54 protein-coding genes and 1 tRNA gene (1 of these 55 only partly in view) are annotated in these 56,400 nt (G+C 70.9%); 22 read left to right on the top strand and 33 right to left on the bottom strand.

The features are described 5' to 3' along the window. Positions 1 to 644, top strand: the 3' portion of a protein-coding gene (locus AC5YDV_RS10390; protein ID WP_496192482.1) for an MBL fold metallo-hydrolase. It extends 205 nt beyond the left edge of the window; only the last 644 of its 849 coding nucleotides appear in the window; its start codon lies off the left edge, out of view; its stop codon occupies positions 642 to 644. Here AC5YDV_RS10390 and AC5YDV_RS10385 read toward each other — a convergent pair whose 3' ends face one another. Together AC5YDV_RS10385 and AC5YDV_RS10380 are read right to left on the bottom strand one after the other, a co-directional pair. Then, positions 645 to 1,406: an inositol monophosphatase family protein gene (locus tag AC5YDV_RS10385; RefSeq protein ID WP_496183076.1), complete on the bottom strand. Its 762-nt coding sequence runs from the start codon at positions 1,404 to 1,406 to the stop codon at positions 645 to 647. Beyond that, positions 1,406 to 2,269 (bottom strand): DUF3097 domain-containing protein, encoded by an 864-nt coding sequence (locus AC5YDV_RS10380; RefSeq protein ID WP_496183077.1) that lies wholly within the window; start codon positions 2,267 to 2,269, stop codon positions 1,406 to 1,408. The genes AC5YDV_RS10385 and AC5YDV_RS10380 overlap by 1 nt, the downstream gene beginning before the upstream one ends. 125 nt (positions 2,270 to 2,394) lie before the next feature. Here AC5YDV_RS10380 and AC5YDV_RS10375 point away from each other — a divergent pair, with 125 nt between their 5' ends. From AC5YDV_RS10375 to AC5YDV_RS10365, 3 genes are all read left to right on the top strand, one after another. Further along, positions 2,395 to 3,477, top strand: coding sequence for an AMP-binding protein (locus AC5YDV_RS10375; RefSeq protein ID WP_496183078.1), 1,083 nt, complete (start codon positions 2,395 to 2,397; stop codon positions 3,475 to 3,477). Continuing rightward, entirely contained in the window at positions 3,477 to 4,280 is an 804-nt protein-coding gene (locus AC5YDV_RS10370) for an AMP-binding enzyme (protein ID WP_496192481.1), read from the top strand. Before AC5YDV_RS10375 ends, AC5YDV_RS10370 begins: the two co-directional genes overlap by 1 nt. A gap of 75 nt (positions 4,281 to 4,355) precedes the next feature. Continuing rightward, on the top strand, positions 4,356 to 4,580 hold the full coding sequence (locus AC5YDV_RS10365; protein ID WP_496183080.1) for an RNA-binding S4 domain-containing protein: 225 nt from the start codon (positions 4,356 to 4,358) through the stop codon (positions 4,578 to 4,580). A gap of 75 nt (positions 4,581 to 4,655) precedes the next feature. Here the strand turns inward: AC5YDV_RS10365 and hemW are convergent, their stop codons facing one another. From hemW to AC5YDV_RS10350, 3 genes are all read right to left on the bottom strand, one after another. Next, on the bottom strand, positions 4,656 to 5,870 hold the full coding sequence (gene hemW, locus AC5YDV_RS10360; RefSeq protein WP_496183081.1) for a radical SAM family heme chaperone HemW: 1,215 nt from the start codon (positions 5,868 to 5,870) through the stop codon (positions 4,656 to 4,658). An 83-nt stretch (positions 5,871 to 5,953) separates the two neighbouring features. After that, positions 5,954 to 7,387, bottom strand: a complete 1,434-nt coding sequence (locus AC5YDV_RS10355; protein ID WP_496183082.1) for a DUF222 domain-containing protein — start codon at positions 7,385 to 7,387, stop codon at positions 5,954 to 5,956. A gap of 148 nt (positions 7,388 to 7,535) precedes the next feature. Further along, positions 7,536 to 8,375 carry an S-methyl-5'-thioadenosine phosphorylase gene (locus tag AC5YDV_RS10350; RefSeq protein WP_496183083.1) on the bottom strand — a complete coding sequence of 280 codons (840 nt, stop codon included), beginning with the start codon at positions 8,373 to 8,375 and terminating at the stop codon, positions 7,536 to 7,538. 227 nt (positions 8,376 to 8,602) lie between these two features. On the opposite strand from AC5YDV_RS10350, the gene AC5YDV_RS10345 reads away from it, so the two are divergent. Beyond that, positions 8,603 to 9,070: a rhomboid family intramembrane serine protease gene (locus tag AC5YDV_RS10345; protein WP_496183131.1), complete on the top strand. Its 468-nt coding sequence runs from the start codon at positions 8,603 to 8,605 to the stop codon at positions 9,068 to 9,070. Between the two features lies 1 nt (position 9,071). On the opposite strand, the gene lepA is transcribed toward AC5YDV_RS10345, so the two are convergent. From lepA to holA, 3 genes are all read right to left on the bottom strand, one after another. Beyond that, positions 9,072 to 10,904: a translation elongation factor 4 gene (gene lepA, locus AC5YDV_RS10340; RefSeq protein WP_496183084.1), complete on the bottom strand. Its 1,833-nt coding sequence runs from the start codon at positions 10,902 to 10,904 to the stop codon at positions 9,072 to 9,074. Between the two features lie 107 nt (positions 10,905 to 11,011). Next, a complete protein-coding gene (rpsT, locus tag AC5YDV_RS10335) occupies positions 11,012 to 11,272 on the bottom strand; it encodes a 30S ribosomal protein S20 (RefSeq protein WP_496183085.1) in 261 nt (86 codons plus the stop codon). Positions 11,273 to 11,370: 98 nt separating this feature from the next. Then, entirely contained in the window at positions 11,371 to 12,375 is a 1,005-nt protein-coding gene (holA, locus tag AC5YDV_RS10330; RefSeq protein WP_496183086.1) for a DNA polymerase III subunit delta, read from the bottom strand. Between the two features lie 56 nt (positions 12,376 to 12,431). Between holA and AC5YDV_RS10325 the strand changes: the two genes are divergently transcribed. Then, positions 12,432 to 12,911 carry a SixA phosphatase family protein gene (locus AC5YDV_RS10325; RefSeq protein WP_496183087.1) on the top strand — a complete coding sequence of 160 codons (480 nt, stop codon included), beginning with the start codon at positions 12,432 to 12,434 and terminating at the stop codon, positions 12,909 to 12,911. 17 nt (positions 12,912 to 12,928) lie between these two features. On the opposite strand, the gene AC5YDV_RS10320 is transcribed toward AC5YDV_RS10325, so the two are convergent. The 5 genes from AC5YDV_RS10320 to AC5YDV_RS10300 form a co-directional block, all read right to left on the bottom strand. Beyond that, the gene (locus tag AC5YDV_RS10320; protein WP_496183088.1) at positions 12,929 to 15,265 is read right to left on the bottom strand and encodes a ComEC/Rec2 family competence protein; all 2,337 of its coding nucleotides are present in this window, start codon (positions 15,263 to 15,265) and stop codon (positions 12,929 to 12,931) included. Continuing rightward, on the bottom strand, positions 15,252 to 16,109 hold the full coding sequence (locus AC5YDV_RS10315) for a ComEA family DNA-binding protein (RefSeq protein WP_496183089.1): 858 nt from the start codon (positions 16,107 to 16,109) through the stop codon (positions 15,252 to 15,254). The genes AC5YDV_RS10320 and AC5YDV_RS10315 overlap by 14 nt, the downstream gene beginning before the upstream one ends. A 157-nt stretch (positions 16,110 to 16,266) precedes the next feature. After that, positions 16,267 to 18,735 carry a leucine--tRNA ligase gene (gene leuS / locus AC5YDV_RS10310; protein ID WP_496183090.1) on the bottom strand — a complete coding sequence of 823 codons (2,469 nt, stop codon included), beginning with the start codon at positions 18,733 to 18,735 and terminating at the stop codon, positions 16,267 to 16,269. Positions 18,736 to 18,903: 168 nt separating this feature from the next. Continuing rightward, the gene (locus AC5YDV_RS10305) at positions 18,904 to 19,836 is read right to left on the bottom strand and encodes a PfkB family carbohydrate kinase (protein ID WP_496183091.1); all 933 of its coding nucleotides are present in this window, start codon (positions 19,834 to 19,836) and stop codon (positions 18,904 to 18,906) included. Between the two features lie 18 nt (positions 19,837 to 19,854). Continuing rightward, positions 19,855 to 20,808 carry a DUF4192 domain-containing protein gene (locus AC5YDV_RS10300; protein ID WP_496183092.1) on the bottom strand — a complete coding sequence of 318 codons (954 nt, stop codon included), beginning with the start codon at positions 20,806 to 20,808 and terminating at the stop codon, positions 19,855 to 19,857. Between the two features lie 111 nt (positions 20,809 to 20,919). On the opposite strand from AC5YDV_RS10300, the gene AC5YDV_RS10295 reads away from it, so the two are divergent. The 9 genes from AC5YDV_RS10295 to AC5YDV_RS10255 all read left to right on the top strand — a co-directional run bounded on the left by AC5YDV_RS10295 (position 20,920) and on the right by AC5YDV_RS10255 (position 27,864). Beyond that, on the top strand, positions 20,920 to 21,471 hold the full coding sequence (locus tag AC5YDV_RS10295; RefSeq protein ID WP_496183093.1) for a hypothetical protein: 552 nt from the start codon (positions 20,920 to 20,922) through the stop codon (positions 21,469 to 21,471). Positions 21,472 to 21,625: 154 nt separating this feature from the next. Then, positions 21,626 to 22,780 carry an ABC transporter substrate-binding protein gene (locus AC5YDV_RS10290; protein ID WP_496183094.1) on the top strand — a complete coding sequence of 385 codons (1,155 nt, stop codon included), beginning with the start codon at positions 21,626 to 21,628 and terminating at the stop codon, positions 22,778 to 22,780. 85 nt (positions 22,781 to 22,865) lie between these two features. Continuing rightward, a complete protein-coding gene (locus AC5YDV_RS10285) occupies positions 22,866 to 23,750 on the top strand; it encodes a branched-chain amino acid ABC transporter permease (RefSeq protein WP_496183095.1) in 885 nt (294 codons plus the stop codon). Further along, entirely contained in the window at positions 23,750 to 24,721 is a 972-nt protein-coding gene (locus AC5YDV_RS10280) for a branched-chain amino acid ABC transporter permease (RefSeq protein ID WP_496183096.1), read from the top strand. Before AC5YDV_RS10285 ends, AC5YDV_RS10280 begins: the two co-directional genes overlap by 1 nt. Beyond that, a complete protein-coding gene (locus tag AC5YDV_RS10275) occupies positions 24,718 to 25,503 on the top strand; it encodes an ABC transporter ATP-binding protein (protein ID WP_496183097.1) in 786 nt (261 codons plus the stop codon). The genes AC5YDV_RS10280 and AC5YDV_RS10275 overlap by 4 nt, the downstream gene beginning before the upstream one ends. Continuing rightward, entirely contained in the window at positions 25,496 to 26,200 is a 705-nt protein-coding gene (locus tag AC5YDV_RS10270; protein WP_496183098.1) for an ABC transporter ATP-binding protein, read from the top strand. Before AC5YDV_RS10275 ends, AC5YDV_RS10270 begins: the two co-directional genes overlap by 8 nt. Before the next feature lie 2 nt (positions 26,201 to 26,202). Then, on the top strand, positions 26,203 to 26,844 hold the full coding sequence (locus AC5YDV_RS10265; protein ID WP_496183099.1) for a CBS and ACT domain-containing protein: 642 nt from the start codon (positions 26,203 to 26,205) through the stop codon (positions 26,842 to 26,844). A gap of 78 nt (positions 26,845 to 26,922) precedes the next feature. Next, a tRNA-Ala gene (locus tag AC5YDV_RS10260) sits at positions 26,923 to 26,998 on the top strand. Between the two features lie 152 nt (positions 26,999 to 27,150). Continuing rightward, positions 27,151 to 27,864, top strand: a complete 714-nt coding sequence (locus AC5YDV_RS10255; protein WP_496183100.1) for a purine-nucleoside phosphorylase — start codon at positions 27,151 to 27,153, stop codon at positions 27,862 to 27,864. 9 nt (positions 27,865 to 27,873) lie between these two features. Here AC5YDV_RS10255 and AC5YDV_RS10250 read toward each other — a convergent pair whose 3' ends face one another. From AC5YDV_RS10250 to AC5YDV_RS10235, 4 genes are read right to left on the bottom strand one after another with little or no spacing between them, the layout of a single operon-like run. Continuing rightward, positions 27,874 to 28,518, bottom strand: a complete 645-nt coding sequence (locus AC5YDV_RS10250; protein WP_496183101.1) for a histidine phosphatase family protein — start codon at positions 28,516 to 28,518, stop codon at positions 27,874 to 27,876. A 4-nt stretch (positions 28,519 to 28,522) separates the two neighbouring features. Further along, positions 28,523 to 28,906, bottom strand: coding sequence for a ribosome silencing factor (gene rsfS, locus AC5YDV_RS10245; protein WP_496183102.1), 384 nt, complete (start codon positions 28,904 to 28,906; stop codon positions 28,523 to 28,525). Further along, positions 28,893 to 29,558 carry a nicotinate-nucleotide adenylyltransferase gene (gene nadD / locus AC5YDV_RS10240; protein WP_496183103.1) on the bottom strand — a complete coding sequence of 222 codons (666 nt, stop codon included), beginning with the start codon at positions 29,556 to 29,558 and terminating at the stop codon, positions 28,893 to 28,895. Before nadD ends, rsfS begins: the two co-directional genes overlap by 14 nt. Continuing rightward, on the bottom strand, positions 29,555 to 29,707 hold the full coding sequence (locus tag AC5YDV_RS10235) for a hypothetical protein (RefSeq protein WP_496183104.1): 153 nt from the start codon (positions 29,705 to 29,707) through the stop codon (positions 29,555 to 29,557). The genes nadD and AC5YDV_RS10235 overlap by 4 nt, the downstream gene beginning before the upstream one ends. Positions 29,708 to 29,884: 177 nt before the next feature. Between AC5YDV_RS10235 and AC5YDV_RS10230 the strand changes: the two genes are divergently transcribed. Then, a complete protein-coding gene (locus AC5YDV_RS10230) occupies positions 29,885 to 31,753 on the top strand; it encodes an FAD-dependent monooxygenase (RefSeq protein WP_496183105.1) in 1,869 nt (622 codons plus the stop codon). A gap of 81 nt (positions 31,754 to 31,834) precedes the next feature. On the opposite strand, the gene AC5YDV_RS10225 is transcribed toward AC5YDV_RS10230, so the two are convergent. The 9 genes from AC5YDV_RS10225 to AC5YDV_RS10185 form a co-directional block, all read right to left on the bottom strand. Continuing rightward, complete coding sequence (locus AC5YDV_RS10225; RefSeq protein ID WP_496183106.1) at positions 31,835 to 33,076, bottom strand: glutamate-5-semialdehyde dehydrogenase; 1,242 nt, start codon at positions 33,074 to 33,076, stop codon at positions 31,835 to 31,837. Positions 33,077 to 33,122: 46 nt separating this feature from the next. Continuing rightward, complete coding sequence (locus AC5YDV_RS10220) at positions 33,123 to 33,593, bottom strand: nucleoside deaminase (protein ID WP_496183107.1); 471 nt, start codon at positions 33,591 to 33,593, stop codon at positions 33,123 to 33,125. Between the two features lie 10 nt (positions 33,594 to 33,603). After that, positions 33,604 to 34,734, bottom strand: coding sequence for a glutamate 5-kinase (proB, locus tag AC5YDV_RS10215; protein ID WP_496183108.1), 1,131 nt, complete (start codon positions 34,732 to 34,734; stop codon positions 33,604 to 33,606). A 2-nt stretch (positions 34,735 to 34,736) separates the two neighbouring features. Next, positions 34,737 to 36,239, bottom strand: a complete 1,503-nt coding sequence (gene obgE / locus AC5YDV_RS10210) for a GTPase ObgE (protein WP_496183109.1) — start codon at positions 36,237 to 36,239, stop codon at positions 34,737 to 34,739. 50 nt (positions 36,240 to 36,289) lie between these two features. Next, on the bottom strand, positions 36,290 to 36,970 hold the full coding sequence (locus AC5YDV_RS10205) for a hypothetical protein (protein ID WP_496183110.1): 681 nt from the start codon (positions 36,968 to 36,970) through the stop codon (positions 36,290 to 36,292). Positions 36,971 to 37,022: 52 nt separating this feature from the next. Further along, on the bottom strand, positions 37,023 to 37,403 hold the full coding sequence (locus tag AC5YDV_RS10200) for an RNA-binding S4 domain-containing protein (protein WP_496183111.1): 381 nt from the start codon (positions 37,401 to 37,403) through the stop codon (positions 37,023 to 37,025). 83 nt (positions 37,404 to 37,486) lie between these two features. Then, on the bottom strand, positions 37,487 to 37,744 hold the full coding sequence (gene rpmA / locus AC5YDV_RS10195; protein WP_496183112.1) for a 50S ribosomal protein L27: 258 nt from the start codon (positions 37,742 to 37,744) through the stop codon (positions 37,487 to 37,489). Positions 37,745 to 37,756: 12 nt separating this feature from the next. Further along, the gene (gene rplU, locus AC5YDV_RS10190) at positions 37,757 to 38,068 is read right to left on the bottom strand and encodes a 50S ribosomal protein L21 (protein WP_496183113.1); all 312 of its coding nucleotides are present in this window, start codon (positions 38,066 to 38,068) and stop codon (positions 37,757 to 37,759) included. A 141-nt stretch (positions 38,069 to 38,209) separates the two neighbouring features. Further along, positions 38,210 to 38,848 carry an alpha/beta hydrolase family protein gene (locus AC5YDV_RS10185; protein WP_496183114.1) on the bottom strand — a complete coding sequence of 213 codons (639 nt, stop codon included), beginning with the start codon at positions 38,846 to 38,848 and terminating at the stop codon, positions 38,210 to 38,212. 44 nt (positions 38,849 to 38,892) lie between these two features. On the opposite strand from AC5YDV_RS10185, the gene AC5YDV_RS10180 reads away from it, so the two are divergent. Further along, positions 38,893 to 39,729: a transglutaminase-like domain-containing protein gene (locus AC5YDV_RS10180; RefSeq protein ID WP_496183115.1), complete on the top strand. Its 837-nt coding sequence runs from the start codon at positions 38,893 to 38,895 to the stop codon at positions 39,727 to 39,729. Here AC5YDV_RS10180 and AC5YDV_RS10175 read toward each other — a convergent pair. Then, positions 39,689 to 40,507 carry a PIG-L family deacetylase gene (locus AC5YDV_RS10175; RefSeq protein WP_496183116.1) on the bottom strand — a complete coding sequence of 273 codons (819 nt, stop codon included), beginning with the start codon at positions 40,505 to 40,507 and terminating at the stop codon, positions 39,689 to 39,691. The two genes, AC5YDV_RS10180 and AC5YDV_RS10175, sit on opposite strands and share 41 nt — an antisense overlap. A 95-nt stretch (positions 40,508 to 40,602) precedes the next feature. Here AC5YDV_RS10175 and AC5YDV_RS10170 point away from each other — a divergent pair, with 95 nt between their 5' ends. The 5 genes from AC5YDV_RS10170 (at position 40,603) to AC5YDV_RS10150 (ending at position 48,122) form a co-directional block, all read left to right on the top strand. Next, a complete protein-coding gene (locus tag AC5YDV_RS10170) occupies positions 40,603 to 41,850 on the top strand; it encodes a DUF445 domain-containing protein (protein ID WP_496183132.1) in 1,248 nt (415 codons plus the stop codon). 117 nt (positions 41,851 to 41,967) lie between these two features. Continuing rightward, the gene (locus AC5YDV_RS10165; RefSeq protein WP_496183117.1) at positions 41,968 to 42,633 is read left to right on the top strand and encodes a 4Fe-4S dicluster domain-containing protein; all 666 of its coding nucleotides are present in this window, start codon (positions 41,968 to 41,970) and stop codon (positions 42,631 to 42,633) included. 13 nt (positions 42,634 to 42,646) lie between these two features. Further along, the gene (gene nrfD / locus AC5YDV_RS10160; protein WP_496183118.1) at positions 42,647 to 43,891 is read left to right on the top strand and encodes an NrfD/PsrC family molybdoenzyme membrane anchor subunit; all 1,245 of its coding nucleotides are present in this window, start codon (positions 42,647 to 42,649) and stop codon (positions 43,889 to 43,891) included. Beyond that, a complete protein-coding gene (locus AC5YDV_RS10155; RefSeq protein ID WP_496183119.1) occupies positions 43,888 to 47,100 on the top strand; it encodes a molybdopterin-dependent oxidoreductase in 3,213 nt (1,070 codons plus the stop codon). Before nrfD ends, AC5YDV_RS10155 begins: the two co-directional genes overlap by 4 nt. Further along, positions 47,076 to 48,122, top strand: coding sequence for a 4Fe-4S dicluster domain-containing protein (locus AC5YDV_RS10150; protein WP_496183120.1), 1,047 nt, complete (start codon positions 47,076 to 47,078; stop codon positions 48,120 to 48,122). Before AC5YDV_RS10155 ends, AC5YDV_RS10150 begins: the two co-directional genes overlap by 25 nt. A gap of 5 nt (positions 48,123 to 48,127) precedes the next feature. On the opposite strand, the gene AC5YDV_RS10145 is transcribed toward AC5YDV_RS10150, so the two are convergent. The 6 genes from AC5YDV_RS10145 to AC5YDV_RS10120 form a co-directional block, all read right to left on the bottom strand. Continuing rightward, positions 48,128 to 49,228 carry a sensor histidine kinase gene (locus tag AC5YDV_RS10145; RefSeq protein WP_496183121.1) on the bottom strand — a complete coding sequence of 367 codons (1,101 nt, stop codon included), beginning with the start codon at positions 49,226 to 49,228 and terminating at the stop codon, positions 48,128 to 48,130. Between the two features lie 10 nt (positions 49,229 to 49,238). Next, positions 49,239 to 49,937, bottom strand: a complete 699-nt coding sequence (locus AC5YDV_RS10140; protein WP_496183122.1) for a response regulator — start codon at positions 49,935 to 49,937, stop codon at positions 49,239 to 49,241. Positions 49,938 to 49,974: 37 nt separating this feature from the next. Further along, a complete protein-coding gene (locus AC5YDV_RS10135) occupies positions 49,975 to 50,982 on the bottom strand; it encodes a DUF2891 family protein (RefSeq protein WP_496183123.1) in 1,008 nt (335 codons plus the stop codon). Position 50,983: 1 nt separating this feature from the next. Beyond that, positions 50,984 to 53,992 (bottom strand): Rne/Rng family ribonuclease, encoded by a 3,009-nt coding sequence (locus tag AC5YDV_RS10130; protein ID WP_496183124.1) that lies wholly within the window; start codon positions 53,990 to 53,992, stop codon positions 50,984 to 50,986. A 198-nt stretch (positions 53,993 to 54,190) separates the two neighbouring features. After that, on the bottom strand, positions 54,191 to 54,937 hold the full coding sequence (locus AC5YDV_RS10125) for a TIGR03936 family radical SAM-associated protein (RefSeq protein WP_496183125.1): 747 nt from the start codon (positions 54,935 to 54,937) through the stop codon (positions 54,191 to 54,193). A 130-nt stretch (positions 54,938 to 55,067) separates the two neighbouring features. Then, positions 55,068 to 56,400: DUF222 domain-containing protein (locus AC5YDV_RS10120; RefSeq protein ID WP_496192480.1), on the bottom strand; the 1,333-nt coding region annotated here is incomplete at its 5' end.

Here is a 56,400-nt window from a genome sequence, read left to right as displayed (position 1 = left end):
TGACCCACGCCCACCACGACCACCTGTACGGGTTGGCGGGCTTCGAGGGCGTGGAGTCGATCGGCCACGACGGGCTGCGCACCCTCCTCTCGGAGCGGCGTCCGGACGCCGACGCCCTGGCCCCCTTCGGGATGGTCGATGCCGACCTCGCCTCCCCCTCGACGACGTTCAACATGGCGTACGCGGTCAACCTGGGCGACTGCCACGTCGAGTTCGCCCACTTCGGCCGCGGGCACACCGACCACGACGCGGTCGCGGTCGTCCCCGCCCGCCGTGTGGCCTTCCTCGGGGACCTGCTGGAGACCGCCGCCGAGCCCTGGGCCGGGCCCGACTCCCACCCGGGCGACTGGGGCGCCAGCCTGGACTGGGTCGCCGGCATGATGCCGCGCGACTGCCTGATAGTCCCCGGCCACGGGCCGGCGCTCGACATGGATGCGGCCGGGACCCAGCGCGGTGAGATGCAGTGGCTCTACGAGCGCGCGGAGGAGCTGTACGACGCGGGCAAGGGCGTCGAGGGCGCCTGGTCGAGCGCCTGGCCGTGGCCCCAGGAGCCAGCTGAGCGCTTCGTGGCCCAGGCGATCGTCCGCATGCGCGAGGCGGGGCGGCCACGCCGGCGTCCGACCCTACCGTTGCTCAAGGGCTGATCAGGGGCGCAGGACGCGGCCCACCTGGGCCGCCACGGCGTCCGACCGCCCCACGGACAGCATGCTGCCGCTGACGCCGGGCGCGTAGGGGACGTCATCCACGTTCGCCGCCCCGCCCAGCTCGGTCACCAGGAGCGTGCCCGCCAGGTGGTCCCAGGGGTGGATCGACCGGTAGGCGAGCCCGTCCAACTCGCCGCGCGCGAGGGCCGGGTAGTCAATCGCGCAGGAACCCCGGGTGGGGCGCAGGCGTACCCCCTCGGCACGCTCCCTGGCCAGTCTGGGCCAGACGGCGACCTGCCACGGGCCAGGCGTGATGGCCAGTCGGGTGAGTGGTGTGCCGTTGCGTGCGGCGCCCGCGCCCCGCTCGGACACGTAGAGCGCGTCGTGGAGGGGCTGCCAGATCCAGCCGCGCGTCGTGACCCCCTGACGGACCTCGGCGACCATGACCCCGAAGTCGGTGCTGCCGGAGGCGAAGTTGCGGGTGCCGTCCACGGGATCGATCACCCAGGCGTGTTCGGCGGTGGGCAGGTCCTCGACGAGCCGGGGATCGACGAAGGCGGCCTCCTCCCCCACGACCAGCGCGCCGGGTGTGGCCCGCCGGAAGGCGTCGGTGAGCTCCACCTCGGCCTCCCGGTCGGCGACGGTGACCAGGTCGCCCGGGCGCTTCTGCTCCACCTCGTGGCGGGCCAGCGCGCGGAACCGCGGGAGGATGACACGCGCGCAGACGTCCTTGATGAGGTCGCTGACGTCGTCGGTGCGCATCAGGACTCCCGGTCGATGTGGTCGGCGGTGACGAAGTCGATCAGCTTCTCGACCTCGGTGAGGAGCTGGGGGTCGAGGTCCTTCCACCCCGTGACCTGGCCGAGGATCCGCTTCCAGCCGTGCGCGGCGTCGGCCTGGTCGGCGTGGGGCCAGCCCAGCGCAGCCAGGGCCCCCTTCTTCCAGTCAGTGCCGCGGGGGATGTCCGGCCAGCGCGTCAGGCCCACGCGCGTGGGTTTGATGGCCGCCCAGATGTCGATGTAGTCGTGGCCCGTCACGAACACGTGCTCACCACTGACCTGCTCGACGATGCGCCACTCCTTGGTGCCCGGCACGAGGTGGTCGACGAGGACGCCGAGCCGTCGGCCCCGGACCGGGGCGAACTCGCGCACGATGGCCGGCAGGTCGTCGATGCCGCCCAAGTACTCGACCACCACGCCGACATGGCGCAGGTCCGATCCCCACACCTTCTCGACGAGTTCGGCGTCGTGGCGTCCCTCGACGTAGATGCGGCTGGGCAGGGCCACCTTGGCCTTCTCGGCCGGGCCGACGCGGGAACCGGACGCCGTGTGCGTCCGGTTGTACTGCTGCGCCCGGTCCCGGGCCGTCGGAGCCGAGCGCACGGGGGGCGTCAGGTCGACCGGACGCCCGTCCAGCCAGAAGTTCGGACCGAACGGGAAGCTTCGCCGCTTGCCCCGGCGATCCTCGAGGACGACCACGCCGTTCTCCCACCCGACGACCGCCCCGACGAAGCCGGACGTGGGCTCCTCGAGCACCATGTCCCGCTCGACGGGGGTCTTCGTCGCGACCTTCCTGCCCTGTTGCTGCCAGCCCTTCGCCAGCACGTCGCCGCTGTACCGATCCACCCGACGGACCCTACCCGCCCGCCGTCGCGGGCCCGGCGAGGCCCGCCGTCGAACCCGCCCGCCCCTTCTCCTTCGCCGGACCCCGGGTTAGCCTGACCCGACAACAGGCACGGCGGGAGGCGGACATGGCAGAGCAGCAGATCTACGAGCCCGGACCGGACGTGGTGGACCATGTCCGGATCAAGGACTGGCGCCGGGCCGAGTCCGAGGCCCTGGCGGATCCCGAGGCCTACTGGGCGGCCGAGGCGTCCGAGTTGGAGTGGTCGCAGCCGTGGACCCACGTGCTCGACACGTCGAACGCCCCCTTCCACCGGTGGTTCGTGGGCGGCCGCACCAACATCGTCAGCAACTGCATCGACCGGCACCTGGCCGGCCCGCGCAAGAACAAGCTCGCCCTGATCTGGGTCGGTGAGGACACCTCGCAGGTGCGCACCTTCTCCTACTACAGCCTGAACCGCGAGGTGAACCAGTTCGCCAACGTGCTCAAGGCGATGGGCGTCGCCGAGGGGGACAAGGTGACCATCTACCTGCCGCGCATCCCCGAGGCCGTGTTCGCGATGCTCGCGTGCGCCAAGCTCGGCGCCGTGCACTCGGTGGTGTTCGCCGGGTTCGCGTCCGACGCCCTGTCCAGCCGCATCGACGACTCGGAGTCGAAGGTCGTCATCACCGCCGACGGGTCGCGGGTCAACGGACGCATCCTCGCCCTCAAGGAGATCGTGGACGAGGGCATCCGGTTCTCACCGTCGGTCGAGAACGTCATCGTCGTGCGCAACGCGGGCAACGAGATCGCGATGGACCCGCTCCGCGACCACTGGTACCACGACCTGAGCGCGCTGCCGATCGCCCGCGGCCACTGCGACACGGTCCAGGTCCCGTCCGAGCACCCGCTGTACATCCTGTACACCTCGGGGAGCACGGGGAAGCCGAAGGCGATCCTCCACACCCACGGCGGGTACATGGTCGGGATCCACACCAGCCTGAAGTACACGTTCGACGTGCGCGACGAGGACCGCTGGTGGTGCACCGCCGACATCGGCTGGGTGACGGGGCATTCGTACGCCGTCTACGGCCCGCTCCTCAACGGGGCGACGACCTTCATGTACGAGGGGAACCCGACGTACCCGTACCCCAACCGCTGGTGGCAACTCCTCGAGTATACTACGGCCTCACCCACTTCTACACGGCTCCGACGGCCATCCGGTCGCTGATGCGGTTCGGGGACGCCTGGGTCAAGCGGCACGACCTGTCCTCACTGCGGCTGCTGGGGTCGGTCGGGGAGCCGATCAACCCCGAGGCCTGGCGCTGGCTCCACGACGTCGTCGGTGGCGGCCGGTGCCCGATCATGGACACCTGGTGGCAGACCGAGACGGGGATGTTCCAGATCACCTCCGTGCCGTCCATGCCGCTGAAGCCCGGGTCGGCCGGACGCCCGGTGTTCGGCCAGGAGGCCGAGGTGGTCGACGAGCACGGCGACCCGGTGCCCGACGGCACCGAGGGCCTGCTCGTGCTCAAGCACCCGGCACCTGCCATGTTCGCCACCCTGTACGGGGACGACCAGCGTTATGTCGAGACCTACTGGTCGAGGTTCCCCGGCCGCTACCTGACCGGGGACAGCGCCAAGCGGGACGAGGACGGGTGGTTCTGGATCATCGGCCGCACCGACGACGTGATCAAGGTGTCGGGCCACCGGCTCGGCACGGCGGAGGTCGAGTCGGCGCTCGCGGGCCACCCCGCTGTCGTCGAGGCCGCCGCCATCGGGCTGCCGCACGAGGTGAAGGGCAACGCGATCCATGCGTTCGTCGTGCTCAACATGACCGCCGAGCCATGCAAGGAGGTCGAGGAGGAGTTGCGCCAGTACGTCGCCCGGCACCTCAGCCCGATCGCGAAACCGGACCACATCGAGTTCGTGGACTCCCTGCCGAAGACGCGCTCGGGCAAGATCATGCGCCGCGTGCTGCGCGCCCGCGCCCTCGGCCAGGACGAGGGCGACCTGTCGACGCTCGAGGAGTGACGCGATCTCCGGGCGGCCTGAACGGGACGCGTGACACCGGCGCAGGACCCTTCGCCGTGTGCGACGATCACGTGTATGGCACAGATCGAGACCGTCGACGTGGGCGGCAGCATCCGGCTCGGGCAGTTCCTCAAGTTGGTGAACGTGGCCGACACCGGCGGAATGTCCCGTGAACTCATCGCCGCCGGTCTCGTCAGCGTGAACGGCGAGGTCGACCTGCGCCGCGGACGCCAGCTCGTCGCCGGCGACGTCGTCCGCGTCGACACGGGTGACCAGGTCGTCGAAGTCCAGGTCGGCTGACGTCGAGCTCGAGGTCGGCTGGCGTCGAGAGCCGGGCTGCCGTCGACGGTCAGCGCGTCGTCTCCGCCAACCCGCTCAGTCGACCAGCTCGCGGATGGCCGCGTCGGCCAGCAGTCGACCCCGCTCGCTGACGGCCAGTCGCCCATCCCGCTCGGTGAGCCAGCCGCGTGCCACCAACCCCGGTACGCGCGCCCGCTCCCGCGGCGTCAGGACTTCCACCGGCATTCCCTCGCGGAGCCGCAACTCGAGCAGCACGCGCTCGACGCGACGGGCGTCCGCATCGAGCACCTCGCGCCCGGCGGCGGGCGAGAGACCGTCCGCGAGCCGTCCGGAGTACGTGCGTGGGTGCTTGACGTTCCAGAAGCGAACGCCGCCGATGTGGCTGTGGGCGCCGGGGCCGAAGCCCCACCAGTCGTCCCCGCGCCAGTAGGCGAGGTTGTGCCGGCACTCGTGACCCGGACGCGACCAGTTCGACACCTCGTACCACTCCAGCCCGGCTCCGCGGAGGAGCCCGTCGGCGACCTCGTACTTGTCGGCGAGGTCGTCCTCGTCCGGGAGCGGCACCTCCCCACGCCGGACCCGTGCGGCGAACCGCGTCCCGTCCTCGACGATGAGCGAGTAGGCGCTCAGGTGGTCGGGCTCGGCACTGAGGGCGTCCTCGACGCTGGCGCGCCAATCATCGACCGTTTCCGTCGGGGTGCCGTAGATCAGGTCCAAGCTCACCGAGGAGAACCCCGCCTCGCGCGCCCAGCGGACGGCGTCGAGGGCCCGGCCGGGTGTGTGGGTCCGCTCCAGCATCCGCAGGACGTGGGGCGCCGACGACTGCATCCCGAACGAGATGCGGTTGAAGCCGGCCTCCACGAGTGCGGCGAGGGACGCCGGCGTCACCGAGTCGGGGTTGGCCTCGGTCGTGACCTCGGCGTCCGGGGCGAGGCCGAAGGTGTCGCGCAGTCCGGCGAGGATCCCGCCCTGCTCCACGGGGTCGAGCAGTGTCGGGGTGCCGCCGCCGAAGAACACGGTCCGCAACGGTAGGGCGTCCCCCAGGACGCGATGGGCCAGGGTGGTCTCGCTCGCGATCGCACGCAGGTAGTCGCCACGGGACGCCCCGGGCGCAGCCCCCAGTTCGGCGGCGGTGTAGGTGTTGAAGTCGCAGTACCCACAGCGCGCGGCGCAGAACGGCACGTGCACGTACGCCGACAGCCGGCGTTCGGCGATGCCTGCCACGGCGGACGCGGGCAGGCTCCCGTCGTCGGGTGCGGGTTCGCCCTCGGGCAGCGCGGATGGTGTCACGTCGATCCACTGTAGGTCAGTGCACGCACCGCTGGCCCTCGCGGCGGTGTGCCGGAGGGCTGTGGTGGTCTGCTCGGCCTCGGTCAGGCCATGAGGGCGTACGCGAGGGCCAATGGTGGCTGGCTCTGTCCGGGGTCGGCTGCGAGCGCGAGCCCGCATCGCTGGCCGCCGGGCCTGTCGGGTGCCGCACGCGCCAGGATTGGACACGCGCTCTCACCGGGATGCTCCGGCGGATCATCGGCCCAGTCGTGAGGTGGCTCCCGCAGCCACCAGGCTTGTTCGGGGACCGGTGGCCTGCCGATCCGGATCGTGCCCGCCGGAGTGGTCACCAACCGCCACCCGTGCGGGGTCGTCCACACCAACACGCCCGGCTCGGGTTGCTCACATCCCCACCCACCATGGGTCTTCACCCGATGGGTGAACGACGACAGGGGCGCCATCTTGTCGGGATGGGTCTGACCCTGCCCCGGCTCCGCCTCGTGGTCGAACGGGACCGTGTGGTCGGCCTGACACGAGGTGGCGGCCCGGGTGCCGTACGGGAAGGCGTCCACACCCCACCGGTTGACGAGCACGCGGCGCATCGAGTCGGGCAGTTGGTAGGCGTCGGACGGGTTGATGGCCCGCGCGTCCACGATCGGGCGGACGGTCACCCGGCAGCCGTCCAACACTGCACCCAAGCGGTCGGTGAGGACCGCACCCCAACCAGGGATGTCCGCGACCGGGGACAAGCCAGCGTGGCCGTCGACCAGGGCGGCGTCGATCCGGACGACGACCTCGGCGGCACGCGGGAGCTCGGCCTGCCCGAGGGCTTGTCGGGCGAGCACACCGACCGCGGACGCCCGCCGCACGTCGAACTCGATGTCAGTGGGCAAGGTCTTCGCGATCGAGTTCAGGGCCGTATCGAAAGCGATCCCGTCGGCGGCGTCGAGCCGTCCCCACAGGTCGCAGTGCCCGTCCACGATCGAACCCATCTCCACCCGCCGACCCGCCGCCACCCGGGCCTCCCGCTCTGCCGCCGCGGCCGGGTCTGCCAACAGGATCCACCCCTCCACCCGCGGCCGGACCCGTGACCATGGCTGCAGCTTGAGCGCGACCGCGCAATGCCTGTCGACGATCGCGCACGCGGCCGCGTCCAGCCCGGCTGTCGCGCACGCAGCCGCCACCCGGGCCGCCTCGAAGAACCGCACTTCGCCGGCACACACGGCCGCCCACAGGGCCGGGTGGCGGTGCCGGACGTTCAACACCTCTGCGATCCGGCCCACTGCGGACGCGGGGGAACACCCCAGCACCACCGCCAGTTCGGCCGCGACGAACTCCCCGATCAAGGGCGTCCCATCCGCCCCACCCGGCAGCCACCGCTCGGCCCCCTCGGCCAACACGCCCTCGTCCACCCGGTGCAGGTCGCAGGCGGCAGCGATGCCCAACACCTGGGCCACCTCACCGGCGACCACCATGCGCGTGCCCTCCTCGACCACGCCCCAGGCGTCCGCGACGCCAGCCAACTCCAACGAACTCATACCCACACGCTAATCGAACACTCTGACAATTCCTGAACGCGTAGTCAGGCCCGGAATGGTCATCTCTCAGGACGTGCGTGACAGTTTCTGCATCAGGACATCGGTGACAGTCATGGGTCGACCCCTCGGGACATGCGGGACGTGGATGTCAGCCGGCCAACACCCGGACGCCGGCGCCGACCTGCGGCAGCGGGAACGGCAGGGGCAACCCGTCCAGAACTCGGTGGCACGAACAATCGCCGCTGGGCAAGTGCTCGATGGTGCGCAACAGCAACGCCTTGAGTCGTTCGACGTTCCCGGCGAACACCTCCAGCACGTTGGCATGCGTGACGCCCTCCTCGCCCTCGAGGCCGGCGTCCATGTCGGTCACGCACGCGACCGAGGTGAAGCACATCGCCAGCTCGCGAGCGCACGACGCCTCGGGCATCCCGGTCATGCCGACCACCGACCACCCAGCGGCGGAATGCCATTGGGACTCGGCGCGCGAAGAGAACCGGGGACCGTTGATGACCACGAGCGTGCCACCGTCGACGAGCGGCGTGTCGTCCGTCGCCTGCTCCAGCATCGCAGTGCGACCCCGCGGGCAGTAGGGGTCGGCGAACGGCACGTGGACCACGGGTCCCTCGGCCTCCCACACGGTGTGGCCGGACCGGTACGTCCGGTCGACGACCTGGTCGGGCACCACGAAGGCCCCGGGCGTCAGGTGGGGCTGCAGCGATCCGACCGCGCAGGGGCCCAACACCTGGGTGACGCCGAGCGCCTTGAGCGCCCAGAGGTTCGCCCGGTAGTTGACCCGGTGGGGCGTGTACTGGTGTCGCTCACCGTGGCGGGGCAGGAACGCCACGCGGCGTCCGGCCACCTCGCCGACGGTCACCGCCCCCGAGGGCGGGCCGAACGGGGTCTCCGCCTCGACGCGCACGGCGTCCTCGAAGAACGAGTAGAGACCGGACCCACCGATGACGCCGATCTCGGCCGTGACGCTGCCCATGGCGGTCATCCTAGGGGGACGCACCTCCGCACGGACCGGGCGACAACCTTGCCCGCGTCACGCACACTGGAGGCATGAGCCAGCAGCACGGATCATGGATGCCCTCGCCCGCCTACCCGGTGCCGAGGGCGACCGCTCCCACCCCCGCACGCCCCACACTCGCCAGGTCGCTGAGGTTCGTCGGCGGCTGGCTCGCGCTGCTGTGGCTCCTCGAAGTCGTCGACCTCATGCTCATCGGCGCCCTCGACGGGTTCGGCGTCAGCCCGCGGGACGTCGCCGAACTCCCCCAGATCTTCACCGCCCCGCTGCTGCACTTCGGCCTCGAGCACCTCGCCGCGAACTCGCTGCCCTTCCTCGTGTTGGGCACACTCACCCACATGGCCGGACGGCGTACGTTCTGGATCGCCACGCTGGTCTCGATCGTCGTCTCGGGCGGATTCGCCTGGTTGTTCTCGGCCCCGTTCACGGTGACGGCCGGCGCTTCCGGGCTGATCTTCGGCTGGCTGGCGTTCCTGCTCCTGCGCGGCTTGATGAACGGGAACTGGAGGCAGATCCTCATCAGCGCCGCCGTGTTCGGCTTCTTCGGCGGCATGCTGTGGGGCGTCTTCCCGTCCATGCCGGGGGTGAGCTGGCAGGGCCACCTCGGCGGGGCCGTCGGCGGCGCGCTCGCCGCGTGGCTCCTGCGCAGGCGCTGACCTACTTGGGGTCGCGCGACTCCCCGGTCGACAGCGCGGCCACGAAGGCTTCCTGGGGCACCTCCACGCGTCCGACCATCTTCATGCGCTTCTTGCCCTCCTTCTGCTTCTCGAGCAGCTTGCGCTTGCGGCTGATGTCGCCGCCGTAGCACTTGGCGAGGACGTCCTTGCGGATCGCTCGGACGGTCTCGCGGGCGATCACGCGCGCCCCGACGGCTGCCTGGATCGGCACCTCGAACTGCTGCCGCGGGATGAGTTCCTTGAGCTTCTTGGCCATGGCGACGCCGTACGAGTAGGCGGCGTCGGTGTGGACGATCGAGCTGAAGGCGTCCACCGGCTCGCCGTGCAGCAGGATGTCGACCTTGACCAGGTTCGCCTTCTGCTCACCGGCCTGGTCGTAGTCGAGGCTGGCATAGCCCTTGGTGCGCGACTTCAGCGCGTCGAAGAAGTCGAAGACGATCTCGGCCATCGGCAGCGTGTACCGGATCTCGACGCGGTCGGCGGAGATGTAGTCCATGCCCGTCTGGGTGCCCCGGCGCTGTTGGCACAGCTCCAGGATCGTGCCGATGTACTCGGTGGGGCTGAGGATGGTCGCCTTGACGACCGGCTCCCACACCTCGGCGACCTTGCCCTCAGGGTATTCGCTCGGGTTGGTGACCGTGTGCTCGGTGCCGTCCTCCATGACGACGCGGTAGACGACGTTCGGCGCCGTCGAGATGAGGTCGAGGTTGAACTCGCTCTCGAGGCGCTCGCGCGTGATCTCCATGTGCAGCAGGCCGAGGAAACCGATGCGGAACCCGAAGCCCAGAGCCCCGGAGGTCTCCGGCTCGTAGGTGAGCGCGGCGTCGTTGAGCTGCAACTTCTCCAGCGCCTCACGCAACTCGGGGAAGTCGGCCCCATCGATCGGGTACAGGCCGGCGTAGACCATGGGGTTGGGGTGCTTGTAGCCACCCAGCGCGTCCTTGGCCGGCTTGTGGGCCAGCGTGATCGTGTCACCCACGCGGGACTGGCGGACGTCCTTCACGCCGGTGATCAGGTAACCCACCTCGCCCACGCCGAGCGCCTTGGACGGCGTCGGCTCGGGGCTGATCACGCCCACCTCGAGCACCTCGTGGGTGGCCTTGGTCGACATCATGAGGATGCGCTCGCGGTGGTTGAGTTCCCCGTCGATGACGCGGACGTAGGTCACGACGCCGCGATAGGTGTCGTAGACGGAGTCGAAGATCATGGCGCGGGCCGGGGCGGCCGGGTCACCGACGGGCGCGGGCACTTGGGCGACCACGGCGTCCAGGAGCGCGGGGACGCCCTCGCCGGTCTTGCCGGACACGCGGAAGACGTCGTCGGGGTCGCACCCGACGAGGTTCGCGATCTCCTCGGCGTACTTCTCCGGCTGGGCGCCCGGAAGGTCGATCTTGTTGAGCACGGGGATGATGTGCAGGTCGGCGCCCATCGCCAGGTAGAGGTTGGCCAAGGTCTGTGCCTCGATGCCCTGGGCGGCATCGACCAGCAGGATCGCCCCCTCGCAGGCGGCCAGGGAGCGGGAGACCTCGTACGTGAAGTCGACGTGCCCGGGCGTGTCGATCATGTTGAGCACGTAGTCGCGACCGTCGACCTCCCAGGGCATGCGGACGGCCTGGCTCTTGATGGTGATGCCGCGCTCGCGCTCGATGTCCATGCGGTCGAGGTATTGGGCCCGCATGGATCGGTCGTCGACCACGCCGGTCAGTTGCAGCATGCGATCGGCCAGCGTCGACTTGCCGTGGTCGATGTGGGCGATGATGCAGAAGTTCCGGATGATCTCCGGGTTCGTGCTGCCCGGCTGCGGCCTGGTCACGCGTCACCTCTCGTCATGGCACCAACCGTGGGGTCGGCACCCCATGTGGGTACGGCACGACGTCGCCCCGGCACCCAAGCGGTGCGGGGCGACGTCGCAGGAGTTCGTCAGAGGGCGGCAGCGGCCGAAGCAACGGCCGACTTGCGGTTCGCCGCCTGGTTCTTGTGGATGACGCCCTTGGACGCAGCCTTGTCGAGTGCACGGCACGCGACCTTGGCAGCCTTCTGGGCCTTGTCCACATCACCGGCGGCGGCCGCCTCGCGGAACTTGCGAATGTGCGTCTTGAGAGCGGACTTCACGGCCTTGTTGCGCAGGCGCGCCTTCTCGTTCGTGAGGATCCGCTTCTTCTGGGACTTGATGTTCGCCACGGGCTAAGCCTTCAGTTCAGGTTGGTGAATGAGGTGTGCACCCACGTTGGGCGCGATTGAACACCTTACCAGCGTTCGTCGGCGGGCCAAAATCACGCTCAACGCCCCATCCCGGAATCGGGACGCCGTCCACGGAGGCCGGTGACGCCGATCACGAGGCTCTCCAGGGCGAACGCCGCGTCGGCGGACTGACCCTTCACTGCGGCGTCCGCCCGGGCCACCATCTGCAGGGCGGACGCCAGCCCCCGCGGCGTCCATTCGCGCGAGCGGGCGACGATCTCCTTGACCTTGAACGGCGGGACGCCGAGCTCGCGGGCCAGGTCCCCGTCCCGCAGGCGCGCCGAGGCGAGGTCGCTGTACTTGCCCTGGCTGCGCAGCGCGTTGGCCAGCGCGGACGTGACCAGGACGGCCGCGACCCCGGTCTCCAGCGCCCAGCGGAGGGCACCCAGCGCCTCATCGCTCCGACCCGCCATCACGTGGTCGGCCACGGTGAAGCTCGTGACGTCGGCGCGACCGGCGAAGTAGCGGCGGACGGCCGCCTCGGTGATCACCCGGTCGTCGGCGTCGGCCAGCAACTGGCGGACGGCGCCGGCCACCGCCCGGACGTCCGCCCCCAGCGCCTCGACAAGTCGCTCGGCGACGGCCTTGTCGAGGCGTCCGCCCAGGAGGCGGGCCTCGTTGACGGCGAAGCCCGGCAGCTCCCACGCCTTGATGGTCGGGCAGTCGATGGTGGCCACGCGCGCCTTCTTCAGCTTGTCGAGGAGGCCCTTGCCCTTGACGCCACCCGGGTGCACGAGCACCAGGGCGAGCTCGTCGGACGGCGTCTGCGCGAAGGCGACGACGTGGTCGAACAGGGCCTGGTCGAGCTCGGACAGTGCCTGGACGACCACCACGGACTCCTCCGCGAACAGCGAGCCCCCGGTGACTTCGGCCAGCCCACCGGCGTCGAGGTCACCCGCCTCGACCCTGGTGACGGACGCCTGGGGACGTTCGGCCAGCGCCTGGTGGATGAGGCGCTCCACCGCTCGCTCGGCGAGCAACGCCTCGGGGCCACTCACCAGCACCACGCGGCCGAACAGGGGTTGGTCGTTCACGGGGACCATCCTGCCAGCCCGGACCGACGGTTCGTCCGGCCCGGCACACCCTAGGGTTGTGCGCCATGAAGCGCCTGTACCTCATCCGCCACGCGGAGGCCGAGTCCTTGGGCCGCGGTCGCGGCGACCATGGCCGGGCCCTGACCCCGGTGGGCCACGAGCAGTCCCGCCACCTGGGCGAGTTGCTCGCCGACGCCGCCGTCCAAGTGGTCCTCCACTCGACGGCCACCCGGGCCGCGCAGACGGCGTCCGGCATGCGGCTGGACGCCGAGCTCCGAGCCCACGACGCGTTGTACAACGCGGGAACCAGGGGACTGCTCTCCGCGATCGAGGAGCTCGGGGGCGACGTGGAGTGCGCGGCGCTCGTCGCCCACGCCCCCGGCGTCCCCTCTCTCGTCGACCACTTGGCCGGGTCGGATCCCGACCCACAAGCGGCGGCGTCCGTGCTCCACCACTACCCGACGGCCACGGTCGCCGGCATCGAGTTCCACGGTGACTGGGTCGACCTCGACGGATCGCGCCTGTTCTGGGCCGCCCGCGGCTGAGACCGCCTGCTGCGGCCTCACCGTTGGGTCGTGACGAGCAGGACGCCGTCAGGTCCGCGGGCCACGGCGACGGCTCCGTGCTCGTCGGTGCGGAAGGTGGTCGCCCCGGTCGCGGCCACCGACCGCAGGGTCTTGGCCGAGGGGTGCCCGTAGTCGTTGTCCTCCCCCACGCTCACGAGTGCGACGTCCGGGCGCGCGGCAGCGATGAACGCCGGACTGTGGCGGCCCGACCCGTGGTGTGGGACGAGCAGGACGTCCACGTCCAGCGCCTCCCCCAGGGCGAGGTGCCGCGTCTGGGCACCGTCCTCGGCATCGCCGGCGAGCAGGACCGCGACACCTCCCGCCTCTGCCCGCACGAGCAGCGAAGCGTCGTTCTCCGCGCTCGACTCCCCCTCGCCGTCGCCCGAGTCCCGACCCGGCACCGGGGCGGCGAGGATCCCGAGCCGTACGTCTCCCACCTCCCACACCGTCCCGGCGTCAGCGTCCACCCGGCGTGCGGACGCGAACACCGTGTCGACCGAGGCGTTCGCGCCTTCCGGCGTCCGCACGCGCGAGGTCAGGACCACCTCGACCCCGAGGCCGCCCAGTGCCTCCACACCGCCCACGTGATCGGCGTGCAGGTGCGTCAGCACCAGCACCGGCACGCGTGACACGCCCAGCTGGGACAGGCAACGCGCCAGGAGGCCGGGGTCCGGCCCGGTGTCCACCACCACAGCCTGCCCCGGGCCCGCGGCGAGGACGGTCGCATCGCCCTGCCCCACGTCGCAGGTCGCCACGGCCCACCCGTGCGGTGGCCATCCCGGTGGGGTCGGCGTCCGAGCCAGCAGGAGCACCACGGCGAGGGCGATCGCCACGCAGACCCAACGTCGCGGCAGGACCGACGGCGCCAGCAGCACCAGGACGAGGCAGGCGAGCACCACCACGCCGATGGCCAGCGGCGACGCGTCCCACGGCACCGCCGCCCCGGGCAGGGTCTCACCCAACCTGGCCGTCCAGGCGATGCCCTGGGCGAACCAGCCGGCTGCCCACGCGGGCACCACCGCGACGCCCGGCAGCACGGGGGCCACCAGCGTCGTCGCCAGCCCGAGGACCGTCGCCGGGCCCACCATCGGTCCGGCCACCAGGTTGGCCAGCACGGACACCACGCTCACCTGGCCGGCCAGCACGACCACCACCGGCTCGGTCGCGACCTGCGCCGCCAACGGCACCGCGAGGGCCTCCGCGCACCAACGCGGCAACCAGCGAGCCAGGAGGTCCGTCCAGGCACCGGCCCAGCGCAGCAGGCCGAAGGTCGCGAGGACCGACAGGGCGAACCCCAACGACCGCGCCATGGCCGGCTCCGCCAGGACGACCGCCAGCATCGCCACCCCCAGGAAGCGGAGCCCTTGCCGCCCCCGCCCCGCCCGGCCCAGCGCAGCCAACCCCACCAACCCCATCGCGGCTGCCCGGAGCACGCTCGGCTCCCCCAGACACAGGACCACGAACCCCGCCACCCCAGCCACCTGAAGCCCGATCAGCCACCTCCCCCGCACTCCGCATCCGACCGCGAGGGCGCGCAGGAAGCCCAGCAGCAGGGTGAGGTTCGCTCCCGAGACGGCCGTGAGGTGGGTGAGGCCGGTGACGACGAACCTGTCCCGCAGGTCATCGGTCATGGCCGACGTGTCCCCCACCACCAGGGCGGGGACGAGGGCGCGCGCGTCCGGCCACAGCGGTGCGCACGCCTCGGCCAGGCCCCGGCGCAGCGCGCCCACGGCGGCGGCCACGGCGTCCGGCTCGCTGACCAGTTCGGGTGGGCGGCTCGCGCGCAGCTCGGCGTACAGGCCCGAGCCCGGCTCGGCGACGCCGAAGCGGACGGTCGCCCGCACGGTGGAGCCCATCGGAACGGCCGCCCACACTTGGGCATCCGCGCCCGTCACGATCACTTGGACAGGTGCCCCGCTCCGCCAGGCGCCGTCGCGGGCCTCGATCCCCACCACCTGGGCCGACCCGCGCCACATGCCGGGCCGCGGGCCGGAGGGGGCCCACAGGCGACCCGCCCCCGACAGGCGCAGCTCCACCACCCCGGTCGCCCGGTCCGCCGCGAGTGTCGTCACGGGGTCCGCCGCCATCGCCGCCGTTCGGGCCCCACCGGTGATCACGCACACAGCCGCCACGAGCGCCGCCGCGGCGAGGAACCAACTGCAGCGCCGCCACGCGACGAGCGCCAGAGCGCCCGTCAGTGCCGTCACCACGCCGAGGAGGCGCTGGTCGTCAGCCGTGGCGAAGCCCATCGCCGCCCACGCGACCACCCCGAGGGCGAGAACCCTGGCCGCACCACCGTCGCCGGCCGCCGGGGTCGGTTCAGACCCGGACATGCGGCTCAATGCGTTCGAAGGTCTTCTGCCCGATGCCGTCGATCTCGAGCAGTTCCTCGACCCGGGAGAACTTCTGGTGCGACTGGCGCCACGCCAGGATGGCCTGGGCGGTCACGGGGCCGACACCGGGGAGTGCGTCGAGTTGGTCCGCCGTCGCTGAGTTCAGGTCCAGCAGCGCCGCCCCCGCACCCGCACCCGCTCCTCCGGCAACCACGCCACCCCCGCCAGCGGGCGCGACCGCCGCCGCTCCCTTCACCTGTCCGCCGGGCTCGGAGCTGTCCCCCACCACGACCTGGGCACCGTCGGCGACGGGAGCGGCGAGGTTGAGGTCGCCGGGCCGCGCGTCCGGCAGGAGGCCGCCGGCCGCCGCGATGGCGTCCTCGACGCGTGCTCCGGGCGCGAGCCGCACGACGCCGGGCCGGGCGACCGCTCCGATCACGTGCACGCGCAGGGGTTCGGGAGTCGCCGTCGCCGTCGCCGCCGTGGACGACGCCACGCTCGGCCCAGCTGAACCCACCACCGGGGTGGGCGCGGCCACCGCCACGGGCACCGTGCGTGCCTGGCTGATGCCCCAGACGGACCCGACGAGGGCGACGAGGCCGATGACACCGATCACCGCGGCGTGCGCGCGCCCGAACTCCCAGGCCCGTCGGAGGGGGCCACCCTCCTGCGGTGCGAGGCGGCGCGGCGCGGGGTGGCTTGGCGTGATCGGCTCCGGGGCACGGGTCGCCTCGTCCGGCGCCTCATCACCCTCGACCTGAGGGGGACCCAGCTCCGCCACCAGGGCGGCGAGCCGCGCGCGCACGGCATCGCCCTTGCCGGGGTGGGGACTCAGCGAGCGCATGTCCTGACAGTCGGCGGACGCGCGGCGATCCGGTCATCCGATGCGCGCCTGTGGACAACTCGTCGGCCCCTCGTCCCTCGTCCACAGGGCGGCCACGCAGGGCGTGATCGGGACCGATCACGCCCTGGTCACCGACTGCGCGGTCTCCTGACCCGGCTCAGGCCGGGACGATGCTCACCATCTTCGGCAGCCGCACGATCACCTTGGCGACCTCACGCCCGGCCAGGGCACGCTGGACGCCCTCGTCGGCCAAGGCGGCGGCGGTGGCTTCCTCCTCCGACACGGACGCGGGCAGTTCCAGCTTGCCGCGCACCTTGCCGGCCACCTGCACGACGACCGTGACCGACTCCTGCACCAGCAGGGCCGGGTCGGCCTCGGGCCAGGTGGTGCGGGCCACCGACGGGGCGTGGCCCAGGAGCTCCCACATCTCCTCGGCCAGGTAGGGCGCGACCGTGCTCAGTGCCTGGGCCGTGAACTCGGCGGCCTCGCGGACGGCCGGGTCGGCACCGCCCGGGCCACCGTCGATCGCCTTGCGGGTGTGGTTGACCAGCTCCATGATGCGGGCGACCATCACGTTGTAGCGCTGGTCCTCCACGGCCTCGGTGATGGCGGCGATCGATGCGTGCGTCCCCTTGCGGACGCCGGCGTCGCCGGTCGTCGGATCGACACCCACCGGCGACGACACGTCCGCGGCCACGCGGTACGCCCGGGCCAGGAACTTGCTCGTCGAGGACGGCGACATGGCCGTCCAGTCGATGTCGTCCTCCGGCGGCCCGGCGAACACGATGGCGGTGCGGATCGCGTCCACCCCGTGCAGGTCGATCTGCTCGCCCAGGTCGACGCCGTTGCCCAGCGACTTCGACATCGCCTTGCCGCCGTTGGTCACCTGGCCCTGGTTGAGCAGCCGGGTGAAGGGCTCGGTGAAGTCGATCAGGCCCGCGTCGTGCAGCACCTTCGTGAAGAAGCGGCTGTAGAGCAGGTGCAGGATCGCGTGCTCGACACCACCCACGTACTGGTCGACCGGGGCCCAACGCTTGACGGCGTCCACGTCGAAGGCCGCGGTGTGGTCCTGGGCCGAGCAGTAACGGAAGTAGTACCAGGACGAGTCCACGAACGTGTCCATCGTGTCGGTGTCGCGCTCGGCCGGGCGCCCACAGCCCGGGCAGGCCACCTCGCGCCACGCGCGCGCCGCCTCGCCCGCCAGGGGCGAGGTGCCCTTGGGAGCCAGGTCGGCCCCGGTCAGGGGCGGCAACTCGACGGGCAGCTGGTCCTCGGGAACCGGGACCTCCCCGCACGACGGGCAGTGGATGATCGGGATCGGGCAGCCCCAGAAGCGCTGGCGGCTCAGCAGCCAATCGCGCAGGCGGAACGTGATGGCCGGCTGGCCCGTGCCGGCCTCGGCCAGGCGCTCGGTGATGCGGGCCACGCCGGAAACCTTGTCCGTCAGCCCGTCCAGGTCGCCGGAGTTGACGTAGACGCCGTCACCGGCAGTGGCGACGAAGGTCTCCTCCGGGTTCGGCTCGCCGGTGTCGATGACCCGGCGGACCGGCAGCCCCATCGCCTTGGCGAAGTCCAGGTCACGCTGGTCGTGCGCGGGGACGGCCATGACCGCGCCGGTGCCGTAGTCGGCCAGCACGTAGTCGGCGGCGTAGACCGGCAACTTCTCGCCGTTGACCGGGTTGGTGGCGTGACGCCCCAGGAACACGCCGGTCTTGGGTCGGTCCGTCGACTGCCGCTCGATGTCGGACTCCCGACGCGTCGCCTCCAGGTACGCCTCGAACTCGGCACGATGCTCGTCGGTGACGATCTCGGACGCCAGCGCCGCATCGGGCGCGACCACGAAGAATGTCGCGCCGTACAGCGTGTCGGGACGCGTGGTGAACACGGTCACCGGCTCGTCGCGGCCCTCGACGGCGAAGTCCACGAAGGCACCCTCGGAGCGGCCGATCCAGTTGCGCTGCATCGCCAGCACCCGGTCGGGCCACCGGCCCTCCAGGGCCTTCATGTCGTCCAGCAGGCGCTGCGCGTAGTCGGTGATCTTGAAGTACCACTGCGTCAGGTTCCGCTTGGTGACCGGGGTGCCACAACGCTCACACAGGCCTTGCACGACCTGCTCGTTCGCCAGCACGGTCTGGTCGTTCGGGCACCAGTTCACCGGCGAGCTCTTGCGGTGGGCCAGCCCGCGTGAGTGGAACAACTGGAACAGCCACTGGGTCCAGCGGTAGTACTCCGGGTCGGACGTGTGCAGGCGCCGGGTCCAGTCGAAGCTCAGGCCGTAGCGCTTGAAGGAGGCCGCCTGGGTCTCGATGTTGCGGTAGGTCCACTCGGCGGGGTGCGCGTTGCGCGCGATGGCGGCGTTCTCGGCGGGCAGGCCGAAGGAGTCCCAGCCGATCGGGTGCATGACGTCGAAGCCGCGCATCAGCCAGTAGCGGGCCGCGATGTCGCCCATGACGAACGCCTCGGCATGGCCCATGTGCAGGTCGCCCGACGGGTAGGGGAACATGTCGAGCACGTACCGACGCTCGGCGGTGTCGTCGTCCCGGGCGACGAACGTGCCGTCGGCCTCCCAGAACTTCTGCCACCGCTCTTGGGCGGCGACTGCGTCATACGTGCGGGCGGACTCCATGGTGTTGGTTCTCCTCGTGGACGGATCTCGATTCGTGGCATGAAAAAGCCCCTGCCTGCCGGTTGGGCATGTCAGGGGCGCCGCGTCACCGGGTGGGGTGCGCGGCTAGCCAAGAAGTCGCTGGCTCGTGGTGCGATCCATGCGCGCAAGCATAGACCAACCACCCCCTCAGTCGAGGGCGGCGTCCAGCTCGGCCCGGGTGGGCGGGTCGGCCCCTTCGCGCTCACACACGAGGGCAGCCGCCTGCGCGGCGCGGCGCAGGGCGTCCGCCAGCGGCAACTCCGCCAGCACGAGCGCGTCCAGCAGGGTTGCCATGAACGTGTCGCCCGCCCCGATGGTGTCGACCAGGCGCACCGGCGGGCTCGGCACGGACGCCACCCCGTCCGGCCCCGCCCCCACCGCGCCGTCCGCCCCGCGGGTCACGACTGCCCACCGGGCGCCGTAGCGCTCACGCAGGGCCACCACCAACTCGTCGGGGTCCCTCGGCAGCCCGGACGCCGCGGATAAGAGCTCGAAGTCCTCGTCCGACCCCTTGACCAGGCCACCGCGCTCCCCCACCGCCTCCAGCCATGGCTCGACCAGTCGCCAATAGGCGGCGAGGTCGGGCAGCACCGTGGGCCGGACGTTCACGTCCAGCGACAGCGGGTCCGAACCCGCCCGGACCCAGTCCAGGAGGGCTGTGTTCCCCGGTCCGACGACCGTGACCAGGGATGCGACGTGGAGCCAGTCCCCGGCATCGAGCTGGGGAAGCTCGCCGGGCCGCCACCCGAAGTTGGCGGTCCCGGCGAAGTGGAAGGTGTAGGACGCCTTGCCCCCGTCGCCGAAGCTGACGATCGCGAGAGATGTCGGCTCGGGCGCCGAAACGGCGAGGGCCGTACCGACACCGTTCGCCACCAAGTGGCTGCGCAGTTGGGCGGCGAACGCGTCGTCGCCCAACCTGGCCAGGAACTCGACCGGGGCACCCAGGCGTGCCAACCCGATCGCCGAGTTCATCGGCCCCCCGGCGGACAGCGCCCGCCAGGAGGACACTCGCGTGTCGCCCCCGGCGTCACCGGGAACCAGGTCGATGAGGGCCTCGCCACACACCACGATCCGCTGCATGACCGCATGCTAGGTCCATCAGGAGGCCTGGCGGACGTCCTCCGCTCCCAGTCCCGTCATCCGGATCTGCTCCCACGCGTCGGGGTGGACGGCGTTGGCGTTGATGGACTCCAGCAACTCCACCCACTCGGACGGTGCCGGCCGGTCCGCGAGGGCCTCGAGGCAGACGGACTGGATCGCGCCCTCCCCATCCACCCACCCCGCCAGCCCGAGGGCGACGAGGGCACTCCCGGCACAGTTGGGCACGCTCGCCCGGACCACTTGGGACCACAGGGCCACCCGACGGCCGGCGTTCGCCCGGGTGGTTCCCAACAGGGCCTGCTCAAGGAACTCCGGGTCGTGGCTGGCCAGGCAGAGGATGGTCGCCTCGTCGATGTCGAGCTCGCCGGGGGCCTCGTCGTGGCCGGCCACCAGCGCGAGGCCCTCCGCCACCACGTCGCTCAGCGTGGCCTCCCGGGCTGCGACGCGCTCCAGGGAAGCGGTCACCTCGGCCGGCGAGCACCCCGGCATGGTCAGGTCGACGAGTTCCGCCCGCGATCGCCGGACCCTGCGACCGGCGTAGGCGGCCCGCACCAGGTGGACGCTGCCGAGCCGGTCGTAGGGCGTCCCGACGTCGTCCGGGTCGCCGTACCAACGCTCACCGTCCGCGTGAACCAACGTGCGGGGGCACGCGTCGGGAATCGAGGCGGCCACGTCGTCCAAGGCCCACCACGACCGCTCGGAGTCGGTGGAGAACGCGATGAGGACATGCGAGGCACGGGGGAGGCGGCGCCACACGGACCGCAGGGCCTGGGCGGTGCCGTGACCGCCTGGCACGTCGAGGTCGACGCGCGCGGTCAACTCCACCTTCCCGTCCTCCAGGGCCACGAGGACCAAGGAGTCGGACGGGTGGAAACCCAGCAGGGTGGGAACGACCTCGACGAGGTCGGTGAGGGAACGCAGCGACGTGGGCTGCTCAAGTGCATCGGTCATGCGCCTGACACTTGGCGGCGTGACGTCTCCGGTGCACTCGATTCCCGTCGTCCACAGGACCGTTTCCCCGGCTCGTTGGCTGTCCACAGCCCTCCCGGTACCCTCGGTGACATGACGCAGCCGTGGCAGCAGGACCCGTACCAGCGGCGTCCCGTCGACATCGACGCCTACGCGCCACCGCGCCGCTCGGGCGCCGGTTGGTGGTTCGCCGCGATCGGCGTCGTGCTCGTCGGGGTCGTCTTGGCCGTCCTGCTCTGGCGTCCTCAGCCCGCCCCGGCGCCGGAGTCTGCCCCGGCGGCCAGTTCGTCCACCGCCGAACCGAGCGGGCCGGGCATGCCGTTCACGATGCCGGGCAGCACCGTCAGCCACGGCCGGTGGGAGGTCACCGCCCACACCTGGACCGACAGCGGGGTTGTCGTCCGAGTCAAGGTCACCGCGGATTCCGGCCGCGTCACCTATGGGTTCGTCGCCTACTCCAACGCGGGCACGGACGTCTACAGCCCCGGGCCCGGGGCCCCCGACCCGGAGATCGGCAGTGGCACGCTGTCGGCGGGACAGTCGATCGAGGGGAACCTGTTCCTCCCGCTTCCGCGCGGGGCGTCCACCCTCATCCTGACCACGGCGCAGGGCCGACAGATGTCCGCGCTGCCGATCCCCACCTGACCGCGATCGGGTAACGAGCCGATCACGATTTGAGCCCCGGACAGCTTCGTTGCCCATTCGTGATGAGACCAGGCCCGCTCGGGGCGTTTCGATTTGTACGATGCGCTGTCATCCGCCCTCGTCCCGGGGCGGTACACCAGGGGAGAATCCAAACATGAAGCGCATCATTGCCGGCCTCGCGGCCGCAACGCTCGTGCTGACCGGCTGCAGTGCCGGCGGCGGCTCGGGCCAAGCCCCGGCTGCGGGCGCCACCTACAAGATCGGCCTCAACTACGAGCTGTCGGGCGACGTCGCCACGTACGGCCAAGCCAACGTCCAAGGCATCGAGATGGCCACCGAGGAGATCAACGCCGCCGGTGGCATCGACGGCAAGAAGATCGAACTCATCAAGTACGACACCAAGTCGGACGCCGCCGAGGCCACCACGCTGGCCACGAAGCTGATGACCCAGGACAAGGTGATCACGGTCATCGGCCCCGCCACCTCCGGCGGCATGAAGGCCACCATCCCCGTCGCCGAGCGTGCCAAGATCCCGGTCGTGTCCGGGTCCGCCACCGCCGACGACGTCACGGTCGACGCCAAGGGCGTCAAGGAGTTCGCGTTCCGCACCTGCTTCAACGACTCCTTCCAGGGCACCGCCGCCGCCAACTACGCGGTGAAGAAGTTCGACGCCAAGAAGGCCGTCATCCTGCGTGACAGCTCCAGCGACTACTCCAAGGGCCTCGCGGACGCCTTCCGCACGACCTTCACCGCCGGTGGCGGCGAGATCGTGTCGGAGGACGCCTACAGCAAGGGTGCCGACAACTTCAACGCGGTCATGACGAAGTTCAAGGGCCAGCAGTTCGACGTCCTGTACCTGCCCGGCTATTACACCGAGGCCGGCAAGGCCATCAAGCAGGCCCGCGACCTCGGCATCACGCAGCCCATCCTCGGTGGCGACGGCTTCGACTCCCCCGTCCTGGCTGAGCAGGCCGGCAAGCAGCTGACCGACGTGTACTTCACCAACCACTACAGCTCCGACGACCAGGACCCGAAGGTCCAGGACTTCATCAAGGCGTTCAAGGCCAAGTACGGCACCGAGCCGAACGCGTTCAACGCCCTGGGCTACGACACCCTGAAGTTCGTCGCCGACGGCATCAAGCGCGCCGGTGAGAAGACCGGCGTGGGTGTCCAGAAGGCACTCGCCGAGACCAAGGGCTTCTCCGGCGTCACCGGCAGCTTCGACGTCGACGAGAACCACAACCCCGTCAAGGCCGTCGTCTTCATCGGCTACAAGGACGGCGAGGTCGCCGTCACCGAGAAGGCCTGACACACTTCATCCATACCAACCCACGCAGGAGTGGGACGGCGGACCGCCGTCCCACTCCTGCCCTGATCAGGGGAGGGCGACACCCGTGGAGCAGTTGGCTCAACAACTCGTCAACGGCTTGGCGCTGGGCAGCATCTATGCCCTGATCGCGCTCGGCTACACGATGGTCTACGGCATCATCCAGCTCATCAACTTCGCCCACGGCGACGTCTACATGGTCGGCGCCTACATCGGCTACTTCTCCATGGTCCACCTCAAGCTGGGCTTCGTGGAGTCGCTGCTGATCGCGATGGCCCTCTGCACCGTGCTCGGCGTGGTGATCGAGCGGGTGGCCTACAAACCCCTGCGCAAGTCCACACGCATCGCCGTGCTCATCACCGCCATCGGCGTCTCGCTGCTGCTGGAGTACGGGATGATGTTCTTCGTCGGCGCCGACACCCGCACCTACGGTGCCCTTCCGCCGTTCATGGAACAGAGCTTCGTCCTCGGCGACGTCCTCATCACGATGAAGCAGATCATCATCATCGGTGTCTCGGTCCTGCTCATGGTCGTCCTGCAGTACGTCGTCCGCTACACCAAGATCGGCAAGGCGATGCGCGCCGTCAGCCAGGACGCCGATGCCGCCCGTCTGATGGGCATCAGCGTGGACAACACCATCTCGTTCACCTTCGCCATCGGGTCCGCCCTCGCGGGCGCGGCCGGCGTGCTGGTGGGCGTGTACTACAACGCCATCAACCCGCTGATGGGCCTGCTGCCCGGCCTGAAGGCGTTCATCGCCGCGGTGTTCGGCGGTATCGGACTGATCCCCGGTGCGCTCATCGGTGGCTACTTCATCGGTGCCGCCGAGACGCTCGTGGCCGGCTACTGGTCCAGCCTCTACACCGACGCCGTGGTGTTCGCGATCCTCATCCTCGTGCTGATCTTCAAGCCCACCGGCCTGCTCGGCAAGAACGTCCGGGAGAAGGTGTGATGAAGAAGCCCCTCGTCCGCCAGGCGCTCACGCTCTGGCTCCCCCTGGCCGCCACCTATGTCATCGTGCTCCTGCTCGTGCAGGCCGGCATCATCGACGCGTACGCCCAGGTGACCCTCGCCACGATCTGCATCAACATCGTGCTGGCGGTCAGCCTCAACCTGATCACCGGCTTCACCGGCCAGTTCTCCCTCGGCCACGCGGGCTTCATGGCCATCGGCGCCTACTCCACCGCCCTGGTCAGCATGAACGTCGACTCGACCGCCGGGTTCGTGGGTGGACTGCTGCTCGGCGGCGTCATCGCGGCCGCCGTCGGCTTCCTCATCGGCCTGCCGACCCTGCGACTGCGCGGCGACTACATCGCCATCGCGACGCTGGGCATGGCCGAGATCATCCGCATCCTGTTGCAGAACTTCGAGTTCACCAACGGCGCCGCCGGCCTCTCGCCCGTCCCTCAGTACATGGACTGGAACTGGTTCTTCATCCTGACCGTCGGCTCCGTCCTGCTGATCCGCAACTTCGTCCGGTCCCGTCAGGGCCGCGACGCGATCGCCGTCCGCGAGGACGAGATCGCCGCCGAGTCGATCGGCGTGAACACCACGCGCTCCAAGGTGCTCGCCTTCACGATCGGGGCCTTCTTCGGCGGGATCGCCGGCGGAATGTACGCCTCGTACTTCTACGTGATCAAGCCCGAGCAGTTCGGCTTCCTGAAGTCGGTCGACATCCTGGTCATCGTGGTGCTCGGCGGGCTGGGGTCCCTCTCGGGTTCGGTGATCGCCGCCTTCATGCTGGCGATCATCTCGACGCTGCTGCAGCCGTTCCCGGGCGTCCGCATGATCCTGTACGCGCTGTTGCTGATCGTCATCATGATCTTCCGGCCCCAAGGGCTGATGGGCAACCGCGAACTGTCGATGTCGATGCTGCCGCGCTTCGGCCGGCGCAAGGACACGACCCGGACGGAGGCCTCATGACCATCCTCGACGTCAAGGGCCTGACCCGCAGCTTCGGTGGCCTCACCGCCGTCTCCAGCGTCGACCTCCAACTCGCCCAGGGCGAACTGGTCGGCCTCATCGGCCCCAACGGGGCCGGCAAGACGACCGTCTTCAACCTGCTCACCGGCGTGTACCCGCCCAGCTCGGGCAGCATCGCGTTCACCGCCGGTGGGAGGACGCAGTCGATCGGCGGCAAGGCGCCCTACGCCATCTGTCGCGCGGGTGTGGGCCGCACCTTCCAGAACATCCGCCTCTTCAAGGACCTGACGGTCCTGGAGAACGTGATGATCGCCTTCCAGCAGAACCAGCGCTACCCGCTCGCCACGTCGTTCCTGCGCCTGCCGGGCTTCGGGCGGGCCGAGGACGAGATCCGCTCCGGTGCCCTCGAACTGCTCCACGTGATGAGGCTCGACCACAAGGCCGAGGAGTTCGCTGTCAACCTGTCGTACGGCGAGCAGCGCCACTTGGAGATCGCGCGCGCGCTGGCGACCCGTCCGACCCTGCTGCTGCTGGACGAGCCGGCCGCCGGCATGAACCCGACCGAGACGGCCAACCTGACCCGGCTCATCACCCAGATCCGCCATGACTTCGGCCTGACGATCCTGCTCATCGAGCACGACATGAGCCTGGTCATGCAGATCTGCGAACGCATCTACGTCCTCGACCACGGCATCGTGATCTCGTCCGGGACACCGGAAGAGGTCCGCGCCGACCCGCGGGTGATCGAGGCCTACCTGGGCGAGGAGGTCGACCATGCTTGAGATCACCGACCTGGCGGTCGCCTTCGGCGGCATCACGGCGGTCAAGGGCATCTCCCTGTCCGTGGCCGAGGGCGAGATCGTGACGCTCATCGGGGCCAACGGCGCCGGCAAGACCACGACGCTGCGCACCGTGTCCGGCCTCATCAGGCCCCGCCGCGGCAAGGTGCTCCTCGACGGTCATGACATCACCCGGCAATCGGCCCAGTCCCGCGTCAGGCGCGGTCTGGTCCAAGTCCCCGAGGGACGCCGCGTCTTCCCCCAGATGACGGTCCTGGAGAACCTCGAACTGGGAGCGTACGTCCGCAAGGACTCCTCGGGGATCGCCGCCGACCTGGAGCAGGTCTTCGACCGGTTTCCGCGGCTGAAGGATCGCCGCAAGCAGAACGCCGGCACCCTGTCCGGCGGGGAACAGCAGATGCTGGCCATCGGCCGCGCCCTGATGGCGCGTCCGCGCGTCCTGCTCCTGGACGAGCCGTCCATGGGTCTGGCCCCGCTGCTGGTGCAGGAGATCTTCTCGATCATCAGCGAGATCAACCATGCGGGCACGACGGTCCTGCTGGTGGAGCAGAATGCCAACATGGCGCTCCAGGTCGCCCACCGTGGCTACGTCCTGGAGACCGGCAAGATCGTGCTGGCAGGCACCGCTGCCGAGCTCACCAGCACCGATGAAGTGAAGCGCGCCTACCTCGGAGGATGACCATGTTCGTGAAGAGCCGGATGACCCGCGATCCGTTCACCGTCCGCACGGACGCCACGATCCCCGAGGCGATCGCCACCATGAAGGATCGGCACGTACGCCATCTCCCGGTCATGGACGCCGGACGTGTGGTCGGCGTGATCTCCGAGGGCGACATCGATGCGAGCCTGCCGTCCAAGGCCACGTCGCTGTCGGTGAACGAGCTCACCTACCTCGTCAACAAGTTGCCCGTCGCCAAGGTCATGTCGCGCAACCCCCTGACGATCTCCCCCGACGCCCTGCTCGAGCAGGCCGCCCTCGTCATGCGCGAGAACAAGATCGAGATGCTGCCGGTGGTCGAGGACGGGCGCCTGGTCGGCGTCATCACCGAATCCGACCTGCTGGACGCCTACATCGAGCTCCTGGGCTTCCGCGACCACGGGACCCGCCTCGTCGTCGCGGCTCAGGACGTCCCGGGGGCGCTCGCCCGGATCGGCGAGGTGACTCGTGCCCACGGCGCGAACGTCCAGCACCTGGCGGTCTACCGCGGCGAGGACGGCACGGCCGACGTCATGCTCGGGGTTGACACGACCGACACGGCCGCGCTCGAAGCCGCGCTGGCCGAGGCGGGCTTCACCGTGCGGGGCCGGCTGGAGAACGCCTGAGGCTGTCCACGGCGCGGACGATTTGGAACATGCCCGGGGTTCAGGGTAAAGTTCTTCTTCGTTCCGCACCGGAACTTTGGGGCTATGGCGCAGTTGGTAGCGCGCTTCCATGGCATGGAAGAGGTCAGGGGTTCGAATCCCCTTAGCTCCACCACCCCCTCCACCACAAGGGGTTTGGGACGGGAAGACGCCACATCGAAAGAAGAGGCGGGTTCCCGTCTTTGGCGTTCTCGGGGTCGCGCACGCGTCGCGGCAGTACCCTTCCCCGCTGCTAGCATCGGCGCGCAGACCGTCGACAGGAGCCCCATGACCACGCCGCACATCTCGGCCGAACCCGGCCAGATCGCCCCGCTCGTCCTCATGCCGGGCGACCCGAGGCGGGCGGCCCGCATCGCCGCGGAGCACCTCACCGACGCCGAGCTGGTCTCGGACATCCGCGGCATCGGCTGCTGGACCGGCACCTGGCGGGGCACGCCGATGAGCGTCATGGCGTCCGGCATGGGCATCCCGAGTGTGTCCATCTACGCCACCGAGCTGTACCGGTACTTCGGAGTCGAGCGGATCGTCCGGGTCGGCACCTGCGGTGGCATGTCCGACAAGGTCGCCGTGGGCGACACGATCGTCGCGACGGCCGCCCACACCAACTCATCCCTGTCTGCGCTCTTCGTCCCCGGCATCTCCCTGTCGTGGGCGGCGTCCTACCCGCTCCTGCGCGGCGCCATGGACACGGCCGCCACGCTCGCCGACGCACGGGTTCACACCGGACCGGTGTACTGCTCCGACCACTTCTACCTCGCCAACCCGGACGTCATCGCCGGCCTGTCCAAGTACGGCACCCTCGGTGTCGAGATGGAGTCCGCGGGCCTGTACGCGAGCGCGGCGGCCGAGGGTGGCGAAGCGCTCACCGTGCTGACCGTGAGCGACCACCTGCTCGACGGGTCGAGCGACATGACGGCCGGCGAGCGCGAGACGCTGTACGCGAACTCGGTGCTGATCGCCGCGGGGGCGCTGCTCTCCTGACAGCGGCGCTCAGCGCGAGCTGGGCGAGGCCAAGGGCCCGGCGTGGCCCACGACGACATTGTTGTAGCTCTGGAGACGCCACCGCTCCTGGTGGTCCAGGATCGTCCAGGAGCAGTTCCAGAGCCCGCTCAGGCCGAACGACGCCTCCAGCCGCCAACCGAGGAACAGGCATAGCCCCACCCGCAGCGCGAGGCCGTGACCCACGACCATGGTGGTCTCGTGCGGGTGGCGTCCCGCCAGCTCGCCCAGGACGGCCGCGACCCGCTCACCCGCCTCCTGGGCCGTCTCCCCGGTCTCCGACCGGCGGAAGTCACGGCCGGAGCGCAGCGCGTCCTCGAACCACGGGTTCTCGGCGGCGACCTCGGCCGACGTGCGGCCCTGCCAGCTGCCGACGCTGATCTCGCGCAGGCGCTCGTCCGTCTCCACACCCACCCCGGACGCCGCGGCCACCGCCTCGGCGGTCGCGCGGGCTCGCAGCAGGTCCGACGTCACCACCCGGGACGCCTTCAGGCGGACGAGCCGCTCGGCCACGGCGTCCGCCTGTGAGCGGCCGATGCGGTTCAGGGGGACGTCCTGCTGCCCCTGGAAGCGCCCCGCGGCATTGGAGTCGGTCTGCCCGTGCCGGACGAGCACGAGCTTGGTGCGTGCCTCCACGACGTCAGGGGACGTCGACCGCGGCGCCCTCGTCGACGCGCAGTTCGATGGCCGGGCAGTCACGCCAGAGGCGCTCCAGCGAGTAGAGCTGGCGCTCCTCCGCGTGCTGGATGTGGGCGACGAGGTCGCCGAAGTCGAGCAGCACCCAGCGGTTCTCCCCCTCGCCCTCGCGGCGCAGCACCTTCGAGCCATCCCGGAAGAGCGCCTCCTCGATGGCGTCGCCGACCGCCCCGACCTGCCGCTCGTTGGCAGCGGTCACGATCAGGAAGACGTCGGTGAGGGCCAATCGCTCCGACACGTCGAAGGCCACCAGGTCGGTGGCCTGCTTGGCCGAGGCCGCCTGCGCGGCCAGCTGGGTGAGGTGGAGCGCGTGGTCAGTCGCCGCCATGGATCTCCTTGTCATCGGGGCTCGAGAGGTAGAGGCCCCGCTTGCTGATGTACTGCACGATACCGTCGGGCACCAGGTACCACGTCGGCAGGCCCGCCGCCGTGCGCTCGCGACAGGCGGTCGACGAGATCGACAGGGCCGGAATCTCGATCAGGGTGACCTTGTCGGCCGGCAGGTGTGCGATGTCCTTCTCGTCCAACTCGACGCCGGGGCGGGACACCCCGACGAAGTGGGCGAGTTCGAACAACTCCTCGGCCCCCCGCCAGGTGAGGATTTGCGACAGGGCGTCGGCGCCGGTGATGAAGAACAGCAGCGTCTCGGGACCCCGGAGGCGCCGCAGGTCGCGGAGGGTGTCGACCGTGTAGGTGTCGCCGGGACGGTCGATGTCCACACGGCTGACGGAGAAGCGGGGGTTGGACGCCGTCGCGATCACGGTCATCAGGTACCGGTCCTCGGCGGGCGAGACCGTCTTGTGCGCCTTCTGCCACGGATGGCCGGTGGGCACGAAGACGACCTCGTCGAGGTCGAAGCGCGCAGCCACTTCGCTGGCGGCCACGAGGTGGCCGTGGTGGATGGGGTCGAACGTGCCACCCATGACGCCGAGGCGCCAAGCGGGCCGGCCGGCTCCGGCAGCCAGGCCGGTGGCGGTCATTCGCGTTCGGCGACCGCGAGGGGACGGGCCGAGCCGAAGCCCAGCAGGATGCCGAGGAGGCTCACGAGTGCGGCGAACACGACGAGACCGGTGATGATGGCGCCGGTCGTGTCCCCATGGCCGGCGGCTGCTTCGAGCAGGAGCGTCATGCACGGGAGCATAGCGAAAAGTGGTGCCCCGGCGCCCGCCCCCTTCCTTCTGGAGGGCAGAAAATCGGCTCCGCGGCGCGGCGCGTTCCCCTAGAGTGCAGGAAAAGCCAGCCCGGTCCGTCGGCCGCCCGCGTCGCCGAGGGGAGCCGCGCCAGCACCCCATGTCAAGGAGGACAGGTGAAGTTCCACCACCACGGATACGTCTCGAGTGACCCCCGGATCGCCACGCCGGCCGGAGTCGGCGTCGACCGCGGCGACCGACTGGCCGACGAGGTCGACGTGCTGATCGTCGGTGCGGGCCCCGCGGGCATGATCGCAGCGGCACAGCTCGCGCAGTTCCCCGACATCCATGCCGCCATCGTCGAGAAGCGCCCCACGCGCCTCGAGATCGGTCAGGCCGACGGCATCCAGTCCCGCAGCGTCGAGACGTTCCAGGCGTTCGGCTTCGCCGACCAGATGATCGCCGAGGCCCAGCGCATCGTGGAGACCACGTTCTGGAAGCCGGACCCCAGCAGCCCCGAGAACATCGTCCGGACCGCCCGGACGCCGGACGACCCCCGCGAGATCAGCGAGTTCCCCCACCTCATCGTGAACCAGGCCCGCGTCCTGGACTACTTCGCCGACTTCGCACTGCGCGCCCCGGCGAGGATGCCCGTCCACTACGGGCACGAGTTCCTCGGCCTGGAGGTGACCGGCGAGGGTGATCGTCCGGTCGTCGTCCAGCTCAAGGATCCCGATGGCCACGAGCGGACGATCCGAGCCAAGTACGTCATCGGTGCCGATGGGGCGCGCTCCGGCGTCCGCAAGGCGATCGGCGCCCAGCACGAGGGCAGCGTCTCCAACCACGCGTGGGGCGTCCTCGACGTCATCGCCGACACCGACTTCCCCGACATCCGCCTCAAGGTGGCCGTGACCGCCGCCAGCGGCAGCCTCCTGATGATCCCCCGCGAGGGCGGCTTCCTCTTCCGCATGTACGTCGACCTGGGTGACGTCCCCGAGGGCGACAACCGCGCCGTCCGCAACACGCCCAAGGAGGCGATCATCGCCAAGGCGCAGGCGGCCCTGCACCCCTACCGGCTCGACATCAAGGACGTCGCCTGGTGGAGCGTGTACGAGGTGGGGCACCGCGTCACGGAGCGCTTCGACGACGTCCCCGCCGAGGAGGTCGGCACCCGGACGCCGCGCGTGTTCATCGCCGGCGACGCCTGCCACACCCACTCGGCCAAGGCCGGCCAGGGCATGAACATGTCGATGCAGGACGGCTTCAACATCGCGTGGAAGATCGCCCACGTGCTCCGCGGGCAGAGCCCGGAGAACCTCCTGCAGACCTACACCGTCGAGCGGCACGAGATCGCCGAGAAGCTCGTCGCCTACGACCGGGAGTGGTCCTCGATGATGGCGTCCAAGCCGTCGGAGGACGATCCCGCCGCGCTCGAGCGGTACTACGAGGAGCACGCCGAGTTCCCGGCGGGCTTCATGACGCACTACCAGCCGTCGCTGATCACCGGCGACGGGGCGCACCAGGCGGTGACGGCGGGCTTCCCACTGGGCAAGCGGTTCAAGTCGGCGCCGGTCGTCCGCGCGGGCGACGCCAACCCCGTCCACCTCGGCCACCTGCACGAGGCCGACGGTCGGTGGCGCATCTACGTCTTCGCCGATGCCGCCCTCGCGGGTGAGGACTCCCCGACCACCCGCCTGGCCGACTGGCTCGCGCACGACCCGGCCTCGCCGCTCCTGGCGCACCGCGCCGAGGGCCAGGACCTGGACGCCGTGTTCGACCTCAAGGTCGTCTACCAGCAGCCCTACACCGAGGTCACGCTGGACAAGGTGCCGGCCGTGTTCAAGCCGAAGGTGGGCCCCTTCCAGGTGCCGGACTTCAACAAGGTGTTCGCACTGGACCCCGACGTGGACATCTTCGAGGCGCGCAAGATCGACCGCGCCGGCGCCATCGTCGTCGTGCGCCCCGACCAGTACGTGGCGAACGTGCTGCCGCTGGACGCCCACGAGGAACTGGCGGACTTCCTCCGCCCGATCTTCACCGCCTGATCAGGCATCCCGCCGCCCCGTGCGGCATCTCCGGGTGGCGGAACCCCAAGGATTCTCGGGGTTCTTCCACCCGGAAATGTCTCACGCGCGGGTCTGGCCCCGTCCGGTCACCACGTACTTCGTGGAGGTCATCTCGGGCAGGGCCATCGGGCCCCGCGCGTGGAGCTTCTGCGTCGAGATGCCGATCTCGGCCCCGAAGCCGAACTCCCCGCCGTCCACGAACCGGCTGGACGCGTTGACCAGCACGGCCGCGGCGTCCACCTCGGCCACGAAGCGGTCGGCGTTGCGCAGGTCGGAGGTGACGATCGTCTCCGAGTGGCCCGTCGTGTGCGCGCGGATGTGCTCGATGGCGGCGTCCAGGTCGTCCACGACCGAAGCCGCGAGGTCGAGGCTGAGGTACTCGTCGTCGAACTCGCCCTCCTCGGCCGGCACCACTGCGTCCGAGAACGCCTGCACGGCGTCCGTGCCGTGGACGGTCACGCCGGCGTCCGCCAGCGCGGCCAGCGCCTTGGGCAGGAACTCCTGCGCGGCGTCCCGGTGCACGAGCAGCGTCTCAACGGCGTTGCACACGCTGGGCCGTTGGGTCTTGGCGTTGAGGAGGATCTCGATCGCCATGTCCTGGTCGGCGGACGCGTCGACGAACAGGTGGCAGTTGCCGGTGCCCGTCTCGATGACGGGAACCTTGGCGCCCTCGACCACAGCGTTGATGAGGCCGGCACCGCCGCGCGGGATCAGGACGTCCACCAGGCCGCGGGCCGCCATCATCTCACCGGTGACCGAGCGGTCCCCCTCGACGAGTTGGAAGGCATCCGCGGGCAGGCCGGCGTCCGCCACGCCGGCGCGCAGCGCGTCCATGACCGCACCGTTGGACGCCAACGTCGAGCTCGAGCCGCGCAGCAGCGCCGCGTTGCCGGACTTCAGCGCGATGCCGGCGGCGTCCGCGGTGACGTTCGGGCGCGCCTCGTAGATGATCCCGACCACGCCGAACGGCACGCGGACCTGACGGACGTTCACCCCGTTGGGGTTGGTCCAGCCCCGGACGACGTCGCCGACGGGGTCGGGCAACCCGGCGAGCTGGCGGAGCCCGTCCGCCATGCCCTGCAGGCGCTGCGGGGTGAGGCGCAGGCGATCGATCAGAGCAGCGGTCGTGCCGGACGCCTCGGCCGCGGCCACGTCCTCGGCGTTCGCGGCGAGGATCGCGTCCTCGGCGGCCAGCAGGCGGTCCGCCATCGCGTTCAGCGCCGCGTCCTTGGTGGCGCGGGAGGCGGTCGCCAGCACACGGGACGCCGTGCGCGCGGCCAGGGCCTGGTCGTGGAAGGTCATGCCAGCCATGGTAATGAGCGCGGTCGGGCGTGCGATGGACGGTCCATCAGAACCGGCGACGGTGCAGCTCCCGGACGCGGTCGGCCAGTTCGTCGTCCGGCCCGTCCACGACGGCACCGGGCACGACGGTCGTGATCGGCAACGCCGCGACCGGCCCGGCCGGGACGCCCCACTCGGCGAGCCACTCCCCCAGTTGTGCCGACGACGACGCGTAGACGATCCGGCCCAGGCCGACCCAGCCGTGCGCGGCGGCACACATCGGGCAGTGCTCGCCGGACGTGTACACCACGGCGGCGGCCCGCTGCTCGGGGCTGAGGTTCTCCACGGCCCACTTCGCGATGGCGAACTCGGGGTGTCGGGTGCGGTCCCCCGCGGCGACGTGGTTGTGGTCGGCGAACAGGACGTCGCCGTCGGAGACCAGCACGGAGCCGAACGGCTCGTCACCGCTCACGAGGGCCTGCTCGGCCAGGTCGACGGCGAGCGTCAGGAAGCGTCGGTCGGTCGGGTCGATGGGCATGGCCCTCAGGTTAGCCGCGGAACTTCTTCCGCAGGATGAGGGCGTCCCGGTGCACCAGCTCACGCTCGAACTCCGGCCCCTGCTCGGCGGCCAGGTCCTTGGTGGAGCGTCCCAGCATCGCGGGGAGGTCACGGGAGTCGTAGTTGACGATCCCGTGGCCGACGAGTTGGCCGTCGGGCCCGTCGAGGCGCACGGGGTCGCCCGCGGAGAAGTCGCCGGTGAAGCCGGTCACGCCGGCCGGCAGCAGGGACGCCTTGCGCTCCACGACCGCGCGGACGGCCCCCTCGTCCAGGGTGAGTTTACCGGCGACGTGGGAGGCGTAGGCCAGCCAGAGCATCTTGCGGGAGCGGCGGCGTCCGGAGGGGTGGAACAGCGTGCCCACCGGCTCACCCGACAGCGCCTCCGCCACCTTGCCGGCCGACGCCAGCACCGTCGTGATACCCGCGTGGGTGGCGATGCGCGCGGCCTCCAGCTTGGTGGCCATGCCTCCGGTGCCCACCGAGGAGCCTCCGTGCGAGGTGTCGACCACGAGGTCCTCGACCTCGGCCACGTCCGTGATCATCCGGGCCCCCGGACGCGATGGATGGTCCGTGTAGAGCGCCTCCACGTCGGAGAGCAGGAACAGCGCGTCGGCCCGCACGACGTGCGCCACGAGGGCGGCCAGCCGGTCGTTGTCGCCGAACCGCAGTTCGTTGGTGGCGACGGTGTCGTTCTCGTTGACGACCGGCACCACCCCCAGCTCCAGCAGGCGCGTGAACGTGCGCAGCGCGTTGGAGTAGGAGGCCTGCCGCGCGATGTCCTCGACGGTGAGCAGCACCTGCCCGACGGTCAGGCCGTGCGCGGCGAACAAGGACGTGTACCGGGCCAGCAGCAGGCCCTGCCCCACGGACGCCGCCGCCTGGCGCGTGGCGAGGTCGCGCGGCTTGGCCCGCATGCCGAGCGGGTCGATCCCCGCGGCGACCGCACCCGACGACACGACGACCACCTCCCGGCCGGACGCCCGGGCCGCGGCGATGGCGTCCACCAAAGCGTTCATGTGCGCCATGTCGAGGCGACCATGGGCATCGGTGAGTGAGGAGCTGCCGACCTTGACGACGATCCGCCGGGCCTCGCCCACCGACCTGCGGATGGGGTCTCCCACCCTCAGTCCTCCTCGTTGAAGTCGACGCGCCAGCTCTTGTTCGGGTCGCGGGGCAGGCCCTCGGCCGCCGCCTTGGCCGCGTGGTACTCGGCGTCCATCTCGCGGCGACGGGCCACCGAGGCCCGCTCCGCGTGGAGCCGCTCGTCGTCACCGCGACGGGTCAGGAGTTCGGCACCCGACTGCACCTGCGGCGCGAAGTCGAACACGACCGGGTCGTCGCCGGCGCCGATGGCCACCGCGTCCCCCTGCCGGGCGCCGATGCGCAGCAGCTCGTCCTCGATGCCGAGGCGGGTGAACCGGTCGGCGAGGTAGCCGACCGCCTCGGGGTTCGTGAAGTCGGTCTGCTTGACCCAGCGCTCGGGCTTGGCTCCCTCCACCCGCCACACGAAGCCACCCTCGCCGTCCCCCATGCGACGGATGGTGAACTCCGGCCCGGTGCCCCCGACGGGTTCGGGCCGGATCACGATGCGCTTCGCCTCGACCTTGGGCTGGGCGGCCCGCCGCTCGCGGACGAGTTCGGCCATCGCGAAGGTGAGCGCCTGCAGGCCCTCGGAGGACTTCGTCGAGATGCGGAACACCTTCAGGCCGCGCGCCTCGATCTCGGGCGCGACGAGGTCGGCGAGGTCGGCGGCGTCGGGGATGTCGACCTTGTTCAGGGCGACCAGGCGCGGACGGTCCTCCAGGCCGCCGTGGGCGGCGAGCTCGCCCTCGATGATGTCGAGGTCGGAGACCGGGTCGCGTCCCGGCTCGTACGTCGCGCAGTCGATGACGTGCACGATCGCCTGGCAGCGCTCGATGTGACGCAGGAAGTCGAAGCCCAACCCGCGACCCTCGGAGGCACCTTCGATCAGGCCGGGCACGTCCGCGACGGTGTAGGTCGTCTCGCCCGCCACGACCACGCCGAGGTTCGGGACGAGCGTGGTGAACGGGTAGTCGGCGATCTTCGGCCGCGCTCGGGAGATCGCGGCGATCAGAGACGACTTGCCGGCGCTCGGGAAGCCGACCAGGCCCACGTCCGCGAGCACCTTGAGCTCGAGTGTGATGGTGCGCTGCTCGCCCTCCTCGCCCAGCAGGGCGAAGCCGGGCGCCTTGCGCGCCGACGTGGCGAGGGCGGCGTTGCCGAGTCCCCCCTTGCCACCCGCGGCGACGACGACCTCGTCGCCCGCGCCCACCAGGTCGGCCAGGACCTCGCCGGTGTCGGCGTCGGAGACGACCGTCCCCTCGGGCACGGCCAGGACCACGTCATCGCCGTTGGCGCCCTGCTTGTGGTCACCCTCCCCTGGGGCGCCGTTCGTGGCCCGCCGCTGCGACTGCCGGTGGTAGTCGACGAGCGTCGTCAGGCCGGGGTCGACACGCAGGATGACGGAGCCGCCGTTCCCTCCGTTGCCGCCATCGGGGCCGCCGAGCGGCTTGAACTTCTCGCGGTGGACCGACGTGCAGCCGTGGCCGCCATTGCCACCGGACACGCGCAGGGTCGCGCGATCCACGAAGGACGGGATGGCCATGGTGATACTCCGGTCAGCAGGCGAGGGACGGACCAGTGGATTCTACCGGGTCACGGGTGCGCCCAGTCCTCCGGCGGGGTCGGACGCCGACGTGCCGCCCCGAGGCCCCACCACGCACCCGCCACCGCGCCGGCGAGCAGCCCGCCCGCCCCGATCGCCAGCTCCACCCACGAGACGGGAGGCCGTGCGTCCTCGCCGGTGGTGGCGGTCAGGCGCGCCGAGGCCGAGAGGCCTCGGTTGTCGACCAGTTCGGTCCGGTTCGCGAAGCGGATGCTCGTCCCGGTGACCAGACCGCCCTTGTGCTCGGCGACCTCACCCGGGAAGGTGACCGTCACGTCCAGGCCGTTGAACCGCCGCAGCGTGTACTCGGCCACGTCGTCGGGGACGCGCCCCGCGGGGTAGAACTCGACCTGGACGTATTCCCCCACCCGGCGCATCACGCCGAAGTAGCGCTGCAGGTCGTCCACTCGTGCGTGCCCGCGGATCCGACAGACCGACTGCCCGCCCGGGTCCACCTCGCGGGTGAAGTCGAGCGTGGGGATCGTCGTGCTGTCGAGCAGGCAACCCGCCACCCCACGGCGGACGAGTTCGGCGCTGGCGTCCGGGGTGTAGGTGAGGTCGACCTGCACCAGGGCCGGGCTCCGCACCACCACCGTCCCGACGAGCGTGCAGCCCGTCAGCAGGAGCGGGGCGCCGAGGGCGGCCAGTGCCGCGAGCGCACGCGCGCGCATGGGTCGAGTGTAGGCACGGGGCCGGCCGGCGTCGTCGCTCGCAGGTGTGGGGTCAGCTCGGCTTCCGTTCCCCGCCGCGGAACGCGTCCATCACGCGCCGTTCCTTCTTGGTCGGACGTCCGGCCCCGCGGTCGCGCACGGCCACCTTGCCCGTCATCTCCGGGATCGGCGGCGGCTTGGCCGGCGTGTGGTCGAGGTAGGCCTGCTGCGCCAACGAAGCACCCACGCGCTTGGTCAGCGTCGGGTCGACGACCTCGACGATGCGCTCCTCGTCGGCCCGCCGAACCCGGATCGTGTCGCCCGTCACGACCACCTGCGCCGGCTTGGCCGGCTTGTCGTTGACACGCACGTGGCCGCCCCGGACGCCCGCGGTGGCGTCCGAGCGCGTCCGGTACAGGCGTACCGACCACAACCACGCGTCCAGACGAGCCATGGCGAGACCCTACCCCTCGGTCCCCGGACGGGACATGCGAAGCGGGGGCGGCCCGAAGGCCACCCCCGCTGTCACGAATTCGCTCAGGCGTCGGCCAGCGCGATGTTCACGGTCTTGCGACCGCGACGCTCGCCGAACTCGACGGTGCCCTCCTTGAGGGCGAACAGGGTGTCGTCCTTGCCGCGGCCGACGTTGTCGCCCGGGTGGAACTTGGTGCCGCGCTGGCGGACGATGATCTCGCCCGCGTTCACGACCTCGCCGCCGAAGCGCTTCACGCCGAGGCGCTGTGCGTTCGAGTCACGACCGTTGCGGGAGCTCGATGCGCCCTTCTTGTGTGCCATCTCGGTTCTCCCTCAGCTCTCGATGCCGGTGACCTTGACACGGGTGTAGCGCTGGCGGTGGCCCTGGCGCTTCTTGTACCCGGTCTTGTTCTTGTACTTGAGGATGCGGATCTTGGGGCCCTTGTGCTCGGCGATGACCTCCGCCGTCACGGACACCTTGGCCAGCTTGTCCGACTCCGTGGTGATGGCATCGCCATCGACCACCATGAGCGGGGTGAGGTTGACGGTGGAGCCGACCTCGGCGTCGACGATCTTGTCGACGGTGAGGAGATCACCGACAGCCACCTTGTGCTGGCGTCCGCCGCTGCGCACGATCGCGTACACGCCTGACCTGCTTTCCTGAATGTGTCGTCTGTGTCGAATTCGGCGACGAAGCGCCTCATTCACGCGGTGCCGGGAGCGACGGTTGATCGCACGCCCGCACGGGCACCGGGGGTCAAGATTACGCTGCCGCGCCCGCGCCGGTCAAACTGGGCGCCGCCCGAGCCAATCCAGCACAGCCGCGACGACCGCCGGGGCCGTCCGGGACGGGAATGAGTGGGTGGCCCCGGGGACGACGACCAGCTCCCGTCCAGCCGCGTGGCCCTGCCCCAGGGTGTCCGACAGTTCGTCGGGTGACCCGAACGGGTCCCGGGCGCCAGAAACCAGCAGGACATCGACGCCGACCGGCTGCAACTCCCCCAGCCGCGATGCCTCGGGCCTGCCCGGCGGGTGCAGGGGGAAGCTCAGGGCGACGACGCCGGCGAGGTCCGCGTCCCAGGTGCGGCAGGCGATCCTGGCCCCGGCGGAGCGTCCGCCCGTGACCAGCGGCAGCCCCGGCCAGGCCGCGCGCACGGCGTCCACCCCGACGAGCCAGGCCGGGTCGGACGCCGGGGGCCGCGGCCCCACCTTCCTGCCGGCCACCCGCCAGGGCAGCTCGTACCGGACGACCGCCCAGCCTCGGGCCGGCAGCCCACGTGCCAGCGCCAGCAGGTCGACGGAGTCGACCTGACCCGAGTGGCCGCCCCCGACCAGCAGGACGCCGCGGGGATCGGCGGGTGCGTCGACGTGGAGGCGTCCGGGGCCGTCGGGGGTGTCCAGGTCGAGGACGGTCGCGGCGCTCATGCGCGCTATCCTCTCACCCGCGTGTCTCGGAGGACCGGAGCAGAATGAACACCCGCACCTTGGCCCTGGGGGGCCGCTTCACCCATGTGGCCGAGTGGCCCACGTCAACGTTCACCCTGATCGAGGCGCAGGGAGGCAACGGCGTCGTCGTGAGCGACCCGACGTGGACGACCAGCGACGAATCCATGGTGCCCACGGTGTGGACCGACCTCTACGGCAACCGCGGACGGAAGCTCATGCTCCCGGCCGGGGAGTCCGTGTTCGAGTGGACGGCGACCGCCACCGTGCCGGACACCGTCGACGAGCAGGACCCGACGGCCGAGCAGGTCCCTCCGCTGGAACTGCCCGACGCCGTCCTCACGTACCTGTGGCCCTCCCGCTATTGCCAGTCCGACCTGTTGAGCGCGGATGCCTGGCGCCTGTTCGGCACGGGTCCGCGCACCCTCCAGCGGGCCCTGGACGTCTCCGACTGGGTGCACGGGCACACCGAGTACCGCAGCGGCAGCACGACCTCGGCCTGGTCGGCGCTGGACACCTTCACCAGCGGGTTCGGCATCTGCCGGGACTTCGCGCACACGTTCGTCGCCCTCTGCCGGGCCCTCAACATCCCGGCGCGCTACGTGTCCGGCTACCTCCCCGTGCTGGACGTCACGATCGAGGCCGCCGGGAGCCGGGACTTCCACGCCTGGGCCGAGGTGTGGTTCCGGGACCGGTGGTGGACCATCGACCCCCGCCACAACGTCCCGCGCAAGGGCCACGTGAAGATCGGCCACGGTCGGGACGCCGCGGACGTGCCGCTCCTCACCAACTTCGGCAGACCCCGGCTCAAGCAGATGGTCGTCACCTGCCACGAGGTCGACCCGGCGCACGCTCCTGGGTGAACGGCCAGGCCCTGACCATGCCCTCGGGGCGCCCTGGCTCGATGTAGTGCTCCACCCCGAACATCGCGTCGAAGGCCTGCTCGGGCATCGCCAGCAGGCCCGCGGCGTCGGGCTGGGACGCGTGGGCGGCCAGGGCCGCCCGCTTGGCGGGAAGGTGGTCGGTGAGGTCGGCCGCCCAGTGCAACTCGGCCTCCGGGGTCCCGAGCGGGTTCCCGTCATCCATGGGGGCGTCGACGTCCCACTCGGAACCATCCGCCCCGGCCTCGACGGCACGCCTGAACAGTGCGCGGACGAGGTCGCGGTTCATGCTGACCTCCAGGTACCGGGGGCGCCGCGCGGCCAGCTCGACGGCGCGGCTCGTCACCTTGTGCACCATGACGTGGTCGGGGTGCCCGTAGCCGCCGTGCCAGTCGTAGCCCACGACGGCGTCGGCGTCCTCCTGGTCGAGCACGTCGGCGATCGCACGGGCGACGGCGTCCACGTCGGCGTTCATGAAGGCGTCCGGATGCTCGTTGGTGTCCCAGCCGGTCATGCCCGAGTCGCGGTGGTCGAGCCAGACCAGTCGTTGCGCTCCCGTGACGGCGGCGGACGCCTTCGCCTCGGCTCGACGCAATTCGGCGAGGTCGCCCTCGTGGCCCTCGGGAATCGTGCCATGGTCGCCCCCGGTGCCGTACACCACCACGACACGGTGCCCCTCCGCGGAGAGGCGGGCCATCGACGCGGAGGTCTGGCTCGCCTCGTCGTCGGGGTGCGCGTGCACGAACACGATGGTCGACATGGGGTGTCAGTCTAGACAGTCCCCCTCAGGGGCGGACCGGGGATCCTGCCCGGGTCCCGCCCCTCGTGACGTGGAATGCTGGACGGGTGCAGCTGATGACCATGTCCGCCGGTGACGAGCAGCGCCTGGCGCGCTTGAGGCGAATGAAGGCGATCGCCCTGTCACTGCTCCTCCTGGCCGCCGTCCTGTACCTGGCCACGCTCCGCCTGGACCACTCCGGGGTGTGGGGGTACGTGAACACCATGATGGAGGCGGCGATGGTGGGCGCCCTCGCCGACTGGTTCGCCGTGACCGCGCTGTTCCGCTATCCGCTGGGCATCCCGATCCCCCACACCGCGATCATTCCGCGCAAGAAGGACGAGCTCGCCGGGTCGCTGCAGTCCTTTTTCGCCAGCAACTTCCTGACCGAGGAGGTCGTCCGCGAGCGCATCGCCGACGCCCGTCTGGCGCACCGCCTGGGGGGCTGGCTGCGGGATGAGGCCCACGCCCGGCGGATCGTGGCCGAGGGCGTCCGGGTGGCGCGGGCCCTGCTCCACCGCGTCAAGGACGAGGACGTCCGTGCCCTGGCCCTCGACGTGGTCCTCCCCCGGCTCGACCGCGAGCCCGTCTCCCAGATCACCGGGGCGCTCCTGGACGGCATCGTGGCCGACCGCGCCCACAAGGGGCTCGTCGACCTCCTCTTCCGCGAGCTCCACAAGTGGCTGGCCAAGAACCCGACGGCGTTCACGGCCATCCTGCACGACCGTGCCCCACGGTGGTCGCCGCACTTCGTCAACCAGCGCGTCGTCTCCGCGCTGTATTGGCAGGCCCTGGACTGGGTGGCCGACGTCCGGGACGACCCCGAGCACACGGCCCGCCATGGCTTGGACAACCTGCTGCTCCGCATCGCCGGCGACCTGCAGGCGGACCCCGCGGTCCAGGACCGCTTCGAGGCCCTCAAGTCGCGCCTGCTCACCCATCCGCAGGTGGGAGCGACGGTCGTCTCCCTGTGGGCCTCGGTGCGCAACAGCCTGGAGTCGGCACTGGACGACGAGGAGTCCGGTCTCCGCGAACGGGCCATCCGCGGCGTCCAGGACCTGGGCGAGTCCCTGCTCAGCGACCCCACGATGACCGAGCGTGTCGACACCACGGCCTCGGACGCCTTGGCGTGGCTCGTCACCACGTACGGCAACGAGCTCAGCTCGGTCATCAGCCACACCATCCAGCGGTGGGACGGCCGGGACGCCAGCGAGCGCATCGAGCTCTACGTGGGCCGCGACCTGCAGTTCATCCGCATCAACGGCACCGTGGTCGGTGCGTTGGCTGGGCTCGTGATCCACGCGATCAGCCAGCTCGTCATCTGATCCGCGCGAGCCCCTTCCTCGACTTCACGGAAACTTCACGGTTCCGGCGGGCGGCCCGACGCGGTCCTTCCTAGGGTCGGCAGCAGGACAACGTTGCCCACCAGGAGGACATCAGGGATGGCCGATCCGACCACCGCCACCAAGAGCCAAGGGCCCCGCTGGGGCATGGTCATCGACCTGCAGAAATGCGTCGGCTGTGACTCATGCACCGTCGCCTGCAAGGCGGAGAACCGAACCCCACCGGGGGTCAGCTACAACGTGGTCATCGAGGAGGAGACCGGCACGTATCCCAACGTGCGCCGGGTCAACATCCCACGACCTTGCATGCAGTGCGACGAACCGCCGTGCGTGACGGTGTGTCCGGTCAACGCGACCTACAAGCACGACAACGGCATCGTGGTGATCGACGGGGATCGCTGCATCGGTTGTCGCTACTGCATCACCGCGTGCCCGTACGGTGCGCGCAGCTTCGACTTCGGCGAGTCCTACGCGGCCGAGGTGACCGGCGCCGACGCGCTGCAATCGCCCGAGTACGGCGTCGACCGCGGTTCCCGTGAGACGTGGAAGGCGCCCATGGGCACCGTCCGCAAGTGCAACTTCTGCATGCACCGTCTGGAGCGCGGCGAGGAACCCGCCTGCTGCGAAACCTGCATCGGCGACGCCCGCTACTTCGGCGACCTGAACGACCCCACCAGCGTCGTCTCGAAGCTGGCCGCCTCGCCGAGGGCCTTCCGGCTCAAGGAGGAGCTCGGAACCCAACCCCGCGTCTACTACCTGCGCTGAAGGAGCCGAATCCATGTCGACCGCGACTGCGCCACGCACCACCACGAAATCCGCCAATCACTGGTGGAGTTACGTCCGCCACGAGCCGTTCCTCACGCCCCGCAACCGCAAGCTCTGGTACGGCTTCCTCGCCGTCGTGCTCGCCCTGGGTGCCTGGCCGATGCTCAGCCGCCTCATCAACGGCGTGTCCGTCACCGACCTCACCTCGCAGATGCCCTGGGGTGCCTGGGTGGCGTTCTACATCTTCTTCGTCGGCCTGTCGGCCGGCGCCTTCCTGCTGTCCAGCTTGATCTACGTGTTCGGCATGACCCAGTACGAGAAGATCGGCCGGGCCGCCCTGCTCTCAGCCATCGTATGCATGGGCGTGGCGCTGGCGTTCATCGGCCTCGACCTCGGGCGCGTCGACCGGGCGCTCATCACCCTGGTCTACTTCCACTGGACCTCACCGCTGAGCTGGGAGGTGCGCTTCTACACGATGTACATCGCCCTGCTCACGGCTGAACTCGTCTTCGCGCTCATGCTGCAGCGCCGCACGATGGAGCCGGCCAAGGCCCACCGGTGGATGCGGATCCTCGGCATCATCGGCGTGCCCCTGGCGATCTTCGGCGTCCACGGCGGCACCGGCACGATCTTCGCCGTCGTCAAGGCACGCGGCATGTGGTTCGGCGGCCTGTTCCCGATCGTGTTCGTCGTCTCGGCCGTCGTGTCCGGAACCGCGCTGGTCATGGCGATCCACTACTGGCAGCGCCGCGGTGCCGGCAAGAGGCCGGACGGCAAGCTCATGCGCCAGCTCTCCACAGTCCTGGTCGGTGCGATCTTCGTCGACCTGGGCCTCATGTTCTACGAGTACATCGTCCCGATCCTGTCCTTCGAGCACACGGACAAGTCGATCATGTCGATCATGGCGTCCGGGCCCTACGCCTGGAGCTTCTGGCTCTTCCAGATCGGCTTCCTCGTCGCCGCGCTCGTCATCTGCCTGTCGCCGCTGAAGAGCAGCGCCGGCTGGCTGGTCACCGCCGCGATGATGGTCGTCGTCGGCATCGTCGGCGTCCGGTTCAACATCGTCGTGCCGCCGCTCATCCCCCCGATCATCGAGGGCTACCCGGTGAACGACTACTTCCCGACCCTGACCGAGTGGGGGGTCATCGCCTTCCTGTGCGCCGGCGGGGCGCTGGCCTACAGCCTCGTGTCCGAGTGGCAACCCATCCACGATCCCGACCCTGACGAGCACGTCCTGAACGAGGAGCTTGCCGCATGACCGCGACCACCACCGACCACAACCAGCCCGAGCCCGACGGCAAGCCTCGCGGCGGCATCAGCCGGCGCGCCGTGATCGGCACCGCCGCCGGAGTCGGCGGCGTGGCAGCCATCGGGGGGATGTTCCACGAGGGGTTCCGGGATCCGTTCACCCAGGCGGTCGCCCACGGCACCGGCGACGAGGCCGACACCTACGATCCCACCGACGTCATCCACTCGATGTGCATGCAGTGCAACTCGTTCTGCACCATCAAGGTGCGCCTCGAGGAGGCCCCCGAGGGCCTCGGGGCGACGGCCCTCGTCCGCAAGATCGCGGGCAACCCGTACTCCGCGCTGACGACCCAGCCGATCGGCCCGATCCCCTACGACACGCCGCCCGCGGACGCCGCGCGCGGCATCGGCACCATGGCGACCGAGGCCCGTTCCCGTTCCGGCGGCATGATCTGCCTCAAGGGCCAGGCCGGCCTGCAGGTCGCACACGACGCGATGCGGCTGACCCAGCCGCTGCGGCGCGTGGGCGCGCGCGGCTCGGGCCAGTGGCAGACCATCACGTGGGAGGAGGCACTGGCCGAGGTGCTCGACGGCAGTCCCGCCCTGGGGACGCCCGGCCTGCGCGACACGATCAAGTTCGCGCCCAAGAAGCCGGTCATGGACGACTGGAAGGCCGTCAAGGACGGCACGATGACCGCAGCCGACTTCGAGGCGAAGTGGGGCGACAAGCTGCTCGACCCCAAGCGCCCCGAACTGGGCCCCCGCTCCAACCGCCTCGCGATCATGGGCGGTGATCGGATGGCCCTCATCGGTGCCCGGATGGCCCTGCAGACCTTCGGCACCATCAACCAGTTCAACCACGGTGGCACCTGCGGCCTGTCCGGGGTCGTGGCGAACGCACAGTCCCACCCCACGACCAACTTCCAGCGCATGTACGCCGACATCGACTACTGCCGCTACCTGATCGTGTGGGGTGCCGAACCCCTCACCGCCAACAAGGGACCGACGTACCTCGCGCCACGGATCGGCCGCGCCCGCGAGCTGGGCATGAAGATGGTCGTGGTCGACCCCCGCATGTCCAAGACGGCGGAGAAGGCCGACGCGTGGCTCCCCGTGCGGCCCGGCCACGACGCCGACCTGGCGTGGGCCATGATCCGCTGGATCATCGACGAGAAGCGCTACGACGAGAAGTACCTCAGGCAGCCGAACAAGGCCTCGGCCAACGCGGCCGGGGAGCCGACCTGGTCGGACGCGTCCTTCCTGGTCAACACGACCGACCCGAAGCGTCCCTACCTCACCGCGGCGGACCTCGGCCTGGCGCCGGCACCCCAGCCCGACCCGGCCACCGGCAAGGCACCGGACGGCGAGCCCGTCTGCCTCGTGGGCGGAGTGCCCGTCGGCACCGCCACGGCGGCGGGCCCGGCCGACCTCGACGTGGAGGTCCAGCTCACGGTCAACGGCGCCCCCATCACGGCGAAGTCGGTGTTCCGTCTGCTGACCGAACGGGCGCACGAACGCACGGTCGAGGAGTGGGCCGAGGCGTCCGGCATCGAGGTCGACACGATCGCCGACGTGGCCCGCAACTTCACCTCCCACGGCAAGCGCGCCGCCATCACCAGCTACCGCGGCCCGGCCATGCACGGCAACGGCTTCGACGCCGTCCGCGCGATCGCCTACCTGAACTTCCTGATCGGCAACCACGACTGGAAGGGCGGTCACATCACGGGCCAGAAGGGCTTCAGCCCGCTGGCGGGACGCTACGACCTGGCGAAGGTCGCCAACCCGAACCAGGCGTGGGGCATCCCGGTCACGCGCGAGAAGGTGAAGTACGAGGACACCGGCTTCTTCAAGGCGGACGGCTACCCCGCCAAGCGTCGCTGGTTCCAGTTCCCCTCGAACGTGTGCCACGAGGTCATCCCCAGCGCGGTGGCGGGCTACCCGTACAACTTGGACGCCCTGTTCATCCACCGGCACAGCCCGCTCAACTCGTCCCCCGGCGGGCACCGCCAGGCCGACATGATGCACGACACCGAGAACATCAAGCTGATCGTCAGCTTCGACCTCGTCATGGGTGACACCTCCCAGCACGCCGACTACGTGCTGCCCGACCCGAGCTACCTCGAGCGGTTCACCCAGGAGGGGATCTACCCGGTCCAGCAGTACGCCGTCACGCAACTCGGGCAACCCACGCTGCGTGCCGTCGAGGGGCCGCGTCCGGTGGAGTGGTTCTACCTGGAGTTGGCCAAGGCCCTCAAGCTGCCCGGTGTGGGGCAGGACGCGTTCGGTCCGGGCGCCCACTTCAACACGGTCGAGGACTACTGGCTCAAGATGGCCGCGAACGTCGCCCACGCGGGCAAGGCCCCCGTGCCGGACGCCGACCCCGAGGAACTGCGGATCTTCACCGAGACGCGCACCAAGCACCTCAAGGAGGCCTTCGACGAGAAGGGCTGGAAGGCCGCCGTCAAGCCCGAGGAGTGGGCGAAGGTGGTCTACGTCCTGAACCGGGGCGGCCGGTTCGAGGGCCACGGAGGCAAGAACCACGAGAACGGCTACGAGGGCGAGTGGCTGAAGTACCGCTACGAGGGCCTGTGCGCCTTCTACGCCCCCAAGGTGGCGGCCGCCAAGGACCCGATGACCGGCAAGGCGTTCGACGGGATCGCGGCCGTGCGGGAGCCCCTGCGCTCCGACGGGTCACCAGTTCCTCGGGAAGGGCTGCCGTTGCAGATGGTCGGCTGGAAGGCGCGCTTCCAAGGCACCTACCGCACCGCCAACTCGCCCTGGTTGCGCGAGGTCCGCTCGAACAACTACCTGACCATCAGCGGCGCAGACGCCGGCCCCCGCGGCATCGCCAGCGGGGATCGCGTCCGCATCCGTTCGGGGTCCGCGGAGGTCGAGGGCGTGGCCCTGGTGACCGAGTCGATCCGGCCCGGCGTCGTGGGGGCCGACTCCACGTTCGGCCACAGTGGGTATGGTGCCCGCCCGATCACCATCGATGGCAAGACGATCGACGTGGAGACCGGTTACGGCCACGGCAAGGCCGCGCAGGCCGTCACGCCGGGCCACGAGGAGACCGGCTTCGCGGGCCCGCGCTCGGTCGGGTTCCCGGTGAACGACCTCCTGCCCGACGATGTGGTGACCTTGGGTCACGGCGGCATGAGCGATCCCATCGGCGGCGGCGCCGTCCAGCTCGACACGTGGGTGGAGGTGTCACGGATCTGACGGCCCTGCTCCCGCGCCCGACGCTGCGCGAGGAGCTCTGCACCAGGCGGCGCGGCTCAGGCTGCGCCGCCTGCGCGGCTGCCTGCCCGAAGGGTGCGTGGACCGTTCCGGGCGGCGACGAGCCGCCACGGCTGGACGCCGACGCCTGCGTCGGCTGCGGCCTGTGCGTCCCGGCCTGCCCGGTGGGGGCGGTGACCGACGTCGGCCCGAACGCGGCGACCGTCGCCGACGGCGTCGCCCTGGCGGGCCCGGGGGACGCCGTCGTTCGCTGCCAGGTCGCCCAGCAGGTGGCCGCCCCCGCCCACGCACCCAGTGTGCTGGTTCCCTGTCTGGCAGCCATCGCCCCCGAGACGCTCGCGGCGGCTGCTGCTCGCCTGGGCAGGGGGGTTCTCGTCCTGGAGCGGAGCGTGTGCGAGGCCTGCCCCCTCGCGTCGATCGAGCACGTGGCCCGCGTGCTGCGCGCGGGAGCGGCGCTGGCGGCGTCCGTGGCGCCCGAGGTGCACCTCACCGACAGCCTCCTGGAGCGGGGCGAGGACGGCGGCCGCAACCGCGGCGCACCGCGACCGGCCGGACGCCCACGCAGCCGTCGGTCCCTCTTCCGCGCCCCTGCGGCGGAACCCACGCCGGCGCCCGCGACGCCACGCGCCCTCCTGCTGGAGGTCGCCCCGGACGCGCCGCTCCCCCGGCTCGCGATCCGGTCCGGCTGCACGGGGTGCGAGGCCTGCGCCCGGGTCTGCCCCACCACGGCCATCCGCTGGGAGAACACGGCCGGCGGCCTCAGGGCCGAGTTCGACCCGCGCGCGTGCGTGGACTGCGGCGAGTGCGCCCGCGTCTGCCCCGAGGACGTCGTCGCGGTGACGGACCGGACCGCGGGGCCGCACACCCTCGTGCCCGTCGCCGCCCTGCGACGAGACCGGTGCACCCGTTGCCGGGCGATCCTCGCGCCAGGCGAGGACGAGTGGTGCGCCCGCTGCCGTGGCAGGCGGGGCATGCTGGACGACGTCTGGGCCGCCCTCGGCTGACTCCCTCAGGTCTCGGGAGCCCGCGGGAGGCGCAGCGTGAAGGTCGCCCCCTGCCCCGGACCGTCGCTCGCCGCAGTCAGGGTGCCGCCGTGCATCTCGGCGATCGTGCGAGCGATGGTGAGGCCGATCCCCGACCCGGTCGTCTCACCCGCGTCCCGGTCCGCCCCGACCCGGAAGAAGCGTTCGAAGAGGTGGGACAGGTCCTCGGCGGCTATGCCCTTGCCCGTGTCGCGCACCCGGAGCACCGCCTCACCACCGCTGCGGCGTCCCTCGACGGTGATGACGCCGCCGGCCGGTGTCGCCCGGATGGCGTTGCCCACCACGTTGGTGACGACCTGTGCGATGCGGTCGGCGTCCGCCACGACCTCGATGGGATCGCTGCCGAGGTCCACGGCGAGGGTGACGCCCGCGTCGTCGGCCTGGGAACGCAGCCGCTCGGCCGGACCCCGCACCGCATCGCGGAGGTCGACGGGCCGGGGATTGAACGCGAGGTGTCCTTCCTCGGCGCGCGACAAGGAGGAGAGATCGTCCGACAGCCGGCGGAGCCGACGCGTCTCATACGCCAGCTGACTCAGGTTCTCGGCGTCCGGAGGCAGGACGCCGTCGATCATGCCCTCCACGTAGCCGTCGATGATGGTCAACGGCGTCCGCATCTCGTGGGCGACGTCGCCGAGCAACCGGAGGCGGCGGGCCTCCGTCGCGGCGAGCGTGGCGCCCAGCTTGTTGACGCTCCGCGCCATCTCGGCCAACTCGGTCTCGACCGGCTCGGGAACGTCGGCGCTGTAGTCGCCCGCAGCGATCCGACGGGTGCCCTCGCGCACCCGGTCGACCGTCCGGCCCACCCTGAACGCGACGAACGCGCCGACCCCGGCCGCGACGAGGGCGCCCGCCAGGACGCCCACGATGAGCGCCTGGTCCACGGTCCGCGCGAAGTCCTCGGCGATGCCCGGACCCGGGCCCAGGCCGAGCTCGGCCCGTGCCACACGGCGCAGTTCGGCGTCGAAGATCTCCGGGGCCAGCAGGCGCACCACCACATACATGACGAGGGCGCCGAGCAGGCCCACGCTCACGTGTCCCGCCAGGAGGCGGAACGACATCCTCCTCATGCCGGGCGCCTCACGTCGGGTCGACCAGCAGGCGGTAGCCGATCCCGCGCACCGTCCCGATGAGCCGGGGGTTGGCCGCGTCGTCCCCGATCGCGGCCCTGATGCGGCGGATGTGCACGTCCACCACGCGTTCGTCCCCGTAGAAGTCGTAGCCCCAGACGCTCTCCAGGAGCTGGGCACGCGAGAAGACGCGGCCGGCATCGGACGCCAGGGCGTGCAGCAGGTCGAACTCGAGCGCGGTCAGGGTCGCGGTGACCCCGTCGACGGAGACGACCCGCGTGCGCGGGTCGATGACGAGGCCGGCCACGCTCAGCACGGGGTCCAACGGTGGCTTGTCCCGGGACCGGGCGGACCTGCGCAGGACCGTGTTCACCCGCGCCACCACCTCGCGGGGGCTGAACGGCTTGGTGACGTAGTCGTCGGCGCCGGCCTCCAGACCGGTGAGCTTGTCGAGTTCCTCGGCGCGCGCGGTGACCAGGATCACCGGGACGTGGGAGGTTTCGCGGATGGCGGCCAGGACGTCCATGCCGCCGAGGTCGGGAAGGCCCAGGTCCAGGAGCACGAGGTCGACGGGGTGGGCGGCGAGCTTGCGGAGGGCCTCGGTTCCGAGAGCCGCCTCGATGACCTCGAATCCGGCATCCACCAGGTAGGCGCGCAGCATCGTCCGGATGGGCCGCTCGTCATCGACGACCAACACACACTGCCCCACAGCCGCTCCTTCGACACCGAGGGTGGACCCGCCCACCTTAGTGGGCGAGTTCGGCCTTGAGCGCGAAGCTGACGAGCCAGTGGGTCGCCATGAAGTCGCCCGAGGTGATCTCGGACGCCACCGCAGCGACCTCGGCGGAGCTCGCCGCAGCGATGCGCGCGGTCGCTCCGGGGTCGAGGACGCCGGCGAGCTCGCGCAGGTGCCACGCTCGGGACAGGGCCAGGCCCAGCAGGTGCGCGGTCTGGCCGTCCGTGGCGTCGACGCCCATCGGGGCGGTCAGAAGGGGGTCGCCCTCGTCCGCCAGCCCGGGCAGGAAGGCGCCCAACCAGTCTCGGAACTCCTCGGTCGGGAGGACGCGCTGCATGAGCACGGCTTCTGACAGCCCAGGCGACAGGAAGTCGTGGCCGCTCGGCTCCCACGCGATCGGGTAGCGGCGATCGGCGCCGAACCACGCGCGGGCGTGGCGGTCGATGACGCCGGCCGTGACCGTGGACCCGACGGAGGCGGCGGCGTCCCGGGCCAGCAGCAGCGCGAACGCTGTGTTGGAGTGGACGCCGTGGCGCACCGGCGCGTGCAGCGTGGGGAGCCAAGCGGTGAACCGTTCAGTGAGCAGGTCGCCCAGCGGCTTCGTGGCCCTGGCCCAGTCCTGGTGGCCCGAGGCGGCGGCGGCCGCCGCCAGTTGGAGCCCCCAGGCCCACCCGTAGGGACGCTCGAAGCTGGGACGCCGTCGCAGCAGTGCCACCTCGGTGGCCACGTTGTCGGCGGTGAGGCGCTCGTCGAGCAGGGCGACCAGGTCGTCGCGCGTCGCCTTTGAAAGCTGGTCGGACGCCTCGGCCAGCAGCGTCATGCCCGACCACAGCATGTGGACGCACGAGTGCCAGTCGAAGCTGCCGTGGAACGCAGGGTGCCGGCGTTGCGGGGTCGCGTCCGTGTCGTCCGGGCCCGTCACCGTGTGTTGGGCCGCCCACGGATAGACCTGACGTACGGCGGCGACGACGGTCCTCGCCCACTCCTCGGCGTGCGCGGACCGCCAGTGGGGCGTCACCTCAGGCCTCGGCCGGTCCCTCGGTGTCCACCTGCTCGCCGGGGGCGGCGTCAGGAACGTCCTGGACGTCGGGGGTCGCGGGCACCTCGGGAATGTCGGGTGTCTCAGGCGCCTGTGGCGTCTCCGGAACCTCGGGCACTGCGGGGACCTCCGGTGCCGCCGGGACGTCGTTCGAGACCGGCTCGGCGGCCTCGACGTGCTCCTGCTCGACGTGCTCCTGCTCGACGTGCTCCTGCTCGACGTGCTCCTGCTCGACGTGCGGGGCGGGAGGCGACGGGTGGGTCGGAGGCGTCGGGACCGGAGTGCTCGGTGACGCGTGCACCGGCATGGCCGGAGCAGCAGCACCGTCGGGTCGGCCACCACGGGAGCGACCACCGCGGGTGCGGGGCCCACGGCGTCCGCCCGCGTCACGATCGCCGCCGTCGGCGTGCGCCTGCGACGCCACCGGAGCGTCGTGGACGTGGTAACCACGGCCCGCGCAGTTCTCGCACTGGACGGTGAACGCCTCCGCGAGCCCGGTGCCGATGCGCTTGCGGGTCATCTGGACCAGGCCCAGCGACGTGACCTCGGCGACCTGGTGGCGGGTGCGGTCACGGCCCAGGCACTCCACGAGCCGGCGGAGCAGGAGCTCACGGTTTGCGGGCAGGACCATGTCGATGAAGTCGATGACGATGATCCCGCCGATGTCGCGCAGGCGGAGCTGCCGGACGACCTCCTCGGCCGCCTCCAGGTTGTTCGACGTGACCGTCGCCTCGAGGTTGCCCTGACTGCCGGTGAACTTGCCCGTGTTCACGTCGATGACCGTCATGGCCTCGGTGCGGTCGATGACGAGCGAACCACCGGACGGCAGGTGCACCTTGCGCTCGAGCGCCTTGGCCACCTGCTCGTGCACGCGGAACTTGTCGAAGATGTCGCCCTCGGTCGCGCGGTCCCAGCGCCGGAGGCGCTCGGACAGGTGAGGGGCCACGTGGGTGACGTAGGCCTCCATGGCGTCCCAGGCGTCCTCGCCCTGGCCGTTGCCGTCGACGACGAGCGCGCTGAAGTCCTCGGTGAAGAGGTCGCGGACGATCCGGACGGTCAGGTCGGGCTCGGTGTAGAGCTGCTGCGGGGCGTTGCCGGCCTTGACCTTCTTCTCGATGACCTCCCACTGCGCGCGCAGGCGGGCCACGTCACGCTCGAGCTCTTCCTGGGAGGCACCCTCGGCGGCGGTGCGGACGATGACGCTCGCCTCCTCGCCGACGGCGTCGTCGAGGATCCCCTTGAGGCGCGCCCGCTCGCTCTCGGGGAGCTTACGGCTGATGCCGGACAGCTGGCCGCCCGGGCAGTAGACGACGTAGCGGCCGGGGATGGAGATGTGCGCCGTCAGGCGGGCACCCTTGGCGCCGATCGGATCCTTGGTCACCTGGACGAGGATCGACTGACCCGACTTCAGCACCTTCTCGACCTTGCGGTCGTCACCGGTCACCCCGAAGGAGTCCCAGTCGACCTCACCGGCGTACAGCACTGCGTTGCGCCCGCGACCGATGTCGACGAACGCCGCCTCCATCGAGGGCAGGACGTTCTGGACCCGGCCCAGGTAGATGTTGCCGATCATGGACGCCGAACTGTCGCGGTCGACGTAGTGCTCGACGAGGATGCCGTCCTCCATGACGGCGATCTGCGTGTAGTCGTCCGCCTGGCGGATCAGCATCTGGCGCTCGACGGCCTCGCGACGGGCCAGGAACTCGGCCTCGGAGAGGATGGGGGCCCGGCGCCGTCCGGCAGCGCGGCCCTCGCGGCGGCGCTGGCGCTTGGCCTCCATGCGAGTGGAGCCCTCGATGCCGGTGATCTCGTCCGTGACCGAACGCGTGCGGGTGGTGCGCGGCTCGCGCACCTTCACGACGACGTCGACGCCCTCCTCGGCGTCCACGTCGGTGTCCTCACCACGACGGCGGCGACGGCGGCGACGCCGGCTGGAGGTCGCGGCCTCACCGGCCTCCCCTCTCGTGTCCCCCTCGCGGTCGGCGTCGGTCTCCTGCTCGTCGCCGGAGTCGCCCTGGTCCTCCTCGGACTCGTCGTCGGCGTCGCCTTCGCTGTCGGCGTCGTCGCCGGCGTCCTCGGCGTCCGCACCCCGGCGGCGGCGGCGCCCGCCCCTACGGCGTCGACGACGACGCGGCGTGGCCTCGTCGCCCGTGTCGCTGTCGTCCACGTCCGCATCCTCGGGACCACGGTCGTCGTCGGCCTCGTCCTGGTCGGACGGGCCGTCCTCGCCCCCGATGGCCGCGGCCAAGTTGTCCAGGGCCGCCGACACATCGGCGGGGCGGAAGGGATTCGCCATCTCGTCCGAGAGGCGCGGGCGCTCGGCAGCCAGCTGGGCCAGTTCATCGCCCAGCGCATCCGACGCCTCGGCGCCACGGGCGGCCTGATCTGCTTCGGCGCTCGTGTCCGCCTCGACGCGACGTCCACGGCGACGGGCCGGACGGCGTCGGGGAGTCGGGGCGGGCTCCTCGGCGACTGCCTCCTCGGCGGGCGTGTCCTCAGCAAGTGGCGCCTGCGCGGGCGCCTCTTCGGCGGGCCTGTCCTCGGCGGGTGCATCTTCGACTGGTGTCTCGTCTTCGACTGGTGTCTCGTCGACGGCTGCCTCCTCGACGGGTGCGTCCTCGGCCGACACGTCTTGTGCCGGGGCGAGCTCGTCGGCCAACTCGGCGTCGTCGGCGTCCAGCGCCGCCTCGACCGGGCTCACCGGCGACTCGACCTCGGCGTCGGCAGACGGCTCCTGGTCAGACGTGGCGACCCCGTCGGAGAGGGGTTCGGCCGGGCTCTCGACCACGGGTGCGCCGACGGGGACCTCACTCCACTCCGCCTCGACGGACTCGGGTTCGACCGGCGCGATCTCGACGGGGGCCGGCGCTGTCTCGATGGCCTTGGGCGGCCCCGCCGGACGGCTCGCCGCGCGGCGGCGCCGAGGCGCGGGCGTGGACGACTGCTGGGAGTCTGCGGGTGCGCCGACGGGGGCATCCGAATCGAGCATGGTGCTCTCCTCTACACGACAGGATCACCTGTCGAAACGTGCGCCGTGCCCTGGCATCGTGGCCGAACACGGCGAAGCTTGCGGTTTGACGGGGCCGCCGCGGTCGACGTGTGGTCGTCGCGGCTAAAGCCCGGTCAGGCGCCGGGGGCGGCGTCCAACCTGGGTGTCATTCTTCCACACCCGAGGGCGAAACCCCAGCTAGACACCCGGGTCCGCCTCGTCGGCGTCCCGTTCCGGCGTCTCGAAGGGACCCACGGTCCGGCTCCCGTCCCACTCCCCCTGTGCCAGTCGCGTCAGCAACGGAGGCTCGGCGGGGACGAAGGCCTCGTCAGCACGGCCGAGCGCCTGCAGGACGTCATCGGGGCGCACGAGCGGGACGCCGTGGCGGGACACGAGCACCAGCGTGTCGTCGCCCGTCACCCTCAGGTCGATGATGGCGGCGCGAGCGTCGAAGGTGCGCAGGCCGGTCTTGGTCATGCGGTCGACCTCGGCGTGGTCGGACGCCAGCAGCGCGGCCACGGCGGACTCCAGGACCTGTCGCGACAAGCCGGCCACACGGATCTCCCACGTCGACGCCTGGAGCCGATCAGCGATGCCGCCGGGCGGCGACGGGACGACCTCCAGGACGACGAGCCCATCGGGGAGCGCTCCGTTGAGGGCGGTGGCCACGGCGTCCGGGTCGACGACCACACTCAGGCTGATCTCCAGGTACTCCGCCTCGGTGGCGGCACCCGTCGGGGACGCGTTGGAGAACGAGATCCGCTGGTGGGGGTTGTAGCCCGAACTCAGCGCCATCGGAACACCCGCCCGACGGAGGGCCCGTTCGAACGCACGGTGGAAGTCCCGGTGGCTGGTGAAGCGCGCCCGCCCCCGCTTCGCGTAACGGACCTGCAGCTTCTGCGCCGGCGGGGCCTGCTGCTCGGGTTGGCGTCGTTGCTCTGTCACGGCTGATCATCCTAGGTCCAACGCCCCTCCTGGGCATGCTTCCCTCCCCCGGGCATGCTTGGCTCCCCCGGCATGCTTCGCTCCCGGGCTGCCGTCGTGGTGGCTGCCCGCGCGGGGCTCTGGTGGCGGGTCAGGTGGTGCGGGTGGGGGGTGTGGGGAGGTCGGTGCGGGGGATGAATCCGGCGGTGATGGTGAGGGGTTGGGGTGGGATGTGTTCGGTGTGCCGGTGCGTCACGTGGGTGCCTTGCCGGGTGACTTCGTAGCCGGACCCGAGCGGGCTGGTGATCGTGAACCGGCCCGGGTCGGATTGCTCGTACTTCCACTGGCCGTGGGTCTTGGCGCGGTGCACGAACTGCGACAGGCAGCCCAGGTTGCTGGGCCTGGTTTGCCGCGGCCGACCGTGGCGCCAGAACTGGGTGTGGTCTCGTTGGCAGCCGGCCGCGGGCCGGGACGAGAAGGGGAACACCTCGAACCCGTCCCGGACCACCACCTGCCGACCGATCCCGGCCGGCACCTCGTAGGCATCCACCGCCGGATCGTCGGCCAGGTCGATGACCGGCAGGACGCGGACCCGGTGGTGTTGCAGGAGGTCCCGGACCTGCCCCAGCAGCAGGGCCCCCAGGTCGCCGCCACCCCGGTTCGCGGTCGGGCCGACCAGTTGGGTCCGCGCCAACGGGCTCCCCGGCACCACGTGCACCACCAGCGTCGCCTCCGGACGCGGCAGACCACCGGGGAGTGGGGTGTCGCTCGGCTTGGCGAGATCGGCCAGGGCTTGCGCGCGCAACCGGTCGAGGGGGTCGGTCGCCCCGTCGGTGACCTTCTGCCGGGCGAGGGTCTCGACCGCGTTCGCCAGGACCAGGGCGTCCTCGCTGTGCAGGCGCGCGTACACACTCGAGATGCCCTCCCCCTCGTGCACGATCCGCACGAACGTCTCCGACCGCTTGCTGTCGGCCCGCTCGATCGCACCCTGGGGGTCGGCCGCCACGATCAGGCCCCCCAACTTCCGCAAGACGCGTGGCCACGCCAAGCGGCCCAGTGCCGGGAACAATGCCTCATCCACCTCCCGGCACGCCGACAGGGTGAGCAGGCTCGTCTTCTGGGCCAGCTTGCGGGCCTGCCACACCGGCAGCAAGCCCCGATGCAACGCCTCCCACGTCCGCGGCATCCGCTCCCGCAGGTCCACCACGTCCGACACCAGCGAGCGGGCACTGTCGGCCGAGAAGCCCATCAGGGCGGCGAGTTCGAGGATGAGGAATTCGGCGAACACCGGTGTGCCGTCGTGCCCCGACGCCACCAGGCGTTCGGCACCCTCCACCAGCGATTCGGGCACCGTGTCGTACAGGTCGACCAACTCGGCGACCAGATCCACCTCACAAACCTCCAGGGCACGACGACTCTCGCGCACCTGCACCAACTCACCCGCCACCTGGCGAGCACTCCTCAGGGGTAGGACTTCCATGACC

This window comes from Propioniciclava sp. LT432 (assembly GCF_059515965.1).
This window is presented reverse-complemented; position numbering and strand designations above follow the sequence as displayed.

Coding starts and splice junctions, on each gene's coding strand:
- AC5YDV_RS10385 (WP_496183076.1), bottom strand. CDS start 1,406: ATGCGCACCGACGACGTCAGCGACCTCATCAAGGACGTCTGCGCGCGT.
- AC5YDV_RS10375 (WP_496183078.1), top strand. CDS start 2,395: ATGGCAGAGCAGCAGATCTACGAGCCCGGACCGGACGTGGTGGACCAT.
- AC5YDV_RS10370 (WP_496192481.1), top strand. CDS start 3,477: ATGCGGTTCGGGGACGCCTGGGTCAAGCGGCACGACCTGTCCTCACTG.
- AC5YDV_RS10365 (WP_496183080.1), top strand. CDS start 4,356: ATGGCACAGATCGAGACCGTCGACGTGGGCGGCAGCATCCGGCTCGGG.
- AC5YDV_RS10355 (WP_496183082.1), bottom strand. CDS start 7,387: ATGAGTTCGTTGGAGTTGGCTGGCGTCGCGGACGCCTGGGGCGTGGTC.
- AC5YDV_RS10350 (WP_496183083.1), bottom strand. CDS start 8,375: ATGGGCAGCGTCACGGCCGAGATCGGCGTCATCGGTGGGTCCGGTCTC.
- AC5YDV_RS10345 (WP_496183131.1), top strand. CDS start 8,603: ATGCTCATCGGCGCCCTCGACGGGTTCGGCGTCAGCCCGCGGGACGTC.
- holA (WP_496183086.1), bottom strand. CDS start 12,375: ATGGTCCCCGTGAACGACCAACCCCTGTTCGGCCGCGTGGTGCTGGTG.
- AC5YDV_RS10325 (WP_496183087.1), top strand. CDS start 12,432: ATGAAGCGCCTGTACCTCATCCGCCACGCGGAGGCCGAGTCCTTGGGC.
- AC5YDV_RS10320 (WP_496183088.1), bottom strand. CDS start 15,265: ATGTCCGGGTCTGAACCGACCCCGGCGGCCGGCGACGGTGGTGCGGCC.
- AC5YDV_RS10315 (WP_496183089.1), bottom strand. CDS start 16,109: ATGCGCTCGCTGAGTCCCCACCCCGGCAAGGGCGATGCCGTGCGCGCG.
- leuS (WP_496183090.1), bottom strand. CDS start 18,735: ATGGAGTCCGCCCGCACGTATGACGCAGTCGCCGCCCAAGAGCGGTGG.
- AC5YDV_RS10305 (WP_496183091.1), bottom strand. CDS start 19,836: ATGCAGCGGATCGTGGTGTGTGGCGAGGCCCTCATCGACCTGGTTCCC.
- AC5YDV_RS10300 (WP_496183092.1), bottom strand. CDS start 20,808: ATGACCGATGCACTTGAGCAGCCCACGTCGCTGCGTTCCCTCACCGAC.
- AC5YDV_RS10295 (WP_496183093.1), top strand. CDS start 20,920: ATGACGCAGCCGTGGCAGCAGGACCCGTACCAGCGGCGTCCCGTCGAC.
- AC5YDV_RS10290 (WP_496183094.1), top strand. CDS start 21,626: ATGAAGCGCATCATTGCCGGCCTCGCGGCCGCAACGCTCGTGCTGACC.
- AC5YDV_RS10280 (WP_496183096.1), top strand. CDS start 23,750: ATGAAGAAGCCCCTCGTCCGCCAGGCGCTCACGCTCTGGCTCCCCCTG.
- AC5YDV_RS10275 (WP_496183097.1), top strand. CDS start 24,718: ATGACCATCCTCGACGTCAAGGGCCTGACCCGCAGCTTCGGTGGCCTC.
- AC5YDV_RS10270 (WP_496183098.1), top strand. CDS start 25,496: ATGCTTGAGATCACCGACCTGGCGGTCGCCTTCGGCGGCATCACGGCG.
- AC5YDV_RS10265 (WP_496183099.1), top strand. CDS start 26,203: ATGTTCGTGAAGAGCCGGATGACCCGCGATCCGTTCACCGTCCGCACG.
- AC5YDV_RS10255 (WP_496183100.1), top strand. CDS start 27,151: ATGACCACGCCGCACATCTCGGCCGAACCCGGCCAGATCGCCCCGCTC.
- rsfS (WP_496183102.1), bottom strand. CDS start 28,906: ATGGCGGCGACTGACCACGCGCTCCACCTCACCCAGCTGGCCGCGCAG.
- nadD (WP_496183103.1), bottom strand. CDS start 29,558: ATGACCGCCACCGGCCTGGCTGCCGGAGCCGGCCGGCCCGCTTGGCGC.
- AC5YDV_RS10235 (WP_496183104.1), bottom strand. CDS start 29,707: ATGACGCTCCTGCTCGAAGCAGCCGCCGGCCATGGGGACACGACCGGC.
- AC5YDV_RS10225 (WP_496183106.1), bottom strand. CDS start 33,076: ATGACCTTCCACGACCAGGCCCTGGCCGCGCGCACGGCGTCCCGTGTG.
- AC5YDV_RS10220 (WP_496183107.1), bottom strand. CDS start 33,593: ATGCCCATCGACCCGACCGACCGACGCTTCCTGACGCTCGCCGTCGAC.
- obgE (WP_496183109.1), bottom strand. CDS start 36,239: ATGGCCATCCCGTCCTTCGTGGATCGCGCGACCCTGCGCGTGTCCGGT.
- AC5YDV_RS10205 (WP_496183110.1), bottom strand. CDS start 36,970: ATGCGCGCGCGTGCGCTCGCGGCACTGGCCGCCCTCGGCGCCCCGCTC.
- AC5YDV_RS10200 (WP_496183111.1), bottom strand. CDS start 37,403: ATGGCTCGTCTGGACGCGTGGTTGTGGTCGGTACGCCTGTACCGGACG.
- rpmA (WP_496183112.1), bottom strand. CDS start 37,744: ATGGCACACAAGAAGGGCGCATCGAGCTCCCGCAACGGTCGTGACTCG.
- AC5YDV_RS10185 (WP_496183114.1), bottom strand. CDS start 38,848: ATGAGCGCCGCGACCGTCCTCGACCTGGACACCCCCGACGGCCCCGGA.
- AC5YDV_RS10180 (WP_496183115.1), top strand. CDS start 38,893: ATGAACACCCGCACCTTGGCCCTGGGGGGCCGCTTCACCCATGTGGCC.
- AC5YDV_RS10175 (WP_496183116.1), bottom strand. CDS start 40,507: ATGTCGACCATCGTGTTCGTGCACGCGCACCCCGACGACGAGGCGAGC.
- AC5YDV_RS10170 (WP_496183132.1), top strand. CDS start 40,603: ATGACCATGTCCGCCGGTGACGAGCAGCGCCTGGCGCGCTTGAGGCGA.
- AC5YDV_RS10165 (WP_496183117.1), top strand. CDS start 41,968: ATGGCCGATCCGACCACCGCCACCAAGAGCCAAGGGCCCCGCTGGGGC.
- nrfD (WP_496183118.1), top strand. CDS start 42,647: ATGTCGACCGCGACTGCGCCACGCACCACCACGAAATCCGCCAATCAC.
- AC5YDV_RS10155 (WP_496183119.1), top strand. CDS start 43,888: ATGACCGCGACCACCACCGACCACAACCAGCCCGAGCCCGACGGCAAG.
- AC5YDV_RS10145 (WP_496183121.1), bottom strand. CDS start 49,228: ATGAGGAGGATGTCGTTCCGCCTCCTGGCGGGACACGTGAGCGTGGGC.
- AC5YDV_RS10130 (WP_496183124.1), bottom strand. CDS start 53,992: ATGCTCGATTCGGATGCCCCCGTCGGCGCACCCGCAGACTCCCAGCAG.